Origin of the sequence: Chryseobacterium sp. 2VB, from assembly GCF_005503635.1 — a bacterium.
GTDB classification, from domain to species: domain Bacteria; phylum Bacteroidota; class Bacteroidia; order Flavobacteriales; family Weeksellaceae; genus Chryseobacterium; species Chryseobacterium cupriresistens.
The window spans coordinates 1-57,671 of the sequence record NZ_SCNC01000029.1; the positions used below are offsets into that span (position 1 = coordinate 1).

Genomic DNA, 57,671 nt, shown 5'->3' on the forward strand with positions numbered 1-57,671 from the left:
CAATCTTTACGAGCTTTTATTTGCTGTTGTTGTTTATTCATGGATAAAGATTTTCAACTTTACACCATAAATTTAAGTCATTTTTGTAGCGGATCTATTGATACTTTACAGTTCAAGTGTCACAGGATTGCCATCAAGGTGATTACCAAATACTGTTATGTACCCATTCTTTTGATCAATACTCACGCATTTATTAGAGCTATGACTGATTGAAAAAATAGTTTCAATCTTATTGTTAAAGGATTCAGCTTTTGGTTCAATATAACTATTACTGATCAGATCATCACAGATAATAGAAGAAGCTAATTTTAGATCTTCTACATTCAAATTATAAGGATCATCATATTCAACTTCATCAGACTCAATTTTCTCTTGTAGTTTAATATGTTTTTTAATATTTTCAATTAAATTTTGTGATTTTGTATATTGCTTGTTTGTAGTATTCATGCTGTTATTTTGTCCCATACTATTACAAGCAATGAGTAGTAGAATAATTGTAAAAATATTTGAAGTTCGCATCCCAATTTGTGTTTAAAAATTAAAACAAGCATATTTAATTATGAATTTAATCCGGAGCGCCTACACTATCAAATCCTTCTGCGTAACTAATTACTTCTTTTAAATTTGGAAGATTATAATAATTATTTTTCTGCATTTCTTCTTTCAACTTGGGCCATTTAATCTCACTTCTTGAATCATCTTCAAAATATGCTCCTAAAATATTCCATCTAAGATCCCAGCCATCCTGATTCCTATGATTTTTTTTGAACAGGAAATCATAAGTATTTGCAAGATAAGCTACCATTTTAATTTTTTCATTCTCTGAATAATTATTGTATTCATCTGTTTCTAATAATTTTGAAACAAACTCCATTAATCCATGTAAATCTTTAGGATTAGAGCTCTTTTGATAAGTATCAGTCAAACTCTGCAATATCCCTTCCCGTATTTCTAATTCTTTATTACAATTTTTGGCAAATATAAGTTCACCTATTTTATATTGATCTTTAGATTGAATATATTCATTAATAAGCATTTCATTAAATTTAGGTTCTTTATCATAACTTAAATTTTTAACCAATAATTTTATAAAGTTTTTATCATGAGTCACTAACCAAATGATATATGCTTTGTTATCATTGAACAAATACATATTTCTGGCAATAATTCTTTGATTATTTACTTTTCTTTGCTCTTTTAGATTTACCACATCTTTCCAGTGTGGAATTTCAACGTCGACTTGTGAGCTTGATTTTCTAATAATTTTACTAGATTCGATATCACTTAATGTTGGATATTCTTTTTGATAATCAATAATTTCAGGTAAATAGTAAAAGTCGGTGAAAAGTTTTCTTTTTTTGTCAATATATCCTCCTTCATAATCAACACTATTATTACTATAAGTTACAAAACTTCTGTCACATTTATCAAAATAGTTTACGTATAAAAAATGTGATTGAGAATCTGAATCAATGATTCTTCCAAAAATATTTTTGATTTTTTTATTAAAATCTTCAGTACCAAGAGTATTATACCCATTTGAATTTAATAATTCATGAGCTACTATGGCTGTTACTTCCAATTCTTTAGCCTCAAATTGAATTTTTGGTAATCCTGCACCAGCATCATCAATAGTGTAGGTTGATCCCTGTTTAAGTTGTTTTTTTAAGACATTTTCGACGATACTATCACTCTTGTATTTTGTACCAGTAATAGAATGAATATCTTTTTTTTCTTGCCCGTTATTATTACCACTAACGAATAGTAGAGGTACCATCAAAACATTTAGTATTTTCATCGTGTAAATTTGTGTTTCACAATTAAAAAGAAGCACACCCATTTCTGACTGTGCTTGATATATTATTTTTTAGGATGTTGTTTTCGCCATTCTGTAACATTCATAGGTCGGTTATCCGGGCCACATGTTCCGTTGTATTCACATTCTTCGACAAAATATTCATCATAGTCTGCATTATCCCACCATTCTTTAAATTTTGGAAGGTTGAAATAATTATTTTTCTGTAAAATATTTACCTCGTCCTTATCTAAAAAGAATCTTAACCTTCCCATCATCTTAGAGTTATCTCCATATCCAGAAACAAATCTTTTGTCATACTTATATTGTTCAGCAAAATAAACAATATTCGCTAGTATTTTCACTTTATCTTCCTTTGAAACACCCGTTTCTTTGTTATTAAAATCAGCAAAATATTCAATATATCCTTTGATATAATCAAGTAAAAATCTATTCTCATTTGACATATCGTTTGTTATATCTGGAGTATAAATCTCTTGTAAAATTTTAAAAGTATTAGCATGTATTTTTACTGTTTCATCACATTGCTTTACCCAAAACAAATTCCCATAATCAGACGGATCTTTTTTATCAAACTTTGTTCTTTCAATAACCCACTTCAATAAATCCATATCCTGAATGTAGCCAAAAGTTTTTACTAAAGCCTCCATAAAATATGAATCATTAAGGGTAAGCCATTTGTATTGAGCCTTATTATCATTAAACAAATAGAGGTTACGCGCAACTAATGTCTGTATGTTCTTCTTTCTCTGCTCCTTCAGATTGGGCATATCTTTCCATAAATATTTCTTAACTTCATTTCCATTTGCATCTTTATAGTTTTTTGAAGCCGAATTTTCTTCCTGAGCTGCTTCACTATATGTTTTTTGATAATCAATAATCAAGGGAAGTGGATAAAGATCAGTAATGAAGTTCTGATTTTTAACTACAAATACACCATTATTCTCTGCGTTATTTGGAAAAAAATTCAACTCCTTGTCACACTTATCAATTAAATTGATATACAGAAATTTACTGGTTGAGTTTTTATCAATAATCCGGTTAAAAATCTGTTTTATTTTATTACTAAATTCTTCATTGCTGAGAACTTTATAACCATTATCTAAAAGTAATTGATTCAATATTGGAGTTGCTACTTCCAAATCTTTATCGGAATACTGGTATGGATTATCAAAAGAAGGTTTTCCGTATTCTAATTGTTTTTTTAAAACTATCTCAACAATTTCATCATAATGATATTTTGTGTCAGTAATAAAATTGGCATCTTTCTTGTCCTGCCCTTTATTATTACAACTAATGAATAATAGAATAGCCGTTAAAATATTAAAATTTTTCATCATTTATTGTATATGTGCTTTTATGTTAAAAACACAATTGGATCGAGCTATGTTGATTTTTTCACTTATTCAGAAGAGTGTTCCATAATTCCTTGCACCCTTATTAGGCTATCTTTCAAATCATGTAGTCCATAATAATTGTTTTTCTGAAATACTGAGATGATGTTTCTATCTTTTACTATACTATTATAGAGCACACTTTCGGCATTCCAAACAGCCCTTCCGGAATTAACACCTGCAAAATTCAAATAAAATGGGTCAACTGTATTACCTATGTAAGCAAGTATCTTATATTTTTCGTCTGTTGTAAAACTATTATTATCTTTCAAAGCATATCCAAAATTTTCTAAAGCATTAAGTAGTCTATTTTCATCTGATTTCGTATGTTCTTTTATATAATTTAAAAGTTCTACCCTTATTTCTAATTCTCCCTTACAGTTTTTAACAAAAATAATATCACCAATAGCGGAAGAGGTTTCATAGTTATTCAGATACTCGCTCATCACAAGATCATTGAACTTTGGTTCTTTAGTGAAACCAAATTGCTTTACAAGAGTTTTAACAAAAGAAGGATCTTGTGTAACAAGCCACGTTATATATGCTTTATTATCATTAAATAAATACATATTACGAGCTACCAAAATCTGGTTATTCTTCTTTTGTTGCTCTTTTAAATTAGGTATATCTTTCCATTGAGTTACTTTCAATCGGCCTTCATTTGTTTCTACTTCAATAGGAATATCTTCTATTTTTTTTAAGTCAGGATAGTTTTTTTGATAATCAATCAGTAATGGAAGTGGATAAAAATATGATATTAATTTATTATTTTTTGATACATAAATATTTTGGTACTCTGCAGATAGAGGAACAAAAGATAGCTCCTTATCACATTTATTATAAGTATCTATTTTAAGAAAATTACTAGAACTAGTAAAATCAATTCTTCTACCAAATATTTGTTCTATTTTAGCTGCAAATTGATCATTTGTAATATTCTTATAACCATTAGAATGAAGAATAGAGTCTTCCAATTCAATTAACGCAATAAGGTCTTTTTCCGAATAATCACTAAAACTTCCATATTCCTCGGCTGCACCTTTTTTTAGCTGTCCTTCAAGAATGCTACTTATTTCTATTTTTTGCATAGTATTATTTTTTACATTTTTATATGTAAGTTCTTGCTTTTTTTCCTGGCACTGAATAAGACAAAAAAAACAAGAAGCAATTAAAAGCTTCGCAATCCCTAATTTATCTTGAACTTTCTCCATTTTCATCCGATTTAATATCTAATTTTAATGCTTTCTTACTTGCTTCATCCGCAGATGAATAATTATCATTATTTCCTAACTTATCAATATCTTTAATAACATAACCTTTAGGCTTATAAAATCCTCGGAATATTTTATAATGTTCTGTACCATTTTTCTCTTTCCAAGATACGAAAACATTACCACTGCAATTATAACTTGACATTTTAAGTTTATCAGATTGATTTCCTCCAAGACAAGCATAAATTTCAGTTCCAGGTAACTTTCCAAAAATAAATGTAGCATGACCGGAAGTTTCTATTTTTGTTCCTGTAGAATCACAGTCAGAAAATATAGCTACGGCACCAAAAAAAACCTCACATTTTTCTGCTTTTGTACTACTAAGAAACATTCTTGATCCAGCAGAATGTGGACTTGGCAAATCCTTCTGTTCTATACACCAACAGACAAATGAAGCACACCATGCCGTACCACTTCCAGCATCTGTTCCTCCTCCATCTTTATGATAGGTTTTTATTCTACTATCTATACTACTTTCATCTTTTCCTCCATATAATTTCGCTTCTGCTACAGCAATTTCCATCCATGGACTTCTTCCAGCCAAATTCAAATCTGTTGCTTTCCCCCACTCACATTCAGATGTTTTGAAAGTTTTCGAGGTATGATCATCGAATGCTTTTTGTTTTTCTGCGTAATTGTCAGAATCTTTTCCATTTTCATCTTTTGTAGCGACCATTTTACCTACTTTTTTACTTACAGGTAAGGTATCTTTAGAGCCATTGACGATTGTATTAATTCCTTTCCATTTGAAAAAGGCCATAGAAGATATTACCGCAGCAGAAATATTTGTTAAAACTAAATCTGGGTCTGCTATAATATCAGCACCTTCCTTTTTAGTATATGTATTTGCATACTCGTATGCTTTTCTTCCTGTAAGCTGTATAAGTCCTTTCCCTCTAAAATTCCAACCATCCTCTGCTTGGGTGTTTCCTAATTCTTTGCCCTTATCACTTGTAGGAGAATAAGCCCAATTGGCAATATTTTTTTGATTTTCTAGAGTTACACCTGGCTGGTTTGGTTTATCTACGGCTCGCCCCCAAAGCTTTGCATTATCTCTTCCTTCCTGAGTCCTGAATGCCGCAAATGTTCCAGGTAATTTTTCCCAAAACCAATTAAAATTTTCTCCTTCTTTTAAATGAAGGGTCTTTCCAGTTTCTACTCTGGCTTGTGCAAATAAATGTGCTTTATTCCAACAAGTATTCATTCCTATTTCCTTCATATATTTTGTATAGGCAGCCGCAACCAGTGTCAGGATATTAGGGTCAGCAGTTGGAAAAATTTCCTTTAGCTGATCAGCAGTTACGGGAGCATTACATCTGGGACATCCTCCCCCTTCCCTCTTCACCTCCGCCATTTCCACCACCACAGGCATCACATCATTATCAATAGCTTCGGGGGTCTCTTTCTGAGATACTTTAAGACAGCCACTTTCGTAGAAGATAAACTGCTTTCTTAGTTCCAGCATTTCTTCTTTTGTAAAGGGGGTTCCGTCTTTTTTATACGCTTTAATCCCCAGTTTTTCCATATCCTCTGTTCTAACCAGATCCGCTGGAAGTGTACTGTTGATCGTAAACTGGCTTTTTTCTATTTTCCAGACTTTCTTTTTGGGATCTGCGGGATCCTGAACCTGGCGGGAAACCTGCGCTATGTAATAGTCAAAGTTTTTCGGTGGATTTTTCCATTCTTCTTTTGCGGTGAAGACCACTTCAAGCAGGCCGTCTTTTCCTGTTTTTTCCTCGTTATAACTTTGTTTGCTTTCGTGGGTATAGGTGATATGATCTTTTTCGTTTAATCCTTCTTTGGGAATCTCCTTCAGCACATCAATCTTCAGAGTTTCTTCCGTCATATTGACGGTATGAACCCAAAGCTTATGGGTTTTGCCATAGAAAGTCTGCATCCGCTGAATATCTTTACCATCTTCGGTAGAGAACATAATCGATACAATTTTCTGTTCCGAAGTGATGGTCAGTTCTTCATTGGAATCCAAAACTTCAAGATAAGTTGTGGTGCTGTCTACCACCACAGGTTTCGTTCCCTGAATGGTAATATTTCCCGGAAGTACAATATCCGCAGATGAAGCTGCCTGAAGCTCTACCGTGAATACCAGACGGTAAGACGGGTTCGGATTTTCTGTCGTTTTAGGGATAGCAGCCAGCAATTTTTTCTTGTAATCATCATTCGTGATGATAAGGAATGAAGCTTTGCCTTCGTTATTAAGAGTAACTGTTTTCTCTTCCAGCATGTATTTATCTTTCTCTTTATAGAAATCATCACCTTCGCCTTTTACCCAGATTTTTACTTTTAACGTCTGATTCTGCAGTCCGTCAATTTCAATAAATCCATAGGTTTCCTCTCCGAATCCTGTTTCGGTACGTTTCACACCGGTTCCATAAGCCCACAGCGCTCTTTTTACAGCAGGTTCAGAAACCTTTACTTTCGCTTCTATTTTCTTTCCATCGGTATAATCTCCTGTTAAATAGGCAGAAATAGTGTATTCGCCGAGATCATTGAATGTAATGGTCCCGTCTCCGTTATTGGTCACTGTATCAGGAACTTCTATTTTTATGGCTTCATTGCCAGCCAGCGCAGCAATTCTTGCCGTTGCCGTATATTTTATTTTTGTTCCTTTCGGAATATTAGCTGCCGGAAGGGTAAATTTATCTATGACATTTTGAATCACCTCAAAATTAAAACAGTCTGATCCGGAAAAACCAGGCTGCTTTCCTGCTCCCAAAGGATTAGCATAAGCTTCGAGTATATATTTCCCGAAATATTGATTGCTGGCCAGTTTTGCATCATTATACAGAAGTTCAGCTACCTTTTTATTGATGGTGCCTGTTCTGAATGAAGGAGAGTTTTCAAATAATGCCACTCTTCCTAACCCATCTTTTTTTAGGTACCAATATACAGAAGTACCCGAAGGCATATAATTGACATTAAACTTCGAAGCCTGCACTTTAATGATATCACTGAATCTCACCAGACCCGGTTCTCCTTTTACTCCCATGACACCCAGACTGTTTTCAATCTTAATCTCCACAGATTGCGGTTTGGGATCTGTGGGATCTGTAAATGCTTCTACCGTATATTTACCGGCATTTTTAAAGGTAAGAATGACACGATCGCCAGCACCCGTTACAGAAACAAGGTGTGATGAAGAAGCTCCGGAAGAACTGTTATACAGAACAGCTGTTCCCTGCTTTACGGTCCAGTGAACGGTATTTACAGGCATAAAGAATCCTCTGTTCAGTATTTTTGCCTGATCTGTTGTACTGTTGAGTTTACGTTCAATGGATAGAGGTAAAGGAATATTAATCAACGTTGAAGAACCTGGACTAACAATTTTCTTAACAAAATCCTGTATAACTTCCACATTGAGAGAGCATTTGGCATCGCCTGCTTTTTTACCATAAGCTTCCAGCCGGTACTTTCCTTCTGTAAGTCCATCGAATATTTTACTCATGGATTGGCTGAAACTGCTTCCCAATCCAATAAATGTTTTTATTTTATCTTTTGTTCCTTCCCCTTTGAACAACGCCCAGATGATTTTTTTCTCATCACCTTTGAACTGGGCTTTTAAGTCCAGGTTATCACCACCAAAAGGGTTCATAACAGGAAGAAGCGGGCCATTCATTCCTTTGATATAGTAATAAGTACCACTCAATTTATCAGTCGGTATCGGTCTTACCATTGAAATGGATGAAACTGCTATGCTTGCCTGAGAAGCAGAGGATGACGGCCATTGTGGCGATGTATTGGCTACTGAAAACTCATCAGCTTCTTTGACATCTATCTGTGAAACATTATTGGCCTGCCCGGTGGTTGCAAAAGCAATTGTTCCGGGAACACCATATCCCGGACAGTTCCCTGTAGAAGCATCCAACAGGATTTTCATACTCTTATTGAATTCTACGTTTTCGTAGTAGTCTTTATATTTGATATTGCATTTGCCTTTACAAGGATAGGTTTTCCCGTCTGAACCTTTGCAGTTCCCGAATCCGTTTCCGCCTCCGAAACTATCTGCTTTATCATCAAGATAAGTCGCTACAGGTTTATTTTGTGCAAAATATTTGTTTTTGCCCAGTTTTTTTTTCTGGCTTTTCACTTCCATCGGAACGGCCGTACCATTGGAGTTGTTGGTTACAGAGCTGCTGCAGTACGCAGTGGCTCCTTCTATAATGATGTATCCTTTATCCGCCATGTCATTTGTTCATAAAGATTAAGTCATTGTGATCGTTTCCCGGTATACTGTTTTTTCTCCATCTGACAATATAAAGTCAGCGCTCTTTTTGGAATACTGTTTTTTTCGGGAATTATATTCCATTTGTATATTTAATTTTACCTGATACGATCCCGTCTGATACAGGTATTTTTTGTCCAATTCTTCTTTTATATGAACCGGAACTTTGATTTCAGAGGTAAAAAAGGCTTCAAATCCATATTCTCTCTGTTTGGCAATGATAATTCCGGTACATTCTACATCCCCGATTCCTTTGATATTCCAAACAATGGATTCATCATTTCTTTCTCCATTATCAACATAATAAGGAGCGAACAGCAACAGGTTCCAAAAGGGCTCTTTCAGTTTATTTTTATAAAAGACGGCTTCATCTTCAAATGTGGTCAGATATTGGTTTCTGAAAACATCTGCATTCTGGTATTTTTCCTGAAGTCCGGCTGTTTTGAATTTCCAGTCTTCAATATTTTTCTGATGATCTGCAGCGCCAAGAAAACTACCCTTTTCATCCACTTTTATTTCCACAGGATAGGAACTCTGCTCCAGCACATGTAGGATTTCCATAAATTTATTTTCTGATGGGAAAGGAGAATCTTCCATTTTCTCTATCTCCCAGTTTTTTGTATGATGCTCATTTACCTTTTCCTGAAGGGTAATTTTAAAAGATGAATAGAATCCTTTTGCTTCTCCAAACTGTATCTCAAGAGCATTTTCCACCTGATATTGGTGGGTTTCTGAAGTATATTTCTGAAAAGGTTTTACTCTTGTTTCTACCATATGGGATTATTATTTAGAAAAAATACACTGCGCTATTTATGCTTACAGGTTAATAATTTTATTTTAGCCACATCTGTTCGGATATTATTTAACCACTCAACCTGTTACTTTCTCATAAAAGAGTAAACATATTCTTTACCATCAGTACATTCATAAAATATCTGGTATTTATAATAATTCTGATGTAAACTAATGTCATCCAACCTCTTTTTTATTGAAGAAGCATTATTTTTTAACATTAATGTATCAGATGTACAGGGTATTTTATTGACAATGATTTTATAAACTGTTGTATCCTTAGGTTGATCAACATTATATTTAGGTTCTCTTAATACCTCTTTTGCATGATTTTCTGTTTTTATTTTTTCTAAAAGCATTTTTTCGGATGAACTTAAAGTGCCTTCCTTAGGTGTTGTAAGCCAAAATACAATGAGAAAACCATATCTATAAATGATAAGACACAGTATTGCAATAATTCCTATTATTAAATATTTCTTCATTAATTTTCTGTATAATATTTTTTTGTTTTTTCATCATAAAAGTAAAATTTAGAATTTTTATATACTCTTGAAAAAGGCGTTGGACTTTTTACTTTTAAAGCATTAAAATTCTTTTGTAATACAGTTGTAGACGTTCCTCCATATCCCATTCCGCTACCAGGTGTTGAGTAGGTTTTATTTTCCTGATTTACAAATTGGAACTCTATAAGCTCAAGATCTTCAAACCATCCCCACACAAAAGCTTCATCTTTTGTATACATATGTCCGAATTTATCCCCTTTCGGATTCTTTGATATACCGCTGAATTTCACACCTCTTATTATAGAGGAATCATTTGCATTTTTATACATAAGCACAGGATCCCAATCAATATCTATCTGGTAAGTTATTTGTGGAAATGTAACACCAAAACCTGATGTGTCTGCCGGAGATAAATGAATAACTTTTTCAATATTGAGTTTTTGATTTTTTAACACGCTTAAAACTCCTTCTGCGAAAGCTCCTCCCATACTATGGGAAACCACCATTATGCGACGCTCTTCCTTAAATATTTCCTGATAAAATTTTGATGCCTGATTTTTAAGTCTGGCTTCTGCAAACTCTTTACCTTGTTTATATCTATCTCCTCCTGATGAAAACTTTGTACCGGCACCATTTATGAAATATTCTTTTGTGGATTTAAAATACTTCTTAGCACTGCTTTTAAGCCCAATACCCCAATATTGTTCTCCCCATTCACTGCCTGCATATGGCATTTTTTTATTCCAGTATCCACAAATATAAATAATGATTGGCTCCAGAACTTTAAATGAAACTTCTGCTCTTACGTTTTGCTCAGGAAATTTAAAAAATGCATACACTCTTAATTTAGATATTTTCCGATCCTTAGGAACAATATAAGATATCTTCTCTTCACCTGTTACCTGAGAAGCATTTGCTAAAGGGGTATCATCATACTGTATCGCCCACTTAAGAGCTTTTAATTCTGATTTCGAAGGAGTTCTGCTATACTGTGTTGCTTTAAAATAAAACTTAACTCCCTTTTTTATAATCTTAACTTCTTTTGTACATTCTATATCTTCATAACATTTCACTGCCTTCACAAGTAATGACTGAGTTTCGCCTTTCCCCTGGTATTCATCAAATTTCTTCCCTCCTTTTTTCCCATAAAAGGTGTTCTCCTGAGGAGATTTAAAATCCAGAGTTCCCTTGGAAGCATCTTTCATGATATGTTCTGCTTCCTTATAGGATTTCCCAAAGACATTTCTTATAATATTTCCGCCTTCGCCTGCCATATTACTGCATTTTTACCTGTTTACCGCTATTGATAAGCACTTCCCTGGCACTCTCTACATTAATGGCATCTTTTGTACTGATGTAAGAGCCGGATTCCATATTTTCTGTAATATTTTTCGCTGTAGATTTTCTGCCTGCTTCTGCTGTTTCAATGATATTACTTGCTGTCAGGTTGTAGTCGTCATTGGCTGTTTCTGTAATATCTTCCCCAGCCATAATATTGACATTTCTCTGGGCAGAAGCAATGATATTTTTACCTGCATTGATCTGTACATTTTCTCCGGCAGTGAAGGTGATATTTTTGGGAGCATTGACAACAATATTTCCTTTTCCATCCATGAGATAAGTATTACCACTTGGATCTTCAATAAAAATACTTCCTTCCTGATCGTTAAAAATCACTTTATTTCCACTTCTTGTCTGAATAGATTTAAGATGGTTATTAATGCTTCCTCCCAATGCAACCTGTCCGTGGAACATTCCTCCCATCGCAAACGGAAAATCAGGATGATGGTATTCAAAACCTACCATTACCTGATCTCCTACTTCGGGCACAGCTACAAAACCTCTGTTTTGAGTGATCATATCTGTACCTCCTGCATCAGGGCTCATCATTCTGATAAAATGAGTGGTATCAGGATGTTGCTGCCAGTCGAATCTCACCTGTATTCTTCCCTGATTAAGCGGATCGGTATTGGAAATAACCGTAGCCACCTGCGGCTCAGCTTTAGGCTGTATAAAATCCGGTTTTGGCATAAATCCCGTGCCTTCAGCAATAGCTTCAAAACTTCCTGTATAATATCCTCTGGCATTGACTTCGTGTGAGACTTCGGTAATTGTAAGTTTTGTAAAATAGGAAGTCTGGCTGGTATCCGGTTTCCGCATTTCCATATCTGCAAGGCATCCCGGATATAAAAACGGAACGGTTGTATTTCCTGAAACCGTAAATACTTCTACAGCAGCACTGCCTGCAGCACTTTTCTGAGAATCGCTTACATCCACAAACATATTGGCATTAATGGGAGCCGGAGAAAGTGAACGGGTTTTAAAGATATTATTGTTCAGTTCATATGCTTTGGAGGGTATTTCACCCAAATGTCTGATATTATTTTCAGAGCCTTCCATTTTGGTATGGCTGCTGCTGTTATAGCCGAAAAACTCAGGATTGGTGTGCACCGCATTGAGTTCTACCTGCACATCTGTTGCGTTGCTTCCATATACAAGCCGGATCGGTTTTTCTGAAGGGGGAAGTTTTCCGAAATGAAGCACCTCGCCATCGTAGTAGAACTGCTCTCCGTAGGCTTCGGCTGTTCTTGCAAGATAGTTATAATGGGTTTCGTTATATTGTGAGCTATAATTGATATAGCTTTTATTCTGTGTATCTACTCTGAAATCAAATTTCTCTGATCCCAGGGCTTCTTTAAGTATTTTGTTGGCAATAATTCCTGTATTCACAGCCTGATCACCTCCAAAACTTTGAGTATGGGGAGCTGCATCCATCAATATGGTAGGACTCTGGCCTCTCAGCACAATATTTCCAAGGCTCATTTTTTCCTGGCTGAATGCAGCTTTGGTGATAACTCCTACAAAGGTTCTTTCCGGGCTTTCACTTTCGTAATCTTTGTATTTGAAAACAATGGTGATTCGTTTTCCCAAAAACTGGCGTGCCTGTTCCAGGGTATGGTTTTGAGCTTCCCCGAGAGAATCATGAGCTAAGATCAGCTCAAAATTGTGGTGTCTTCTGGCACTTTGCTGCAGACGGAAATGTTTGAAGTGTTTGATAATTTTGCCTTCAATCACAATATCCAGTTTCACCACACGGTTGATTCCGGGAATATGATTCTCAGAAATCTTATCTGAATTCGAGATATTTTTATTCATAGTGATTAGGTTTTTTCAGAACTTTATTCGAAATAAACAGTCGTTCTATAAGGTTAAAAAAGGCAGAACAGCATCCCTTGGAATGGGTGTACTATTCTGCCTGATATTTAAATTCTGAATGTGCTTAAGAAGGCCATGCTCCGAAGTATGATGAATTCCCCAGGTCTATCTGTTCTGCACTTACCACAAAACTGATATACATACTGTTGTCATCCACAGCATCGAAATCTACTTCATGCTGGATTACATAACCGTTGTTCCACTTCAATGTTGTTAATGTTCCTTCTTCGTGAGATTTGTTGAAAGTAATCTCTCCTACTGTAGGCTTATATTTTCCGTTCAGTAAACTTTCCAGGATGTCTGATTTTTCAGTAGCTTCTACTGTGATTTTGATAAGAGCATTGGAAGGATCTGATGCCACACGCCCTGAAACGTCCGTAGATCTTGATACACTGTAGTTAAGCTTTAACAGTTTTTGCCCTTCACCGTTGTTGAATTTTAAAATTCCTCTTGAATTTCTTTCTGCCATGATTGTAAATTTTAATGGTTAATATATTGTGATTGTTTGCTTTCTATATCACCAAATATAGATGTATTTACAAAAAGCAAATTACATTTATTATTAAATTTCGAAAAGTGTAGTAATAATACGACTAACACCCGTTAGGTAAATTATCTCTTATAAATCAGGTGTTTGCTGCTTTTTATCACTGAAAATCGGATGATTGTATTGACTGTTTAAAGAAACAAAACTATATTCCAAAAGCAACTGTAAGAAAAATCTTAAATACCAGGGCAAAAAATCTTTTAATAAAACGCTTTGAAAATAACGTTAAAAAAAAACAGAAAAAATTAAAGTACCAAAATACTGATGAACAGTACATTGAATACTGAAACCAGCTTTAGCAGGATATTTATTTGAAAAAATAAAACAAAATACTTGCGTGGTATTATAAAATGTTATACTTTTGCAACACTTTAAAACAACGAAGTAATAAACGAAAACATAATGGTTTCTTAGCTCAGTTGGTAGAGCAATGGATTGAAAATCCATGTGTCCCTGGTTCGATTCCTGGAGAAACCACTTTAAGACCTCTAATTTATTTTAGAGGTTTTTTTGTTACCTTATTTTCCTAAACCAATGTGGGATCAATTTCAATGATTTTTTTAAGCCTGATCATAATCTTAAACCTTCTTAGCACGACTAGAAGTACGATGATGTAGTAAATAAGTAAATCAACTATGCAGCCAGTTCAAGCATTCAGTAATCTGCAATTTACTGATAAAAACTTCAGCATTCACTTCCGGTTCCGGTGAAAGTCTAAGCTCTACTTTCTGGCTGGAATGCTTGATAATTTCGGAAACCGCGTCTTTATTAATGATAAATTTCCTGTTGATCTTAAAGAAAATTTCAGGGTTCAGCTTCTGAATAATATCTTTAATGGTATCATCATAAATATAGGTCTGATGGTCTTTAGTAGTCAGGAAAAGGTACTTTCCGGAGGCAAAAAAATAGGCAGTGTTATGCTCGTCTATTGATTTGAGTTTATTTCCTTCTCTTACCATGAAACGTTTCATCACCTCATCGCCTGCCTGCCGCAGTGATGAAATAGATTTAAGAACCGGTTCAGGATCAAAATTATTTCTTATGGAGATAAACTTTTGCAAAGCTTTATGCAGATCCTCTTCTTCAAAAGGCTTCAGAAGATAATCAATGGTAAAATGTCTGAAAACCCTCATGGCATATTCATCAAATGCAGTAATGAAAATAATAGGGGTAAAAAGCTCTATCTGTTCGAAAATTTCCAGACTCATTCCATCCCCAAGATGAATATCCATAAAAATAAGATCTGCCGAATCTTTTTCAAAGAAATCGATTGCCTGTTTTTTGGAACGAAGAATAACAGTCTCTGTAACAGGGACTATGCTCTGTGTATCCAAAAGATTTTTCAGATAATTCACAGCCAGCAGTTCATCTTCTATAATGGCAATTTTCATAACGATGCAAAAGTACAAAAAAACCGCTGAAACAATTAAGTTCAAGCGGTTTCCTCTGTATTGAATTTGATATGAAGTTCTATAAATTAGGGTTATTCTTCTTCGCACTCATTGGATATTCAATGGTATATCGCGGATCATTCTGCTGAAGAATATACTCGTTGCCACTAATGGTGTGGCTTATCTTTTTCTGATTTGCTCTTCTTAAGTCGAACCATCTTTGTCCTTCCAAAGCAAATTCTCTGAATCTCTCATCCAGAATAAATGTCATAAACGCAGCAGAATCCATTGTGTTTACTGCATTTTGTACTGAAGTATATCCTTCCGGCGTATATCTGTTTTTTAATACTTTCAGTAATGTTTCTTTAGCTTCAGCCAGTTTATTCAGCTTTAATAATGCTTCAGACTTGATAAAGTACTGCTCCGCTGTTCTGAAAGACACTTTGAATTCTAAACTTCCTCCTTTAGTGACTTTATACTTACTACCATTTTTTTCAAAATACATGCCAAACCTTTTATCTGCCGTAGAATTGTATGAAGAAATCAGTTCCGGAGATGCAAAAGATAAATTTTTGATTGAATTATCCCATGTATTATCCAAAGCCATGATTGACTCCGGGGAAGCATAATGGTTAGGTGGTGTGTTTAGCGTATTTAAATTGCTCAGATCTCCTTTTACTGCCAATACCTGATCTGCATAGTTTAAAGCCTTGTTCCAGTCTCCTTCATATAGCGCTGCTCTTGCTTCAAAAGCCAGCAATGCTGTTTTTGAGAACCTGTAATTAACTCCCAGCGGCTGCTTCTGCTCAACCATCAAATCCTCAGCTTTTTTAAGATCTGCATGAACCTGATTGTACACCTCCTGTACTGATGATGGCTTCAATACCTGTTCAAGATCGATTTCAAGACTGATCGGGACTCCTCTGTCAGTAGAAGCTGTAGCGCTATTGTACGGTTTACCATATAAATTCACCATATCAAAATACAGGTAAGCACGAAGAGCATACGCCTCTGCTAAAATCTGATTCTTTTCAGGAGAATCCTGCATGGTTTTGCTTCCTTCATTGATAATCTGATTCAGATAAAAGTTCACGGAATAAAAGCTTACCCATGGAAATTCCGTAGATGCCTGATCATTATTAGCGTCTTTCCACATCGCAATTTCACGATAGGAAATAAAATCTGTTGAATTATCATCGATATTCACCTCATCGGTACGAAGGGCTACCAGTGATTTGTGAACAGGATATTTTGAATACGCAGATGTAAGGACTTTTCTATAGTCTTCAGTAGTCGTAGGAATCACTTTTCCTTCCGGCTGAATATCTAAAAACCTGTCGCATCCGATATTGATAAAGCTGATTGCTGCAAAAGCTATGATTGCTGTAATTTTTCTCATTTTTCTCAAGTTTTAAAAAGAAACATTAAATCCTACGGTCACCGACTTGGTGATAGGCTGTGCATAAATATTACCATACGTTTCCGGATCGAAATATCCTTTGTATCCGTTGCTGAATACAAACAGGTTACGTCCTTCAACGCTCAGTCTCAGGCTCGAAATCCCCATAGGATTTGTAAATTCTTTAGGAAGTGTGTACCCTAAACGGATGCTGCTGATTCTGATATAGCTGATTTCTTTTGCCCATACATCCAGTAAGCTGTAGGCATTGGAACGGTTTCCTGTAAACCATTTATTGGCCATCCATCCGTCCGGGTTAGCTTCCATATCAGGACTTGTAATTCCCGGAAGCGAACTTCCAGCTTCATAAATATCTCTGGTGTAGTTTCTTCCTCTGTCTAACTCCATACCTCGGTAAGAAGGAGTTCTCATTACTGTCTGCTTCAGGTTGAATGTTGCAGAGATGGTAAGGTCAAAATTACTTACTTTAAAGGTGTTGATAATCCCTCCGGTAAATTTCGGATCTCTGTCTCCTACATAAGTAAACAGGCTTCTCAGCTCAGCATTTGAAAGTTTGGTATCAACAAGCTGCCCTGGCAGGAAATCTGCATACACATCATATAACTTAAAGAATTCTGCTGCTGAAACCTTCTGATCTCCTTTCCAGAATAATGGGTTTCCCTGTTCATCCATTCCTGCTGTTTTCAAAGCAAAAACAGCATTTACCGGAAGTCCTTCTCTTGATGGAAGCAATGCATTATCACGCGGCTGCTCACTCAATACTCTGCTCTTGTTATGTGCAAAGTTAATGGTAGTCGTCCATTTGAAATTATCATGATTGATGTTTCTGGTAGATATCGCCAGTTCAAAACCTTTGTTGGTAAGGCTTCCCCAGTTCATCATCGTATATTCGAATCCTGTTTCCAAAGGAGTTTCTTTCATACTGATCATATCCGTACCTTTTCTGCTGTAGACATCAGCGGTAAGGCTTACACGATTATTGAACAATCCCAAATCAAGACCTAAGTTGGTATTGGTTGTTTTTTCCCATCTCAGTTTATCGTTAGGAGGGCTGAGAACATTGATAATGGATTCTTTTCCTCCCGGAAGAATGGTGGCATCATTATATTCACCGATAAAGAATGGTGAGGTGTTTCTGTCGATATTTCCCTGAAGACCGTAAGATGCTCTCAATCTAAGGTTGGATACAGCAGATATATTTTTCATAAAGTCTTCCTTCGTTACCAGCCATGATCCTGAAACGGCCCATATCGGAAGGTATTTATACTTTTTGTTAACTCCAAAGAGGTTAGTACCGTCATATCTCACACTTCCAAAGAATGTATATTTCTGATCATACGTATAAGAAGCTGTAGCAAACATAGATGCATAGGCATTCTCGATAGGAGCTGCTTCACGGTAGGTTTCATATCTTTTATCAGCTGCAAAACTTGAATTCGGGAAAACAATTGCTGTGGCTCTTCTTGTCGCAGGATCGTATCCGAAAGCCCTCGTGATGGTTGTGTTATCTTCTGTTTTACGGATTTCTGTTCCTGCCATCAGATCAATCTCATGCTTATTGATCTTTGTGCTGTACGCCGCCTGTAATTTCCAGTTGTACTGGAAGAAATCATTATCCCAATTTTGTTTTACCGCACCAGCCGGCAGAAAGTAATTGTATTTACCGTCTTTGTAATAACGGGTATTTTCTCTCATTTTTCTGGTGAAGTAAGTATTCTCTGCTGCAAATTTCTCTGTTTTATTAGCATCATACTGAAGTCCCAACTGAGAAGTAAATCTTAAACTTTTTGAAGCTTTGTATTCTAAATCTAAAATTGCTTTCAAAGAGTTATTTTTCAGTGAATAGTTGGTATTTTCTCTTTCTTCGAGGAAGTTGAAAGGAATATAACGGTCTTCAAAACCATCCATATCTCTATCATAGTTGTAACTTCCGTCTGCATTGAAAGGCTTCAGATATGGATTGGCATTTCTTGAATAGTTAACAGGGTTTATTGAAGCATCAGCGTCCGTTACAAAAGATGTACGTTCACTTTGTGTTCCGAAAATAGAGATTCCTGCATTTAACTTATCGCTTAGTTTATAATTGTTTTTCAAAGTCAGGTTATAACGCTTAAAACCTGTACCGATAGTTGTTCCTTCTTCATCATAATATCCCAGGGAGAAATAGTAATCTGCGCGATCACTTCCTCCTGAAACACTTAATCCGTATTGTTTGTTGATGGCATTTCTATACAACAGTTTGCCCCAGTCTGTATTGTTATTTCTTAAACCGTTAATTTGTTGGCGTGTGAATGAGTTCAATGCATCAAAACCTCCGTTTCTGAAAGCATCAAGCTGGTTATTCTGAGTCAGAATTCTCATTACTTCTCCTTTATCGGCACGGTACGTAAGATCTGCGCGCCTGGCAAGCATCAGTTCCAGGTCTACTTTTTCAGAAGCATTTAAAAGATTTAATTTATCAAAATCAGGACGAGAGGTAACGAAAGTGTCTGCTGAGAAGTTCAGTTTCAGACTTCCTTTCTTTCCTTTTTTGGTGGTAATGGAGATAACTCCGTTAGCTGCTCTTGCTCCATAAATAGCTGTTGCTGCGGCATCTTTAAGGATGGTAATATCTTCAATATCGTTAGGGTTTAAGCCTGCGATAGAGAAGTTCTGAAGCTGATCAATATTGTCTTTATCAGTAAAATTCGGAACATCATTTCCTTCTAACGGAAGACCGTCAATGACCCATAGCGGATCCTGGGGACCGGAAAGGGAAGCTGTACCTCTGATTCTGATCTTCGCCGGACTTCCCGGAGCTCCCGTTTCAGGAGTTACTGCCACACCGGCAATCTGCCCTGCCAGCATCTGGTCTACACTGGCAACACCAGCCTGGCTGATGTTGTCCATTTTCACTGTAGAAACCGCTGAGGTCTGCTTACGCTTTTCAATTTTCTGATACCCTGTGATAATAACTTCCTGGATTTTATTTTTATCTGAAATCTCAGAAGTCAGTCTGATGGTATAGTTGGTCTGTCCTTCATTCAGCTGAATGACTCTGGATTCATACCCAGGATAACTTACCAATACCGTTTTTGTATCAGCAGGGATTTCCAATGTAAATTTTCCGTCCTTATCGGTTACTGTACCTACTGATACACTTTCGATAATTCCTTCCAACTCCGTTTTTGTAGACACCGATTGGGTCTCGATTTTTATAGATGCACCGCTGATAGTCTGAGAAGTATTTCCGTCTTCTATTTTCCCGGTGATGGTTTTCTTTTGCTGGGCCATTGCTATATTAGCAGCCAAAAGAGGTAAAAGTATTAGAGTTTTTTTCATTGCCGTTTATTTGTTTAAAGCCTCTTGTATACGAATTATTAAATCTGTGTAATGTGCTCTGGAAGCATCATCACCTCTGTACCTTGTTCTGTTCAGTAAATCCAGAACTTTCTGAAGTTCTGCTCTCTTGTAAGTTGTCACTTCAGATACTCTTTTCATGGATGAATAATTGATATTCCTCAAACCATGATCATCTTCATGAAAATTACAGATGGTAGGCATATTCAAAGTATCATCTACTTTCAATCCTTTCACTGCTGTTTTTTCAAATAATTTGTTCACAGAGACAATCAAAGCATCCACATAATTTTTCTGAGTCATTTTCTCAAGCATCGTAAGGCTTCCTTTTTTACTGAAAATGGCAGTTCTTACCTGATCAAATAAATTCTCAACCGTATAGATTTCTTCTTTAGAGCCAGACATCTGATGTTTCAGCTCATTTTCAAGTAACCTCAACAATCTGTCATCCATAAACAAAGAATAGATATTTGCATACTGCATTCCTCTTGCCATGGTATATGGTGTCTGCTCGAATGGTCCCATTGGTGAATCCTTAACCGGATACGTTTTTTCTGTAATCGGATTAAAGAATAACCATTCCGGAAGGTTGATGGCATTTTTAACAAGATAATCAACTGCTCTTCTCTGAATTTCTGCAGGTACAGCTTCGTAAGCTTTCTTTTTGTTACCAAAAACAGTATTGTTCAGGTAAATTCCTCCTACATTCGCCATCACATGACCTGTATACAAATCCCACTGCCCGATCACGCCCAGATACAGTTTTCCGGCATCTGTGTATTCTTTACCATCTTCATACGTCCATTTCAGGAGGTTGTTAATTACCACTTTCAGGTTTTTGATTCCGTACTCGCTGGCTTTCATCGCATCATCACCTAAATCTTCAGACTGCGAACGTGGATCAATGGTTTCCAGGTAGCTCTGCTGCTCTCCATAGAAGTACATCGGGTCATCCTCGTGTTTTTCAATTAAGTTTTTCAGCGCTTTTTTCTCTACGAATTCATCAGGATACCAACGGTACCCCCACTCGATGGCATATTTATCGTAAAGACCAATTTTCGGAGTGATTGCTGTAACGCCATCTTCCGGCTGAGCTACATAATTGTAACGGGCATAATCCATGATGGAAGGTGCCGTACCGCCCATTTTGTCTGTAAATTCTTTGGAACGAAGCGACTCTACCGGGAATGCAAAAGATGCTCCCATATTATGCTTCAGTCCGAAAGTATGTCCTACTTCATGAGATGAAACAAAACGGATCGCTTCTCCCATATGTTCATCACTGAATTTATTTCCTCTTGCTTTAGGATCAATAGGTCCGGTTTGAATTCTCATCCAGTCATGAAGAGAAGTCATTACATTATGCCACCAGATGATATCTGCTTCGATAATTTCCCCACTTCTCGGGTCTACTACTGATGGCCCCATTGCATTTGACTTTGGCGACGCGGCGTAAGTAATTACAGAATATCTTACATCATCAATATCAAAATCTTCATCTTTCTCATCCGGCATTTTCGCAATCACTGCATTTTTGAATCCTGCCTGCTCAAACGCCGCCTGCCAGTCATGTACTCCGGCGATAATCTTTTCACGCCATTGTTTCGGTGTTGCCGGGTCGATATAATAAACAATCGGTTTCTTAGGCTCTACCAGCTCACCTTTTAAATATTTTTCTTTGTCTTCATCTTTGGGTTCAAGATTCCATTTGGTAATAAAGAATTTCTCATCCATTTTTTGCTGGTTGTCATTAAACGACCAGTGTTTTTCGGAGAAAAATCCTACTCTTGAATCAGCTACTCTTGGTTTCATCGGTATTTTAGAAAGCAGAACCAGATTGGTAGTAACACCTAATGTTACCGGAAGATCTACCCCGCCTTCATTGACAGAAGTAGACAATTGGGACTTCACCACAAGGTTCTTGGGAAATGTCTTCACACCTTCTATATAAGAAAGACTTGACTTCACAGATCCTCCCAATCCTACATTAGCCAAAACATCATTAAAACTTTTCTGATTTCCGTCAAAAACTTTGTTCACTTTAATGGCTACAGCCGTAGAGTCGTTGTTCTGTGCCTCAATATCAAAGACTTCAATCACAGATTCTGAAAAATTGTCTTTCACAGATTTTGTAATGGCGTCATTTTTAGGGGATGACACTTTAGGAACCACCGTTTTTACCCATACCTTTTTAGCTACAGGATCACGGTAAAAAGAGATGACCTTATTCTCATAATTCATTCCTTTGTTTAAACCTGCCTCATTGACCTGCATGGGTACCTGAGAAAGCTTGTTGACCACCAAAAACTGACGTCCCATCAAACTGTCAGGAATTTCAAAATAAATATCCGTTTTTACCTGAATGGTATTAAAAAGTCCTTTTTTATAGGTTCCCTTTTTGATCAGGTCTTCAATTTTTTTTGTTTTCTTTGAGGAAGAGGCCTCTGTCTTATCTGTTTTTTCTTTGTTGACCTTTACCGTATCTTTATCTTTTTTCTGTGCTATTGCCATTGGTGAGGCCATAGCAAGACCGAGATACAGTGCAAGTCTGTAATTCTTCATTAAAATAGTCCGATTCATTCCAAATAGTAAATATCTTAGTTTCAGCCAGCAAAGCTATAGGTATCATGAATCATATATATAATATTAGGGAGTGAATGGTGCTAATTCGGGAGTGAATGGATTTTTATTTTACTTCATTAAAGGCAAAAAACATACGAAATATTCACTATCTACAGAAATATGAAGAAGATTATTCTTAAAATATCCATAAACCTGATTCAAATATTCAATTCCGAATTTCTCCCCCTGTACCGTTTCCGTCTTAGGCTGCAAGGTATTCTTTACCGTGATCCCGTCCTCATCAACGATAATGATAATTTCCAGAGGTTGATCCATCGTTGCAATATTATGTTTGGTCGCGTTTTCCGTGACTATCTGAAGGGATAAATAGGGAATTCTTTTTTCAAGACTTTCAGGAGCATTAATAATCAATTCAAACTTCAGTTCTTCATCAAACCTGCTTTTCAGAAGTTCCATATACTGCTGTATAAATTTAATTTCTTGTGAAACAGTAACAATATTATCTTTTGGAGGCACTATAAGATACCTGTAAATCCTGGAAAGATTCATGGTAAACTTCTGTGCATTTTCTTTATTAATCCCGATCAGCATATAAAGGGAATTCAATGAATTGAAAAGAAAATGGGGATTGATATTATTTTTAAGCTGCTGAAGCTGATTGATCACTTCTGCTTTATGCATCTTTTCGTTTTCTACCAACAATAAATTCTTTTCAGACTGTATTTTTTCTTTTTCCTGATAAGCCAGGCTGGTTGCTCTCTGAAACAATATAAATACCGTTACAATGAGAAACAACGCTGCCAGAAAAATGTAAACAGTATAGGTTTTTATCTTGCTGATATTTTCGTCAATAATAAAATTTACATGATTCACTACCGTGTATCCATCAAAATTATCAGTCTTCAATGGTTTTATAAAGCGTGTTACCTCCACTCCCAGATATTCTGAAACGGCTGTTCCTTTAGTATATCCTGCTTCAGTTTTGCTGGTCAGTGTATCATTAGCTTTAATATCTGTAAAGTCAAAAATATTCTTTCCGATATATTTTTTTTCCGGATGGGTAATACAAATTCCTTCTTTAGTAAAAACGTAGGCGTACGTATTGGAACTTTTATCCACGTTGATAAAATATTGATGAAGATCATCCAGGCTTACGGTAGAGCCATAGTACAATTTGTTTTTATCAGGTAGTATCAAAGAATCGTAACTAATCCAATACATGCTGTCCTTTTTGGTAAGCAAAAGGTCTTTAAAATGTCCCGGTCCGTTATTCTTTATCACAATAGAATTTTCTTTACGATCTGTCTTCCTGAAAATACCGGATAAAGGATTATTACTATCTGTTTTTCCTGAAGTGGTGTTTTCATAATAATACCAGCTGTAAGGGAGCAGATTTCTTTTTTTGTTTAAATCATTTAAAACCGAAGAATAATCCTTGTAATTCTTCAGTCCGTCTTTTTGAATCAGTGCGCGAAGCAGATACTGATAATCCTCAATATTCCTGAATTCATGTTCTATCGATTCATACTTTCGGAAGAATGTTTTCTTTGCAAAATCATCGGTATTCTTACGACTGTCTTCTGTGATCAAAAGACTCAAAACAGCAAATGCTGCCACTGCGATCAGGCAGGCAGATAAAGCGGTGATGTAAATGGATTTTTTGGATAAGGCGTGCTTAAAATTAATAATCAAATTCTCTAAATTATGGATTCCTCTACATATAAATTATTCGTTTGCAAAGATATAACAAAGATTTCAGGACTGTAAAGTGAATTAAATTTAGATTTCATATTTTAAAGCAAAAAACAAAAATCAGATACGCCTAAGTCTTAAAGTTCGTTAATATCGTCATTGAGACCACCTATTCATCACGCTATATTTTGAAAATTAATTATCTTCGCCTACAAATCTTATTTGAAAATGAAGAAGATCATCTCCGGGATATCTATTTTTTGTGCCATCGCTATTTCAGCTCAGGAAGCCATCCAGTTTCAGGAACTGCCATTCAAGGACATTATTGCCAAAGCCAAGAAAGAAAAGAAATTGGTTTTTATTGATGCCTATGCATCTTGGTGCGGCCCTTGTAAAATGATGGAAAAAAATGTCTTCACACAGAAATCCGTGAGTGATTATTACAATACCAACTTCATTAATGCGAGATTTGATATGGAAAAAGGAGAAGGCAGAGATATTGCTTCGAAATTCGGAGTACGCTCCTATCCTACTTATCTTTTCCTGAACGGTGAAGGCGAGCTTGTTTCCCGAAATACAGGATATATGGAAGAAAGCCTGTTTGTGGCAATGGCTCAGGATATCAATTCACCGGGAAACAAAAAAGGATCTCTTAAAGACCGCTTTGCTGGCGGGGAAAAAGACCCGGAATTCCTGATCAATATTATGAAGCTTAATGCCAACTCAGATTATGAATTTGCCAAAAAAGCTTCAGAAAGATACTTCCAGAACAAAAAGAAAACCGAAGAACTGTCAAAGGATGAAATCGGATTTCTTCTTTACTTCGTAAAATCATCGGAAGATACCAACTATCCTGTTTTTGCATCCAGAAAAGCAGAGATTATTAAATTCCTTCCTGAAGAAACTTACAATGAATTTGATGCCCAGCTGAAACTGGGAAAAATAGTAGAACAGTCTATTGATGATAAAAATAAAAAAATCAATGATGACTATTTTATGAAAGCTGCCGAACCATTGGTAGGGAAAGAAGCTGCTGTTAAAAAGCTGAATCAGACTAAACTCAGCTATTATGAACAGAACAGTAATTTTCCTGAATACGAGAAAGCGGCTTTAGATTATTATAAAAATTCTGATGCCTTTGATCCGAATGAGCTCCTGAGAGCAGCATGGATATTTGCAGATCATGTGAAAACTCCATCTTCATTAAAGAAAGCTACAGAATGGGCAGAAAAATCTGTTATGAGAAGCGAAACTTCGGAAAACACTTATATTCTTGCCAAGCTTTATCACCTTACCGGAAATAAAGAGATGGCAAAAAACTATGCTGAAATGTCTAAAAATATGGCAGTTCAGGGCAATAAGGATTCTCAACTGGCAGATGAACTATTAAAGCAGATAAAATAAACATTATAAACCGGATGAAATATAAATTATTAGCAGCAGGCATTTTAGCTTTCCTGTCTACAGCTACGTTGAGCGCTCAGAAACAGGAACAAGGAGGACAGGATAAAAGTTTATACATAAAAGGGAATGCTTTATTTGCTCCGATAGGGATTTTAAACCTTGGAATAGAAAAACAGATCAGTCCGAAATATACCCTTCAGGGAGATGTTTTCATTTCACCATGGAAATCATTCGCAGGACATAAACTACAGTTTTACTCTGTCTCTGCAGAAGGAAGATATTATTTTACTGAAGCTTTCAAACACTGGTATGTAGGTGCAAACGTAGCTGTTGCTGCTTACAATGCCACAAAATGGAGTTATTGGAATGACAATACCTTTGAAAACTGGAATAAAGAAATCCTTAAAAACTCCAACCTGTACCAGAAAGGATTTTCTGTAATGCTGGGAGTTACAGCCGGATACCAGTTTCAATTATCCGAGCGCTGGAATCTTGATATTTACGGAACAATCGGAACATCACAAGGGTTTTATAAAGGGTACGACAAATCTACAGGAAGACGTTACGATTCTGCCAAGGAATTCAATAAAAGCGGTGAAATCATCCCATACAGAGGCGGTGTCATGATTTCTTATAAATTAAAATAATACAATGAAACCATTCGGAAGAAATCATATTATCATTTCAGTCATCACTTTTGTGATTCTTTTTTTAATGAATTATATCGGGAATGATTTACCTGATAAATTACAGAGAGCCTTAATGACGGCTTTTGCAGGAGTTGTTGGATTAACTATCGGACTATTTATATTAAATAAGGGCAGAAATGATAAAAATCCGCCCCAAAATTTTGATTAATTAATCTTCGTACACCACATATCTGGTTCTGATCTTTTCGAAACTTTCCAGATCTTTTTTCCATGAATCTTTAATTTCCGGAATTGATTTTCCTGCGATGATCTGTTTTCTCAATTCATCAGTTCCGGATAAAGTATCAAACCACAGATTTTTCAGGAAGAAATCCTGCTGTGGATTTTTATAGTTTTGATAGGCTTTGATTACCCATTCAAGATTCAGTTCTCTTAGATCCTTAGGATAACTGGAAAGGTTTTCACCATAACACAGCTTCCCGTTCAGGAATGGATCTTTAGCTCCGTAGCTTGGTTTTGGCGTAAACTGATAAGGCAGATTTTCCGTCCATGGAGAACCATAAATCTGGAAAGGAAGATCTGTTCCTCTTCCTACAGAAACCTGAGTACCTTCAAAAAAGCAAAGGCTCGGATATAAATTAATCGCTTTATCATTGGGTAAATTAGGAGAAGGTTTATCAAGTATTGGGTAACGCTGCTTTTTATGATAATTCTTCATCGGAACAAGCGTATATTTCGCCTGTACTTGATTTTTAAGCCATTTCTCTCCGTTTACCATCTTTCCATACTCTCCTATTGTAAGCCCATATACCACGGGAACTTCGTGAAGTCCGACAAAACTTGCCCATTTTTTCCTCAATACAGGACCGTCGGTATATCCGTCATGCGGATTGGGACGATCCAAAACCATGATCTCCACATTATTTTCAGCGCCTGCTTCCATCAGATAGGATAATGTAGATATATACGTATAAAACCTCACTCCAACATCCTGAATATCAAAAACAACAACATCAATTCCGGAAAGCTGTTCCGGCTTTGGCTTTTTATTATTTCCATATAATGAAACAATGGGAATTCCGGTCTTCACATCTACTCCGTTCTTCACTTTTGCCCCTGCATCTGCATCTCCTCTGAATCCATGTTCAGGAGCGAAAATAGACTTGATTTTAATTCCGTTTTTTACCAGAAAATCAACCAGATGGGTTTTATCACTCATTAAACCTGTCTGATTGGTTACCACCCCAATTGTTTTATTCTTTAACAACGGCAGGTAGATTTCAGGCTGGTCGGCACCCGTTTTAAAATCCGGTTGAACTTGAGTCTGAGAATAATATTGGTTGAATACTCCTAAAAAAATTAGGCAAATCAGAAGTAAATTTTTAATTTTGAAATCTAAATTCATAAGCTTGAAATTTCCTTTATATTTCTCTAGAAAAATAGCATTTTCCAAAGATAACAAAAATAACCTTTCAAGGGTTATCATCTTCATTGGCAGGCTTTCCGTAGCTTTGGGAATTATTGTTTCCCTCATTACCGTAGCCACCGGTTTTGGTTCAAAAAAAGCTATCAAAGAAAGGCTGGCTGATTTCAGCGGACATATTACCGTAAGATCTACAAGATCCAATTCTTCATACAATACTTCTGTACTGGACAATCAGGGACTGAATATTGCCAAGATAAAAGAACTTCCCGATGTGGAAAGCACTCAAAAATATGTAACAGTTACCGGAATTATGCGTAATGAGCACAATTTCGCAGGCATTATATTTAAAGGAATCGGTAAGGATTTTGACAGTTTAAGATTTAAAAAATTCCTTATAGCCGGAACGACTCCGAAGGTAACAGAAAAAGGATTCAATAGTGATGTAGCGATTTCTCAGAAAGTAGCCAATGACCTTCATCTTAAATTGAATGACAGCATTGTAACCGTATTTTTAAAAGCTGATCAGAAGCCGCTTTACCGTAAGTTCAGAGTTATCGGAATTTACAGAACGGATATCAAGCTCATTGACGAGCAATTCGTTATCGGCGGTATCAATCATGCCAGAAAAATTCAGGATATGAAGCCTGATGAAATTGGCGGAATTGATATCTTCCTGAAGAATGTGAATGATATCGACAAAGATTTTCCTGACATTGAGAAACTGATCGGGTATAAAAATTATGCTGAGAAAGCGACAGAAAAATTCCCGCAGATCACAGACTGGATCAGTATTTTTGATACCAATATTGCTTTGATCATTATTATTATGCTGATTGTAGTGGTCATCAATATCATTATGGTTTTGCTGATCCTTATTATCGAAAGAACCAATTCTATCGGTCTTCTCAAAACATTAGGGGCAAGCAATTCGCAGATAAGAGCTACTTTTATCAATTATACCCTGATTATTATGATTCCGGGACTTTTGTACGGAAATGCTATCGGATTGGGATTGATTTTAATCCAGAAATTCTTTGGAGTTATCAAACTTAATCCTGAAAATTATTATGTAAGCACCGTTCCGGTAGATCTTAATCCTATTGCTATTGTCTCCATCTCAGTAGGAATTCTTATTATCTCAGGACTGGCTTTGATTATTCCTAGCTACCTGATCAGTAAGATTTCTCCGGTGAAGGCGATTAAGTACAACTAATACGATATTTGATATTTGATATTTGATATTTGATATTTGATATTTGATATTTGATATTTGATATTTGATATTTGATATTTGATATTTAAAAGTTATTAATTGTGTATCAGTTGATTTCAGTATTATCCACAACTTATCCACATGTTATCCACAATGAAGATAATTTTAAAAGCCGTATCTTTGTGCCGCTTATAAAACATTTATGAAATACGCAAAAAATATCCTTGAAACGATAGGTAACACACCGCTGGTAAAGCTTAACAAAGTATTAGGTGAAGATTTTCCGGCATTGGTATTAGCAAAAGTAGAGACCTTCAATCCCGGAAACTCCGTAAAGGACAGAATGGCTCTTAAAATGATAGAGGATGCCGAAAAAGACGGCAGATTAAAACCTGGAGGAACCATTATTGAAGGAACTTCCGGAAATACAGGAATGGGACTGGCACTGGCTGCCATCATCAAAGGATACAAATGTATCTTTGTGACTAATTCAAAACAGTCAAAAGAAAAATGTGACATTCTTCGTGCTGTAGGAGCTGAAGTAATTGTTTGCCCTACCGACGTAAAACCTACCGATCCAAGATCTTATTATTCAGTTTCCAAAAGACTGGCAAAAGAAACGGAAAACGGATGGTATGTCAACCAATATGATAATTTATCTAACAGAGCTGCTCATTATGAATCTACCGCTCCTGAAATCTGGGAACAGACAGAAGGAAAACTGACTCATTTTGTAGTAGGAGCCGGAACAGGAGGTACAATCACCGGATGCGGAACATTTTTCAAAGAAAAAAATCAGGATATCAAAGTAATCGGAGTGGATACTTATGGCTCTATTCTGAAAGAATTCCACGAAACAGGTGAACTGCATTATGACCATGCTTACACCTATATTACAGAAGGAATCGGGGAAGACATTATTCCTGAAAACTATGATATGTCTGTAATTGATCACTTTGAGAAAGTAACGGATAAAGACGGTGCTATCTATGCCAGAAAACTGGCGAAAGAGGAAGGTATTTTCTGTGGATATTCTGCCGGAAGTGCTATTGCATCTTTAATTCAGATGAAAGATCAGTTCACAAAAGATGATGTCATTGTTGTTTTACTTCATGACCATGGCTCAAGATATGTAGGAAAAATCTACAATGACGAGTGGATGAAGGAAATGGGATGGTTGGAAGAGAACAAATAAGCTAACTTGTATATAATAAAAAACGGAGCAAAATTTTGCTCCGTTTTTGTTTTTATTAATCGGTTTTAACTTTCTCTTTCAATGTATTTTTGAGAAAGCTGTATTCTTTCTCATTCATTGATTTTCTGGGAAACATATAGCTGTATTTTCCTTCCAGAGAAATAAATTCATGAGTGCTGTCGAAATATTCAAAATCCTTCCATTCGCTGGTTTCTTTATCGCCGTCAATATTGACGGTGAAAAAGTTCTTATCCAACCTGATTTCATATACTTTACATCTTTCAAGCCCGCTTAAATAATGATTCACCTGTTTTTTCCATCTTGAAACTTTATTAACACTTACGGATAAAAAAACAGCACAAAGCAGAAATATAAAGCTTAAAAAGTATAAAATCCCCACACTTTCTTTACTCAAAAGATCTTTGAAAAGAAAAACAATGAAAACAACTACTGCTGCTGCAATGGTGGCAATCGTTTTACTTTTTGTAGTCGGTGAAAAAAGCAGACTTCCCTGATTACCGCTAAAATAAATATCTTCAAAAATCTTCCTGTCCGGTTTTAGTGTAATCACCTTTTCTTCATTCATAATTATAGAGTTTGCTTTAAAAAGCTACAAAACTAAACTAAATATCTTCATATTGATCACTTATTGCAGAAAGTTTGTTCATCAATTCTCTGTTTCTGCGGTTCAGCGCATCCAGTTTTTTCAGCATATTATGAATCACTTCCAGGCCGGGCAGGTTAATTTCGAGATCATAATGCCAGTTGGCAAATTTTTCCAGGTCAGGCAGATCTTCATACATCAGATAATGAATATTGTTTTCAATCTGAATATTCAGCAGCCCGTAATCTACAAGCTCATCAAAAAAAGTAATTTCTATATTATAGATTTTTACGAGTTCTTCCCGTGATATTCTTTCACTCATAGCTTAGGAATTTTTTAGTTGTTCAAAAAGTTCTTTCTGCTTTTCGGTAAGGTTGGTTGGCAGTTTCACTTCATAGGTTACAAAAAGATCACCGTGTTCTCCTTGTTTTTTATAGACTGGAAAACCTTTTCCTTTAAGTCTTACCGTCATTCCGGTTTGGGTTTCCGGTTTCACTTTAAGGTTTACACTTCCATGGAGCGTATGTACTTTTACTTCTCCACCCAAAACGGCAGTATACAAATCAATGGTGACTTTGGTTTTCAGATCATCGCCGATTCTTTCAAAATCCGGATCAGCCGGGATATTGAAGGTAATGTATAAATCTCCATTGGGTCCTCCGTTTACGCCTGGATTTCCATGTCCTTTTAACTTGATCTGCTGCCCGTCATATACTCCTGCAGGAATCGTGATTCTTACTTTTTTACCATTGATTTCAAAAGTTTGCGGATGAGTAGTTGCGGCGTCCCTTAAATTTAAGTTCAGTTCAGCATGAATATCCTGTCCTTTGAACTTGCCAGAGGCTCTTCCTCTGGAACTTCTGCCAAATCCACCGCCTGCACCGCCAAACATATCCTGGAAGAAATCTGAGAAATCTTCACCTCCACCAAAGTCTGCACCGGAATAACCTCCGTTATAACTTTGTTGTTGATACTGTCTTTGCTGTTGCTGCTGGGCTTTTTCGTATTCTTCGCCGTGCTTCCAGTGTTCTCCGTACTTGTCATATTTTGATCTGTTTTCCGGATTACTCAGCACTTCGTTCGCTTCATTCAGTTCTTTGAATTTCTTTTCTGCTTCTTTGTCTCCGGGGTTGAGATCGGGATGATGTTTTCTTGCCAATTTCCGGTAGGCTTTTTTAATATCATCCTGTGTTGCGTTTTTATCTACGCCTAAAATTTTATAATAATCTATATAAGCCATAGAAATGAGGTTTACTCAAATTTATGAATTTTAGGTCTGAAAATTGTATAACAGAATGTTAAAAATAAACCTATCTTTGATAAAAAGCCATACATGAAAGATGTATTGAAAAACTACTCCGGAATCATATTTTTACTTTTAGGAATTATTGTTGGAAGCATCATAGGAATTGTTGCACCCGGTTTTGTGGAATACATTAAACCTTTGGGAGATATTTTTCTGAATCTTCTTTTTGTGAGTGTGGTTCCTCTGGTATTTTTTGCGGTTTCCAATTCTATTGCCTCTCTGGAGCAGCAATCTAAATTTGGAAAGATCATCCTTGTAATGGCCCTTACTTTCTTATTTTTTATTCTCACAGCAGCTGTTTTCACAATTTGTGCGGTCTACCTTTTTCCGGTTTCAGGGGTTTCTGGAAGTTCTGAGATTATTTCTGAAGCAGCCAATGAGGATACATGGGGCAACAGAATTGTAAGTTTCTTTACCGTGGGAGAATTCACAGAGCTTTTCTCAAGAAGGAATATGCTGGCTCTTCTGGTATTTGCTTTCCTGACAGGATTTGCAGCCAGAAAAACAGGAGAAAAAGGACAGCCTTTCAGAGTGTTTATCGCTTCAGGATATGAAGTGATGAAAGAACTTCTTCTGCTGGTGATGAAGCTTGCTCCTATTGGTCTGGGCGCTTATTTTGCTTATCAGGTCGCTACTTTGGGGCCACAGCTTTTTGGATTTTATGCTAAACCTTTAGGGTTATATTATATTGCAGGAGTTATTTATTTCCTTGTGTTCTTTTCTATCTATGCGTTTATGGCGAATGGACAAAATGGAGTCAAAAGTTTCTGGACCAATGCCATCTACCCTACTTTAACCGCCATAAGCACTTGCAGCAGTTTTGCAACAATGCCTGCTAATTTACAGGCGGCTTCCAAAATCGGGATTCCGAATTCTATTGCCAATCTGGTGATTCCTATTGGAACGACACTGCATAAAAACGGATCTTCCATGTCATCTATTATCAAGATCTACGTGGCATTCTTAATTATTGGGAAAGATTTTTTTGATCCTGCCAATCTTCTTTTAGCTTTGGGGATTACTGTTTTTGTGAGTATTGTAGCGGGAGGAATTCCTAACGGCGGGTATATTGGGGAAATGCTGATGATTTCTGTTTATAAACTACCCCAGGAAGCGATTCCTGCCGTAATGATCATCGGGACATTGGTAGATCCGTTGGCTACCGTTCTGAACGCTGTGGGAGATATTGTGGCGGCTATGTTTGTCAACCGGTTTGTCAAGGTCTGACTTTTTTGTTAAAGTACACTATTCACTACGTTTTACCGGTTCGAGGTTTTCATATTCTTCAGGAGTGAAAAGCCTGTAATGAACTTTAAATGTTTTTCCCAAGGGAGTTTCCAGTGAAAACCCACCAGGTCCGAAACCTTCTGTAACATCGAGGGTAAAATGTGAATATTTCCAGTATTCAAACAAATCGCGGTCTATCCAGAACTCATGTCCGTTGATGGTTCCTATCATGGCATCATTCATTCTGGGAAAGAAGCCTCCTTTTTCAAAACATTGCGGCTGAGTCCCTTCACAACATCCTCCTGCCTGGTAAAACATCAGGGGGCCGTATTGATCTTCCAGCTTGTCAATTACTTCAAGTGCCTGCTCAGTAGCGGAAAGTCTTGATATTTTTGTTTCCATTGTTTTTATTTTGATTTAATGTAAACCTTATATTGACAAAAGATCCCGGTACAATAAATTAACCGGGATCATCTATACATCATCAAATTAATTTGAGCCGGCAATATCCAGAACGATTCTGCCGTCAATCTGTCCTTTTTTCATTTTATCGAATACATCATTGATATCTTCCAGTTTTGCAGGAGTAACGGTGGCTTTTACCAGTCCTTCATTGGCAAAATCCAATGCTTCCTGCAGGTCTTTTCTGGTTCCTACAATAGAACCTCTCACGGTGATCCTTTTCAAAACCGTTTCAAAAATAGGGAGTTCAAAAGAGCCGGGAGGCAGGCCATTCAGAGCAATGGTTCCTTTTCTTCTCAGTACATCTATTCCCTGTTTGAAAGCGATAGGTGAAACCGCAGTAATCAATGCGCCGTGCATTCCGCCGACTTCTTTATGCAAATATTCTCCAGGATCTGTGTTTTTTGCATTGACTACAAGGTCTGCACCTAATTTTTTCGCCAGTTCAAGCTTATCATCTGCTACATCAATAGCAGCAACATGCATTCCCATAGCTTTTGCATATTGAACTGCTACATGTCCCAGTCCACCGATTCCTGAAATGGCTACCCATTCGCCGGGTTTTGTTTCTGTTTCTTTCAATCCTTTGTAAACTGTGACTCCGGCACATAAAATTGGGGCAATTTCCAAAAAGTTAACATCAGATTTCAAATGTCCCACATATCTTGAGTCTGCAATGACGTATTCTGCAAATCCACCATCGACACTGTAACCGCCATTTTTCTGTGCTTCACAAAGGGTTTCCCATCCTGTAATACAATAATCGCAGCATCCGCAAGCACTGTACAGCCATGGAACTCCTACCGCATCTCCTTCTTTCACAAAAGCTTCCGGTCCGCAGGCTACCACGATCCCTACTCCTTCGTGTCCGGGGATAAGCGGCATCTTAGGTTTTGCAGGCCAGTCGCCATCCACAGCATGTAAATCTGTGTGGCAAACTCCACAGGCGATAACTTTAACAAGCACTTCATATCTTCCGGGTTCTCTTACAGGTACTTCTTCTATTTTCAAAGGTTGGCCATAGCCCTGAACTACCGCCGCTTTCATTGTTTTTGGAATCATATTTTCTTTTTTGGATTGAGTTATTTCACGTTATCAGTTTTTATCTCTGCTTCTGAACTATTAATTTCCCTGCGTGAGGGATAGGAAGGGCGGCGAGGAACGAGTCGGTGCGCAATGCAATGGAGCACCGAAACGAAGTGCAGCCCTGGATAGCCCGACCGTTTTGCCCTGGATAAAGCCAAGGCAATCGGGCACGTCCTAAATAATAATATTAAAAGAAACCTAGCTTATTCTTGTTATAAGAAATCAGCATGTTTTTGGTTTGACGGTAATGATCGAGCATCATTTTATGGTTTTCTCTTCCTATTCCTGATTGTTTGTAACCTCCGAAAGGAGCTCCTGCCGGATAAGAGTGATATTGGTTTACCCATACTCTACCTGCTTCAATCTGTCTTGGAATATTGTACAGCTGGTGGGCATCTCTGGTCCATACACCTGCCCCCAGTCCGTAGATCGTATCATTGGCAATTTTCACGGCCTCTTCTTCATCTTTGAAAGTGGTAAATGCCAGCACAGGCCCGAAAATTTCTTCCTGAAAAATTCTCATTTTGTTGTTTCCTTTGAAAATAGTCGGCTGAATGTAGTAGCCGTCTTCAAGATCTTCTCCCAGGTTATTGACATCTCCACCCACCAATACTTCTGCTCCTTCATCTATTCCCAGCTGGATATAGGAAAGGATTTTATCTTTCTGGATCTGCGAAGCCTGGGCTCCCATCATTACGGTTTTATCCAGTGGATTTCCTACTTTGATGGCTTTTACCCTTTCAATCACTCTTTCGATAAAGGCATCTGCAATTCCTTCCTGAACCAGTAATCTTGAAGGACATGTGCAGATTTCTCCCTGGTTAAGGGCAAAAAGAACAGCTCCTTCTATGGCTTTATCTAAAAATTCATCATCTGCATCCATTACAGAATTGAAGAAAACATTGGGTGATTTTCCTCCCAATTCCAACGTTACCGGAATAATATTTTCTGTAGCGTATTGCATTACCAATCGTCCGGTAGCGGTAGAACCTGTAAATGCTGCTTTGGCAACTTTCGGATTGGTAACGAGCGCTCTTCCAAGTTCTGCTCCGAATCCGTTGACAATATTAATAACTCCTGCCGGTAAAAGGTCACCAATAAGCTCCATTAATACCATAATGGAAACAGGAGTGCTTTCTGCAGGCTTTAAAACAACACAGTTTCCTGCTGCCAATGCCGGAGCCAGCTTCCAGACAGCCATCAGGATCGGGAAATTCCATGGGATGATCTGTGCGATTACTCCAAGAGGTTCGTGAACAATTAAGGAAACGGTGTCTTTGTCCAGTTCGTTATGAGATCCTTCTTCTGCGCGGATCACAGACGCAAAGTATCTGAAATGATCAATAGCTAAAGGTAGATCTGCTGCCAGTGTTTCTCTTACAGCTTTTCCGTTATCTATTGTTTCTACTGTAGCAAGGTATTCCAGGTTCTGTTCCATTCTGTCTGCAATTTTGTTCAGGATGATGCTTCTTTCTGTAGAAGAAGTATTTTTCCATGTTTGAAATGCTTTTTCAGCTGCATCAACAGCCAGTTCCAGGTCTTCTTTGGACGAGTGTGCTACCTGAGTGAAGTTTTTGCCATCTACCGGGGAAACCACGTCAAAATACTGTCCTTTAACGGGTGGTGTGAATTTCCCGTCAATATAATTATCGTATCTGTTTTTAAACTCCGGGCGCTGTAAAAGCGTTGTTGATATTGGTTCTGTAATAGTGCTCATATTAGTATTGTTTTTATTTTTCGATAACGCCAAATTACACTGAGAAGCCAGAAAGAGTATAGCACAATCGTATAAAAAAAGTGGAAAATAGTGCAAGAGGTTCAATTTTAGTATTTTATTAACAGCAACGTACACTCAAATTTTCTATATTTGAGTTACCTCTTTTTCAAAAAAAATTAGAAATGAATAACAATAGTAAGATTTTATTAAACACTCCTGAATTACGAAAGGAGAGCCAGCTATTGAGTCTTGTTGAAAACCAGACGAAATTCAATCTAAACAATTGTGAGTTCAGCATTTATGAGACTCATAAGGCCGCTTTTGATGTAAAACTTCATTTTGAAAACATTGCTTTTACGGCAATGCTGAGGGGTAAAAAACATATGAAACTGGATAATAAGACCAGTTACTTTGATTATTATCCGGGAGAAAGCATTCTGGTAGCCCCGGGAGAAACAATGGTGATTGATTTTCCTGAGGCGGATGAAACTCCTACCCAATGTGTTTCTTTAAGCCTTAATCCTGATTTTATTGAGGATTCTCTCAACTACCTGAATTACCATCTTCCCAAAGCAGATGAAACTTCGCAATGGAACATTCAGCTTGATGAGTATTTTCTGTTTAATAATAAAGCACTTGCTTCTGCCACCAACAATATTATGAGAATTGCCATGGATGATAATTCTCAAAAAGATATCATGGCTGATTTTGCATTGAAAGAACTTCTGATAAGGCTGATGCAGACTCAGGCAAGAGGCATGGTGGAAAAGAATATTGTAAAAAATAAATCCAGGATAGGTTTTGCGGTGAATTATATTAAAAGAAACCTGCATCAGAAATTGTCTATTGACAGTATCGCCAAGCTGGCCTATGTAAGTAAGTCGAATTTCTTTAAAATGTTCAAAGATGAGTTGGGAACATCTCCCAATGATTTCATTTTGCAGGAAAGAATCAGCAAAGCGAAGGAATTGCTGGCAAGCCAGACCAGCATCAAAGAAACCGCTTTTCAGACGGGATTTTCAGATACAAACTATTTTACAAGAGTATTTAAACAACTGGAAGGAGTGACTCCGAAAAGTTATCAGGATAAAATGGTTCTGCGGTAATTCATATCAATGTATAAAAAAGAGCCCCATTTAATGGAGCTCTTATTATTAAAAACAGTAATTACACAATTAGTAACCTTTGTTTTGTTCAATATTCGGATTCGCCTGAATAGCGCTGATAGGAATTGGCCACTGCCACTTGTAGCTTCCGGCCGCAAGAGTCTGTGCAACAGAAGGTGTACCGGTACCATCAGAAAGGTCTCCTTTTCCAGATCTCTGAACAGGAAGATTTAATCTCTTCAATGTATACCATCTGTCATTTTCAAATGCAAGCTCCAATCTTCTTTCTTTTAAAATAGCATCTAAAAGAGCTTGCCCTGTTTCTGTACCAGGAGTAAATGAATTATATCTTTCAGCTCTTAATTTGTTGAGTAAAACAAGAGCCTGTGCACCATTACCGGTTCTATAGTGTGCTTCAGCCACATTTAATAATACTTCAGCTCCTCTTAAATATTTAATTGAAACGATGTTGGCAGGACCTCCGTTTCCTGAATATTTTGTTACATGATTATAATTTTGTTTGCTGTATACACTGGTAGTGAAATAAACAGGTTTTCTCACATCATTATCTGTATATGAGGTATACAGATCATAATCCACAACAAATTCAGATCTTAGGGCCGGAACTGATTGATTATATGCAACACCTACTGTATTTTGTTCTGATGCCGCATTTAACACCTGGAATAAAATTCCGTCCACATTCTTAGCATTATTTTCTTCTTTCCACAGAGAAGTAAAATTTTTCTTTTCAGTAATGCCTGGTGACAGTCCTAATGCCAGCTCTCCATATTCTACAGTCTTAGCATAGTCTCCTTTGTATAGGTATACTCTTGATAATAATCCATAGATAGCAGCTTTACTTAGTCTTCCTTTATCAGCATCATTTTGCGTAATATTATAAGCACCGAATAATAAATCAGCTATAATCTTATCATACACTTGCTCAACAGTTAAATTTCTGGAACCTATATTGTTGAGAGGATCATATTTTTCAGCGTAATAAATCCCCACACTTGATTTTGCATCTGCAGATTGAGTCGGGATCTTAGAATACGCTCTTACAATATCAAAATGAGCTATTGCTCTTAATGCTCTTGCTTCAGCTTCCAGATTCGTTTTCTGCGTTCCGGATAATACACCGTTATTGATATATTTCAAAACGAAGTTAGCTCTGCTGATCACAAGGTAAGCAGCACTATATAATCCTGTCGTCTGTGAATTATCGGATGAGAATTCAAAGTTCGAAGCAGCAAAATTGGTATTTCTACCTGTAGTTGTACGAACAAGGTTATCAGTGGTAAGATCCCCCATGATAAGCTGGTTTCCTGTATCACTCGTATAATACCCGGCTCCTTTAAGCGCTGTATAAGCACCGTCCATAGCCTGTCTGAAGGTCTCAGGTCTGGTCATGGCCTGCTCCTGATCTTCATTGATTGATGAGATTTGATCTAAATTTCTGTCGCAAGACGTTAACGAAACAAACATGGTTAACGCAGCTAAACTTATTTTTATTATATTTCTTTTCATAAAGCTATTCAATATTAAAATTCTAATTGCAGTCCTACCAGGATTGTTCTTACAGCAGGATAAGTATAAAGGTTATATGCTCCAGGAACGAACAATGCTGTAGATTCACCGGATCCTACTGAAACTTCAGGTTCTCCGTGGAATTTAGTCACTGTAAATAGGTTTTGTCCCTGTACATATGCTCTAAGCTTATTGATTGGAGATCCTTCTCCAAGGAACGCTTTATCAAATGTATATCCTAATGTAAGTGATCTTAATCTTAAGTAATCTGATTTTTCAATCCACTGATCAGAATCACGCATACCGTTTGAGTCAACTTTCTGGAATACTCCTGTATCTCCAGGGTTTTGCCAAACCTGAGCAGCAGCTTGAGCCATATTTCTGCCAGCAACAGCCAATGTTGGATCAACAGCAGCAGCGTACATGTTGTTATAAGTATAACCACCTAGCTTGAATGAGAAATCTGCACTGAAATCAAGTCCTTTGTACTGAACTGTTGTTCCGAAACCACCAAAACTTTTTGGGAACGGAGATTTATCCGTAAGAGGAACTGCATTGGATGCACTGTAAACATCAGTAACATTACCTTCTTTATCATAATACAGAGCTTTTCCGTTACTTGGATCTACTCCTGCAAATCTTACATTATAGAATACGTATGGAGACTCTCCTACTTTTAAATAAGTATCTCCTAAGTTTCTTTCAGTCTGCCCGTCTGCTAACTTGTCAAGAACAGACTTCTGGAAAGAGATATTAGCATGTAGATTCCACTGGAAATCTTTCTGCTTGATCACATCTACGCTAAGTTCAACTTCAAGACCTTTCTGAGACATATCTCCTGCATTGATATACTGGTAGTATCCACCTTCCTGTTTATCCAAAGGTACAAGCTGTACGAAATCTTTTCTCTTGTTCTGATATACTTCTACGGATCCACGAACTCTTCTGTTCCACATTGTGAAATCAACTCCTAAGTTGGTAATTGCGTTAGATTCCCATTTCAGGTTGCTGTTACCAATGATATAATAGCCTTGTGAAGATGTTCCGGGATATGAAGTACCGTTAGTACCATATAAGCCGTAGCTGATATTGTTCACGTTAAAATAATCCGGTAAAGTACCGTCGTTACCTGTTGTACCGTAAGATCCTCTAAGTTTTAAATCATTAATAAAACCTCCTTTCATGAATTCTTCCTTCGCGATATTCCATGCTGCACTTGCAGACCAGAAAATACCACTTTGGTTATTGGCACCAAATCTTGATGAAGCATCTCTTCTCAATGATCCTGTTACCAAATATCTACCTTCATAATCATAGTTTAACATCCCCGCTAAACTGAACAGGGTATTTCTTACTTTAACCCCTGTAAATGTATTTCTGTCAGAAGGTGTTGTAATTGATGGAACATTGATTACCGGAGATTTCAGTCCGTAAGCTCCACCATTCATTGTTTCGTTGTAGTTATCGTTATATTCGATAAATCCTAAGAAATCAAAGTTGTGGCCTCCATATGATTTTTTATAATTAATGGAGTTGTTCCAGGTATAGTTAAATGTATAGAATGAATTTTTGTTCAATGAACCTGTAGGAACCTTGTTCACTGTGATATCAAGGTTTGAACCTTTCTTCAGCCATTGAGTTCCCATATACCAATCGAAAAGTCCGTTAAAGTTTGTTTTAAACTTAAGACCATCGATAATTTTATATTCAGCAAATAAAGTTACCGGAATTCTTAGTCTCTGGTCGTCTAATCTGTAGTTACGGATCTGCTCAACAACGTTAGAACCAGCTCTCATGGTTTGGTTGTAGCTGCCATCTGCATTATAAACCGGCTCATATGGAGCATATTTATACATGGCTCCAAATGGGTTCTGTGTATTGTTTCTGTCTCTGAAATTCTGCGTTTCCTGATACTGAACCCCAAGGTTGATACCTACGTTTAATTTTTCACTCAGTTTATTGGTAAATCCAAAGTTACCAGTATATCTTTTAAGACCATCAATGTCCCTGATAATTCCGTTGTCAGAATCATACCCTAAAGAGTAATAGAAAGTACTCTCTCTGGAACCACCCTGGGCACTGAATAAATAAGACTGGATGCTTGAAGGCTTCAACAGATCTTTCTGCCAGTTGTGATCATAAGCAGCCAATCTATCCATTTCTTCCTGAGATCTTGGTTTAAATCCAAGGTATCCCAATTGATTCTGGAAATCCATCAGCTCTCTGGAGTTCATCATGGTGTAGTTTTTGTCTCTCAGTTTTTCACTGAAACCAAACTTGGTTTCGAATGAATAGTGAGTTTTTCCGGCTTTTCCGGCTTTAGTAGTTACTACCACTACTCCGTTTGCTCCCCTCGCACCATACTGTGCTGTAGCAGCGGCATCTTTAAGAATTGAAATAGACTCTACGTCTGCAGGGTTGATTGCGCTGAACTGTCTTGCAGTCATATACATCCCGTTTACTACATAAGTAGGCTCTGAAGAACCACCAACACCGGCAATCCCTCTTACCTGGATGGTAGCAGCAGCACCTGGCTGCCCGGTAGTACTTTGTACAAATACCCCTGAAGCTCTACCCTGTAAAGAGTTACCGATAGATGTTGTAGGAGAGTTTCTTCTGATTTCATCACCACCAACAACAGCCTGAGCCTGGGTAATTTCATCTGCTTTTTTCTTCTGGTATCCAGTAACGATTACTTCATCGATCTTATTCTCCTTCAGAACAGAATCATTCTTAGATTTTTGCGCAAAAGCAGCTTGTCCCAAAAAAAACAAAGCTCCTGCACTTAATACATGTAACTTCACATTCATATTAACAGATTTTAATATATTCAAGCGACAAATATGTCGATAAATATCTATAACATCAATTCGCTGAATGCTGAAAACATGCTTCCAGAACGGAGAGATTCACATTCATCTTAAAAAAATGATGAGGAATCATTTTGAAAATATTTAAAAATTTAACAAAAAATAAGTCAATTTATATATTAACGGAATTTTAATAAATTTTAAAATTAAAATCAATTTTCATTAATTTAAAATAAATGATTAAAAAAATAAACTTAAAGCATTTTTTTGACTAAAAAAATTAAAACCAACCAATTCATAATTTTTAGTAAATCGGAGAAAAATCGGTCTATTTTCTTAATTTTTATATAAAAATTATACCTGTAAAAGCAAAAAAGTCCCTCTTTTAAATAGGGGACTTGCGTTGATTAATATAAGAAGTATATCTCTCAATCTGTTGAAATCTTTTGATTTTTCAGTTTATAATAATAGTTTGCCTTTAATATCCTGGGTTTTGAATAATTCCCGGGTTTGCATTTAGCTCATCCTGGGGGATTGGTAAAGCAAACTTATAACTGTTATTAGGAAGATTGACCGGATTCGCCGCAGGATAATTAGCAGAACTTGAAGAATAATCTGCTGGATCCCTATCAATAGTAACATTAGCTAATGTTCCCAATCTTTTTATGTCTATAAAACGGTGTCCTTCATAGGCTAATTCCAATCTTCTTTCTTTCAAAATACCTGCCCAGGCAGTGGTAATATTTGTAAATACAGGAGGAGTCTGTGCAACAGGAAACCTAGCATCCAAAATAGCTTTTAATGCCTGCCCTACTCCAAGTAAATCTCCAGCAGCGGCTCTTGCTTCTGCTTTAATGAGATACATTTCAGAAATCCTCATTATTTTAAAATCATTATTAAAACCATTCGTTCCTGTAGTAGCAGCAGTTACAGTACCTGATTCAGTCCCACCATGTTTCTGAATAATTAGCTTATCTGTGTTTCTGTAATCAGCAGAGGTTGCATAGTTGGGATCAATAACAGAAGATGGTGCTACAATTACATTTCGCCTCACATCATTTGGGTTTTGATTCAGAATATTAAACAAAGCTCGACTTATTTCGTAGTAAGGAGAACCATTTAAATTGGGAGCAACAGAACACCATCCATTATGTAAATTAGTTGCTTGTGAATTTTGTTGGGCTGTTCTCTTTAATCTGAAAATAACCTCTTTATTGGCTGGTTCATTATCCGTAAAAAAAACTTTTCTGTAGTCAGCTTGATTAGCTAATGTAACTCCAGATGTATTTATTACATTATCCGCCCACTTTTCGGCATTGACAAAATCTCCTTTATAGGCATAAGCGCGGGCTTTCAAACCCTTTGCAAAGTTTTTATTGGCAAAACCATTGTTTGGAGTATACCCGCTCAAACCATTATAAATTGTTAATGCAGCGTCCAGATCCTTATGAATTAGTGCATAAAAGTCTGCGTTTTTAACTCTTGGATTTTCTTTTTCAGCAGGTTCAAATATTCTATCAGCCAATATTCCCGCCAGTGCATTATCATCTTTTAAATTTGTTGAGTAATAAGCCAATATCCTTAAATGTCCATAAGCTCTCATAGTAAGTGCCTCAGCTTTCAATTGGGAGATTAATGCAGCATCGGTGGCATTAACAGGTTGTACACTGTCAGCATATTTAATTACTCTGTTAGCTCTTGCTAATGCTGTATAAGTGCCAACCCAAATATTTCCAGAAAGACCTGAAGAAGGAATCGATAAAAAGATATATTCTTGAGATATTCCCTGTCCTCCGTTTGCATATCCAATTCCAACTTCGTCAGTAAAAACAGAAGTAAAAACAGCTTCTGATCTGTTAGAAAAGAGATTATATGTAGAATTCATAAGTTTTTGAAGATCTGAGGATTGTGTAACAGCTATTTCTTCAGTTAAGGACCCGGGAGTAAAAGGACTTATCAGCTCATCATCACAGGAAGTAAGTAATATTCCCGATGTTATTACGATATATTTAAATATTTTTTTCATTGCAATTTATCTTAATTTATTAAACTAGAATTTAACATCAAAACCAAATGTGACAACTCGAGGTGAAGGATACCTTTGTTGATCGGCTCCGTTTGGACTTTCCACATCATACCCTCGCCATTTTGTAAATGTTAATAGGTTTTCGCCTTGTAATGTAAATGACATGTCATTGATAAAGGTGTCCTTCAGAAGTCTTTTAGGAATTCTGTATCCTAACTGAACATTTCTCAGCCTGATATAAGAAGCATCTACAAGAAATCTATCAGAATTCCCCTGCAATCCAACATTGGCTGCTTTTAGAGAAGGTACGTCTGTATTTGTATTAGAAGGTGTCCAGGCATTTAAAAGATCCCGATCTACATTAAACGAAGCTAAATTATTAGGATTATATAAATCAGACATATCATAATCAAAGCGCTTAAGTTTAGCAACAAATGTGAAAGTAGACGAAACAAAAAAGTTTTTGTAGTTAAAATCGAATCCAAATCCTCCCTGATATTTCGGCAATCTATTCACTCCCATAAGTTTCCTGTCAGAATCTTTTGGACTTTCTGTAGGGTTTCCATCAGCATCTTCAAACAATAAATTACCATCAGAAGGATTTACCCCTAAATATTTATACAAAAAATATTCTCTAAGAAGGCCACCATTCTCAGTTACTACCAGCCCGTCAGATATCCTTCCATTTCCGGATTGAATACCACTTATTTTTTGATTATTGATTGACCCGTTTACTCTAAAAATTAATGAAATATCATTTCCTTTATTTCTTATTACATCATAGGCCAGATTTACTTCTATACCTTTATTTTGTAAAACAACATCTGTATTTCTCACAATACTTAATGTACCTGACACTGGCGCTGTCGGATCAGGCATGTATAAATCATGAGTATCTTTCACATAATAATCAAATGACCCTCTTAATCTCCTTTTAAAGAATTCGAAGTCAGATCCAATATTATACTGTTTTGTTGTTTCCCATCTCAACTCTTTATCACCAAAAGCTATAGCATACCCTTGGTTACCATTATATGTGTTATTGGTTACAGAATATATATTAGTATATCCCGGAGGGTTTAATCCTGCATAAATACTTCCGTCAACAATTCTCTGATTACCTTGTGTTCCATAAGAGGCCCGGATTTTAAATGCATCCACAAATTTTATGTCCTGCATAAACTTTTCTTCATCCACATTCCATCTCCCTCCAACTGACCAAAAAGTACCCCATTGTTTATCTCCAAAAAATCTATTGGTTCCATCTCTCCTAATAACTCCAGTAATTCCGTACTTTTTATTAAAATCATAATCTAAAGATGCAAAATATGAGATCATGGCCCATTTTAACTTCGAAGCACTTGTTGCTGACACATAAAAATCATTATTTGAGGTATCTGCAATATATCCGGCTCCCGTTCCAGGAACAAATGTCTTTGGATCCAGACCTTTCTGTCTGTTATTATTAGTATTGAGTTGCGAATAGTTATATTCCGCATTTCCTTGCAGAGTGAAGGTGTGCTTTCCAAGTACTTTGAAATATTCCAGTTGCCATAGGTTATTAAATAAAAACTCTCGTCTTTGATTCATATCTTCAAAACCTGAAAACTCCTGTGCTCCTTTAAATAAAAATGCATTAAAAGAAAGCGGATATTCTGCCTGATTAAACCAGGTATTAAGATATTGTCCGGACGTTCTTGCTTTCACCGTTAAATCATTTGTAATCTTATAAGATAAATTAGCAGCCATGTCCAGTCTCATTTCCTCCGTAAGATTATTATAATTCACTAACTTATCCATTAGCATTAAAGGAGTATATAACAATGTTCCATCTTTACTATATAAATCAAACAATTGTTGTCCATTTTGGTATAAATCGGGAGATAAGTGTGGAGCGGAACGGTATGCACCTAGAATAAAATTCCTGTTAACAGCTCCTGCATCAAGAATAGCTTCATTATTTTTTGAAAATCCTAACCCTGTTACCAATGAGTACTTAAAGCGTTCAGTCTCACTCTTGCCGTTAATATTATTTCTTACGGTAAATCTCTTTAATCCAGTTGTTCTTAAAATTCCCTCATTTTCGAGATAACCAATAGATGTATAGGAATTGATATTCTGTCCCCCGGATTCTAATGATAAATTATGGCTCTGAGTAATAGCAGGCCTAAAGAAAACTTTCTTCCAATCAGTGTTTATATTATAGCTTGCAATCTGCTCATCAGTCATTTTAGCCCCAGCACCTACTCCATATAGTTTTTGAAGGCTTAAAAATTCTTTAGAGTCAGACAAGTTGTATTTCGGATCTTGTAAAAATGAAATACCAAACTGATTGCTATACCTGACACGCATATTTTGGTTAAATTTACCTTTTTTAGTAGTGATCAATATAACTCCATTTGATCCCCGAGATCCATATTCCGCAATAGCGGCTGCGTCTTTCAATACAGAAAATGTATCAATGTCATTGGGATTAATTGACCTAAAATTATCACTGTTGGAAGGAAATCCATCTATCACATATAGAGGGTCTGAATTACCACTATATGTACCTACTCCTCTAATAACAACCGTAGGTTTTGCACCAGGCTGCCCCGTGCTCGCTGTAACATTTACTCCGGCCAACTGTCCCTGTATAATATTCATTACATTGGCGTTTGGCCTGTTTTCTATAGTTTTGCTATCAATAGTAGCCACTGAAGTTGCAGCGTTCTTTTTGGTCATACTCCTGTAACCAAGAACAACCACTTCATCAATATCACTTACTTTTACAGTATCCTTTTTCAACTTTTGTCCCGCCATTACCTGTCCTATAAAGAACAATGCTCCAGCACTTATAACTCGTAATTTTACATTCATATTAACAGTTTTTAATACATGGAGCAAATATGTTAATAATTCTTAACAGATCCAATTCGCAAAACGCTGTAAAACAAGATATTAAAAAGAATTTAATCCCTAATAAAGATTAATAAATATCATCCCAGATCGTGAATTATTCTTATTAATTAAAAAAAATAAATCAAAATAGAGATTTGGCTATATTTTAACAAGTGAAAAAAAACCACAAGGTTTAACTTTATTTTAAAAAAAAGCATAGAAAATTAACAGAATAAGAATTTTAACTTGAAAAAAATTCAAAATCAAGCAATAAAAATTCACTTAGAAGCATCAAAATGATAAAAATATATCATAGAAGTATTCAAAAAAAAGAAGCACCTCAAAATTTGAGGTGCTTCTTTTACATACTCTATAATATTACTTCTTAAAGCTATAATATCTTGCCCCAATTAAAACCGGATTTTCCTCTTCAATAGAAACAAGTCCAAAGCCTTTGTAATTTTTATTTACAGAATCTTTCAGCTGCTTTCTGTGAAGCTTTTCATAGGTTTCAAAATCAACAGCAGTTCTCTGCTTTAAATTTTCAAATAAATTCCATTTTTCTACTACTTTTCGCCAGTTTCCGGATACCTTCCCGGCAAACACCTTAGATTTCGATCCGCTTCCATATCCCACAAAGCCAATTTCTTTTCCTGAAAGTTCTTCATTTTCATTAAAAGATGTCTGTAAAGCAGAAAGAAATGCCATAAAAATAGAAGCGGTATACATATTCCCGATCTCAGAAGAAGCTCTCTGGGTCTTTTCTATTTTATCATTGATTAATTTCAGATAATTTTCTGACTTAGCGATTGCTTTCTGTTCATCTGCAGTTTCATAGGAAAGGCCATTCTCCAGACTGTAGATTTCTGTGAAAACTCTTTTTCCGTGGAAGGCATAAGGAAGATGGAAGATAATATACTCCCAGTTTTCATATGGTCTATCCTGTCCTGTTAATTCTTTATAATGATAATAAGCTTCTTTTATTCTATCCTGATAGCATTGGTTAGAATATTGTCCGTCAAAAACAGGCTCATCTGTAAAAATTTCAATCTTTTCAGGATATGTTTCCGGAGCGCCATTCAAGTCTTCTTTTTTATATGATCTTCTGGGTTTGAAAAAATCAAAAACACTTTCTGAAGCAACTCCCCAATTATTTTCAATTTCAAGAAGGTCCGGTTTGGATGAAACCAAAAGGGCTACCGCACCACCTCCCTGTGTATATTCTCCTGAAGAAGCCAATTCATATTTTGCATAATCACTGGCAATCACAACTGCTTTTTTATCAGGATTTACCCTCACAAAATCCAGAGCATTGTGTAACGCATCTACTCCCCCTACACAGGCAAAAGTCATATCAAGTACATCACAGTTTCTGAAACATCTTGTTCCAAATTCTTCTTCCAATACTTTTTCCACCATCTGTACAGCATAGGAAGCTGTAGGTTTTGCCGCATCTACAGCACTTTCTGTTCCCAGATATACTCTTGCTATTTCCTCAGGATTGATCTCATAATCTTTTATAAGCTTCAGTAATGCTTCTGCTGCAAAAGTGGCAGCGTCTTCGTGAACATCAGAAAGTCCCATTTTATGAAGACCCAGGCCTTTTTCCAATTTCGCCGGCTCTATCCCTCTTTTTTCTGCTAAATCCTTAATCTCCAAATATAAACCAGGCACATAATAACCCGCTGCTTCAATTCCAAAACTCATAATTGTCTAAATTTTAAACGAATTTATGAAAGATAATGCAAAAAACAGTGGTAAAAAATGCTAATTTTTGCAACATCATTAAAAACCAATGCGTTTTAAAATATAATACAGTAATCCAGAAACCTTTAACAGTAAAAGAAAGCCGGCATATTTGCCGGCTTTATCTATTTACTTATAATTTTCAATTGCTTTATTGATGACATCAATCTGCTTGTTGATACTTGCGGCGTTTTGCGGATTCTGTTTCAGCAGTTCCATTTTTTTGCTCAAGCCATCTTTCAGCGTCTGAACCATCATCATTTTAGCCTGTGGATTGCCTGCCATTTGGTTTTTGGCATATCCTGCTATTTTAGTGACACTTTCAGTAGCTTTGAGGTTATCGGAAGTCATGATCCAATTGAAACCGTCTTCTGCTGCTTTTCCCAATTCCGGATTCTGGAATTTAATGAATGGATAAAAAGTGGCAAGAGGTGCAATATTTTCTATCTGTGAAGTAATTCTGTTCTTTACAATAACAGGAAGCAATTGTGCCTGCAATTCTTCTGAAGCACCTTTCATATCAATTTTATCAGCAAGACTGTTTGCTCTTGACGGATCAATAGAAAGAAGCGCACCCATTGAACTTCCTTTTACTGCATTGGAAACAGCATTTACACCTTTTTCAAATAAAGGAAGGTATTTTTTGTCTTTTGTTTTTCCTAAAGCAGCAATAGCCGCAGCCTGAGTTAATGTTTTTGGATCATTGGAAACCAGTTTTTCAACTTCAGCACCCAATGCTTTCATTTGTTCAGGATTGGTAAGATCTATTAAGTTTAATGCTTTTATCCTTACTCTGAAGAAAGGATCTTTTAATGCAGCAGCCAATAATTTTACAGCGGCAGGGTTTTTCCCGGCCTGATCTTTAATTCCGTTTAGAGCCAGATATCTGCTTTTAAATTCCTTGGAGTTGGTAAACTGCATCAGATTCTGTTCCGGAGTTTTAGTATCCGTAATATCAGCCAGTAACACTCCGTCTGCATTGATATTGACAAGATCCGGTGTTTTAGAAACATCAAAACTGAATGTATTTTTTGCTTCTGCATTTACCCAGACATTATATCTTTTAGGTTTTCCATTGTCATAGACATCAATAGCCAGAGGAAATTCAAATGGTTTTTCCTGAGTTTGATTAATGGTTACAGCAACCTGTTTTTTTACCGGCTCAAAGGTGGATGAATAATTAATCTTCGGGTTTCCGCTTCCAAAATACCATTGATTAAAGAACCAGTTTAAGTCTTTCCCGGAAACTTTTTCAAAAGACAATCTTAATTGGTGGGCTTCAGCATTTTGGTATTCATTGGTTTTCAGATAATCATTCATTCCGGCAAAGAAGGCATCATCTCCAAGATAGTTTCTCAGCATATTTAAAATGCCACCTCCTTTCTGGTATGTCACAAGATCAAAAACATCTTCACGGGATTCGTAATTGAATCTCACCAGATTTTTATTAAAATCGGATGGATTATGAAGATAATTATTCACATCCGTCATCAGGTGATAATCTGCCTGGTCTTTTCCGTATTTGTATTCATTCCAAAGGTATTCGGAATAGTTAGCAAAGGATTCATTGACAGTAAGGTTGCTCCAGCTTTCTGCCGTTACCAGATCTCCAAACCAATGATGGAACAGTTCATGGGCAATGGTATCTTCCCATGTATTTTCATCGATAAGCTGACCGGGTTTCTGAAGGATATCACTTCCATGAAGAGTGGCTGTGGTATTTTCCATTGCACCACTTACATAATCTCTTCCGGAAATCTGGGCATATTTCGCCCATGGATAGTCATAATTCAGTTTTTTGGAGAAAAAGTCGATCATTTCCGGAGTATTTCCGTAGATCTGTTTAGCATAAGGCTCGTATTCCTTTTCAATATAATAATCAACAGGAATGTTTTTCCATTTGTCTTTTACGATGGCATATTCTCCAACGCCCATAAAGAAAAGATAAGTAGAGTGTCTCTTGTCCATCACCCAATGATCGGTTCTAAGTCCGTTGGATTCTTTTTTAGAATCTTTCATAAGACCGTTGGAAAGCGTTACATATTTATCAGGAACTGTCATATAGATTTCCTGTGTTGTCTTTTGGTTGGGTTTATCAATAGTAGGAAACCATGCCGAAGAAGATTCTGTTTCTCCCTGTGTCCAGATTTGTGTTGGTGTGTTGGGATCTGTTCCCTGAGCGTTTATGAAATACAAACCTTTCGCATCATTGATTGCCATACTTCCCTGTTGTTTCACTTCATTCGGACGTGAGGTATATTTGATGTAAACGGTATAATCCTGATTTCTCTGATAGGTTTTATCCAGCGTAATTTTTAGAACATCATCTTTGTATTCGTATTTTAAAGGAGACTTTTTGCCGTTGTTATCAAGAGCCACTTCATGAATCAGCATTCCTTTTGCATCAAGGGTAAGCTCATTGGTGGCATAGAAGTAAGGTGAAGCGGTAAGCCATTCTTCCCCATTCATCTGTTCTTTCTGATAATCGAAATTCACTTTCAGTTTTGTGTGCTTAAGCTCCGTTACTTTCGTGTGGGTAGCTCTGTATACTTTTTCCCTTCCTGAAGTTTCAGTTTGTGCTGATACATTGGCGGAAAATAAAATTCCAAGTATAGCAATTGATAAAATGGCCTTTCTCATCGGTCTGCTTTATTATTTTTTAGAATTATTTTTTTATGATGATGTCGAAAATATCATTAACAAGGGTTTCATAGTCGCCCTTTTTAAGTTGTTCCTTCGTTTTTGCAAACGCTTTTTTGAGTTCACTTTCCGGATTTTCGTCATCCACTATTTCTGCGGATGCCACACCTTTCAGCTGAAGTACAGCATTTTTCAGTACTTCAATATCTGCATTTTCTTCAATATTAATTTTTAAATACTTCATAATCTGTTCTTAAGCATTTGACATTTATGATATATTGCCTCCCAGCGGATCATCTTACAAAAGAAATCCGGTGAACGGGCATTGTTCTTCCAAATGTAAGAAACTATTGCCAAAAGAAAACGTAGTAAAGGATTTATATTCTAATTCCCTGACTTATGACCACAGACAATATCATCTATTCACATGAAAGTAACAGAAGTAAATTTAAAAAATAAAAAGATATAAAAAATTAAATGGCTACAGGAGCTTTGATCCCCGGATGCGGATCATAATTTTCCAGCGTAAAGTCCTCGAAATCGAAATCAAAGATATTTTTAACGTCAGGATTTAATTTCATTGTAGGAAGTGATCGTGGTTCTCTTCCAAGCTGTCTGTTTACCTGTTCAAAATGATTGTTATAAATATGAACATCTCCAAAGCTATGAACATAATCCCCTACTTCAAGATCACATACCTGAGCTACCATCATCAGCAGCAATGCATAACTTGCAATATTGAACGGTACACCAAGGAAAACATCTGCACTTCTCTGATACAGCTGCAGCGATAATTTACCATCAGCTACGTAGAACTGGAACAAGGCATGACAAGGAGCCAAAGCCATGTTAGGAATTTCTGCAACATTCCATGCTGATACGATGAGTCTTCTGGAGTCCGGATTTTTTTTGATCTGGTCAATTACTTCTGTAATCTGGTCTACCACTTTTCCGTCTGCTCCATTCCAGCTTCTCCATTGTGCACCATAAACAGGTCCCAGATTTCCATTTTCATCTGCCCATTCATCCCAGATGCTTACTCCTTTATCATTAAGATACTTAATATTGGTATCTCCTTTCAGGAACCAAAGCAACTCATAGATAATGGATTTCAAATGCACTTTTTTCGTCGTTACCAAGGGAAATCCTTTAGACAGATCATATCTCAGCTGATATCCGAAAACACTTCTTGTTCCGGTGCCTGTTCTATCTGTTTTATCAGTTCCGTTGTCTAAAATATGCTGTAAAAGGTCCAGGTAGTTTTGCATTTTGATAAGGAATTTATGGACCAAATTTAGTAAAAAAAAAGCATCCTGCCTATGGATACTTTTTATAAGAGATTTATGTTTTTTTCGATAAATGAATGTATAGACTACACTCTCAGCCAATTAAGACAACAGATGGATTACAATACAGAGACACTAATTTTTTCACTGTTTCCGTTAATGGATTTCAGCTGTCCGTTTCTGTTTTCGTCTATAAAACTATCAGTATAATAATCAAGACTCACAGGACCGAATTTTATAAGCTTTTTATACTTACTCTGATCAATCACGTCTTTTGCTCCATAATCTATCGCAATAGATCCTATCGTTTTCAGCTTGCCCATCTTGCTGTTATCTATGATATCATTAGGCCAATAATCTATAGCAAGATTTCCTATTTTCTTTACCTTACCTGCTTTTTCTTCAGTAAAGGCCGAATCTTCCCAATAGTCTACGGAAATATTCCCTAAACGTTTCAGCTTACCGGCTTTTTCCTTAGTGAAAGCAGAATCTTCCCAGTAATCTATTTTAACGTTTCCAATGCTTTTAAGTTTTCCATATTTCACTTTATCAAAAACCTGATCATCATAGTATTCCAGCTTGCCATTCAGGTCAGGAGCATTAAAATCAGCAATTGACCCGTCTGCATTAAGTGTAAACACAAAACCATCTACAGTAAATTTAACTGTTTCCAGATCATACGTTTTTGACGAAACGGAGGCACGAACCTGTGCATTGACTACCAAACCTACCAATAAAAAGGCAAGGAAAAATAAATTTTTAATTTTCATATTATTTTAAAGATTATTTACCAAATATGCTCAATATCCTGACTGATATTGTTGATGGTAAATGTTTCTCCCATTTTCTTGCCAAACATAGCCTTCACCAAAGGAGATTCTGCAGAAACCGTCATAATCTTCTGTTGTTCATAAATAATTTCTCCCATAGAAACAGCTACATAAAATAATCCTTTATTGGTTTTTACCAATGCTCCGTTCTGAACTTTTTCCGAAGGATCAGAAGTTATTTTCTGCAAAACAGCCTGCTGATTCAACACTTCATTGAGCTGCCTCTGCAGGTTATTGATTTCCTGCTGAAGCATTTCTCTTCCGGTTTCATATTTATCACCCATCGAACTTTTAGTATCGTTGTTGGAAGCTCTTGTTTCTGCAATAAGGTTTTCAAAATACCGGATTTTATCTGCGGCTTTTGCTTTGATGATGTTGATTATTTCCTGCTTGTTCATTGGATGATTGTTTTTTATTGTGAGCGGTAAAAACCACCCCGTCAAAATCACAGATTTTGACACCCCTCCAGCGGAGGGGAATTGAGTTCCTCTAAAGACTAGTGGTTAAAATTTACTGTTTAAGCTAAGTTTCAAAGCTATAACTTTTTATTTTTCAAATACGGCATAATCAGAAACTTTGAAAGTAAAGTCTTTTCCATTGCTGAAATCTCTTTTTGTTTTATCAAAAACATTTCTGAATGTTCCGGACAGATGGTCGTCTTCAATGGAGAAATTAACCGGTTCTTTTGACATGTTCAGGACTACCAGCACTTCATCTTTCCTATTTTTCCTTACATAAGCAAGAATTTTATCATTGGCTGTCGTATTAAGAAGATAGGTGGTCACATTGGAATCACCTCCTCTTAATGCAGGATTTGATGTTTTTAAATCCAATAATGTTTTATAGAAATCAGCAGCCTGATAGGTATGGGTCCATTTGATGGCATCTTTTTCGAAAAATTCCAGCCTCTTCATGTTCGGAAGTTCCTGTCCTGAATATAATAACGGAATGCCATTCCATGTTGCAGAGAATACTGCCATAGGTTTTGTAATGACTCCGTATTTTTCATATTCGGTTCCGTTCCAAGAGTTTTCATCGTGATTGGTGGTAAACCAGGCTCTCATCGAAGCGTCTCCGATATTGGAATATTGTCTCAGAAGATCTTTTAATTCCTGAAGAGGTTCATTATTTTTGTAATAGTCAGCAGATTTGTGCATCCATTTCCAGGAATAACTGGCGTCGAAAACTTTACCGTACTCCGGACTTTCCAGTTCATCAAATTCTCCCAGCCAGAAAAGAGGCTTTATTTTTTCCACTTCAGGACGTGCCTGTTCCCAGAAATCGACTTCCACCCATGAGGCAAGGTCACACCGGAATCCGTCGATATTGGTTTCCTGTACCCAGAACTTCATAGCATTAATCATTGCCTGGCGCATTTCCTGGTTTTTATAATCCAATTCAATAATATCATCCATTCCGGAAGCAATATGGAATTTCCCATCCGGATCTTTAAGATAAAATTCAGGATGTGTTTTTGTCCATACATGATCCCAGCCGGTATGATTGGCTACCCAGTCGATGATTACTTTGAATCCTAACCTGTGAGCTTCATTCACCATATCTTTAAAATCCTGCAGGGTCCCGAATTCAGGATTGATGGAAGTATAATCTGCTGCGGCATAAGGACTCCCCAGGCTCCCTTTTTTGTTTTGCTGGGCAATCGGAGTAACAGGCATAAACCAAAGGGTTTTTATTCCCATAGATTTCAGTCGGGGCATTTCTTTTGCAAATGCTTTGAAAGTTCCTTCCTGAGTGTATTGTCTTATGTTTACTTCGTAAATATTTGTATTATGTTTCCAATCTTTTGGCAGTTCTGTCATCTTCCGTTTATTTTTTTGAGTGGTACAGGAAACAATTCCCAGACCAATTACAGCTAACAAAATTAATTTTTTCATTAAACTATTTTTAACAAAAGTAAGGATTGTTTTTGGAGAAAAAGGATAAGTAGTATTTAGACTTATAAAAAATGCTGGATCTATTAAAACCATTAAGAAGGATTTAAGAAATAAAGTCTAGTTAAGATGAATCATTCTGATTTTTAAGCTTAAAGCGAAGCTTATATTAACAACTTAATACTAATCTTAATGTTTCAAAATAAAAGTTTAAAGAAATTCTGTAAAAAAAGCATAAGTAAAACTCCATAAAAAAGCCCCGGATCAAAATCCAGGGCTGAGATATTTTGTTGACTATCTTTCATCGTCATTGTCATCTTCCTCATCAAAGACATCGTCATTGTAGTCTTCTTCTTCCTCATCATCAAAGCTGTCATCATCTTCGTCTGAAAAGTTTCCACCCGCTACGAAATCATCATCAAAACCGAACTCATCATCTACCAATGGCATTGCTGATTTCTTTTTGCCACCTCCGGCACTTCCGTTTTTGCTGGGAGCTTTTAATGGAACATTTCCAAATCTGTATACGGTGATCGGATAGTTCACGCCTTTTGTTTCTTCAATTACTTCCACAAGCTCGCAGAAGAATTCCCAAAGATCAAGAAGTCCATACTGGAATTGCGCTTTGTCACCTACATTTTCAAAAGCTTCATCAATGTAAACATCTGACATGATCTCACCATCACCATCATCACTCATATCTTCCAATGGGACACTTTTTACGATCGTTCCGTCATCTTCCAACAGATTAAAAGTAGAAAGTTCATCTCCCTGCAGACTGAATGCACTTTTAATTCCTAAATGTAAGTTCCATAACGTTTGTTTTCCCTTAACTTCGACATCACGGAAAATATCCTCTTTCGCATCTAATATTACGCGGATTTTGTAAACCATATCAGTTTCTTAAATTACTTTTTGCCTTTATAATTATGATAAATCTCTGTTGCAAATATATAATAAATGACATGTGACAAAAAAATATTTCAGGATTTTTTAAAATATTTTTTTTTCTTACATTTTGCCGGAATTATTTACTTTTTTCAAGCATGAAACTGAACTTCGTCCCTTCAAGGTAAACGCTTTCTACGGTAATGTTTTCGTTGTGAGCTTCAAGGATGTGTTTTACAATAGCCAGACCAAGTCCGGAGCCGCCTTCTCTTCTGCTTCTGCTGGTTTCCACACGATAAAATCTTTCGAAGATTCTTGGAAGAATTTCAGATTTGATACCCATTCCATTGTCTATCACTTCGATCAGAACCTTATTTTTAAGGACACTGGTTTTTACGATCACTTTTGCTTCCTGCCTGTTGGCATAATGAATAGCATTGGAAATCAGATTAATAAAAACCTGGGAAATTTTCTGTTTATCGGCTTCCACAAAAATCTGCGGATGAAGGGTCTGAATCTGTAATGTTGTATTTCGTTTTTCAGCTTCAAGATCAAGAAGGTCAAAAATCTCTTTGATCAGAAGATTCACATCGAATTTTGAAACGGTAAGATTGATTTCACCGGCTTCCAGCCTGTTGATCATATCAAGATCTGTCACAATAGCGATCAGTCTTTCTACCGATTTATCAATTCTTTCCAGATATTTGTCACGGATCGTAAGATTATCCACGCCGCCGTCTCTCAAGGTTTCTACATATCCCTGGATAGAAAAAAGAGGAGTCTTCAGCTCATGGGAAACATTTCCGATGTATTCTTTACGGTAACTTTCCATCTCTTTCATCATATCAATTTCGGAAGCTCTCTGCTGATTCAGGTCTGAAAATCTTTCTCCTAATTCTTTAATGGTTATATTTTCATCATTATCATGAACCATTTCCTGAGGAAGGATTCCGGAAAGACCTTTTACCTGCTTTCTTCCGTAATAATTAAACAGTAGCTCCAGTACTACACAGTTGATCATAAAGATCAGGATAATACAGATGAAAAGACCCGTTTTGAACAAAGGAGTCTCATAATAGATATCTTTCAGCGAATCGAATACGACTACTAAAAGGAGCATTACCAGTGTCAGCAGACAGGAGGCAACGAGGGTAAGTCTGTAAAATTTCAATTTTACAACGTTTTAAGGATTGAACGTAAAGTTAGGATTTTTAAATAATTAAACGATCAGTTTATACCCAATCCCTTTCAATGTCTGAATCGTATTGATTCCCAGTTTTTCTCTTAGTCTTCTGATGTGAACATCAATGGTTCTTTCTCCTACGATCACATCATTACCCCAGACTTTTTCCAGGATCTCTTCTCTTTTGAAAACCTTCTCCGTATTGGAAGCCAAAAGGTAAAGCAAATCAAATTCTTTTTTAGGAAGAAGAAATTGCTGTCCGCTTTTGGAAACTCTGAAGTTATCTTTATCGATAACAAGGTCTCCGATTTCGATGAGTTTAGCATTGTCAGACACCTGAGAGGTTAGCTGTAATAGTGC

General features: G+C 36.5%; 43 protein-coding genes and 1 tRNA gene (1 of these 44 running past the window's edge). 8 read left to right on the plus strand and 36 right to left on the minus strand.

Annotated elements, in window-relative coordinates; translation table 11 throughout:
* Nucleotides 1–105 precede the first annotated feature (105 nt).
* The 10 genes from FFS26_RS19565 to tssD form a co-directional block, all read right to left on the minus strand.
* Nucleotides 106–447, minus strand: coding sequence for a hypothetical protein (locus FFS26_RS19565; protein ID WP_137905894.1), 342 nt, complete (start codon nucleotides 445–447; stop codon nucleotides 106–108).
* Between the two features lie 118 nt (nucleotides 448–565).
* Nucleotides 566–1,798 carry a hypothetical protein gene (locus FFS26_RS19570; protein ID WP_137905895.1) on the minus strand — a complete coding sequence of 411 codons (1,233 nt, stop codon included), beginning with the start codon at nucleotides 1,796–1,798 and terminating at the stop codon, nucleotides 566–568.
* 62 nt (nucleotides 1,799–1,860) lie between these two features.
* Nucleotides 1,861–3,156 (minus strand): hypothetical protein, encoded by a 1,296-nt coding sequence (locus tag FFS26_RS22825; RefSeq protein WP_228449465.1) that lies wholly within the window; start codon nucleotides 3,154–3,156, stop codon nucleotides 1,861–1,863.
* A 62-nt stretch (nucleotides 3,157–3,218) separates the two neighbouring features.
* The gene (locus FFS26_RS19580; protein WP_137905896.1) at nucleotides 3,219–4,421 is read right to left on the minus strand and encodes a hypothetical protein; all 1,203 of its coding nucleotides are present in this window, start codon (nucleotides 4,419–4,421) and stop codon (nucleotides 3,219–3,221) included.
* On the minus strand, nucleotides 4,402–8,682 hold the full coding sequence (locus FFS26_RS19585; RefSeq protein ID WP_137905897.1) for a hypothetical protein: 4,281 nt from the start codon (nucleotides 8,680–8,682) through the stop codon (nucleotides 4,402–4,404). The genes FFS26_RS19580 and FFS26_RS19585 overlap by 20 nt, the downstream gene beginning before the upstream one ends.
* 18 nt (nucleotides 8,683–8,700) lie before the next feature.
* Nucleotides 8,701–9,495, minus strand: coding sequence for a hypothetical protein (locus tag FFS26_RS19590; protein WP_137905898.1), 795 nt, complete (start codon nucleotides 9,493–9,495; stop codon nucleotides 8,701–8,703).
* A 104-nt stretch (nucleotides 9,496–9,599) separates the two neighbouring features.
* Nucleotides 9,600–9,995 (minus strand): hypothetical protein, encoded by a 396-nt coding sequence (locus FFS26_RS19595; RefSeq protein ID WP_110010162.1) that lies wholly within the window; start codon nucleotides 9,993–9,995, stop codon nucleotides 9,600–9,602.
* Nucleotides 9,995–11,290, minus strand: a complete 1,296-nt coding sequence (locus tag FFS26_RS19600) for a hypothetical protein (protein WP_137905899.1) — start codon at nucleotides 11,288–11,290, stop codon at nucleotides 9,995–9,997. The genes FFS26_RS19595 and FFS26_RS19600 overlap by 1 nt, the downstream gene beginning before the upstream one ends.
* Before the next feature lies 1 nt (nucleotide 11,291).
* Nucleotides 11,292–13,172 (minus strand): type VI secretion system Vgr family protein, encoded by a 1,881-nt coding sequence (locus FFS26_RS19605; RefSeq protein WP_137905900.1) that lies wholly within the window; start codon nucleotides 13,170–13,172, stop codon nucleotides 11,292–11,294.
* A gap of 124 nt (nucleotides 13,173–13,296) precedes the next feature.
* The gene (tssD, locus tag FFS26_RS19610) at nucleotides 13,297–13,701 is read right to left on the minus strand and encodes a type VI secretion system tube protein TssD (protein WP_047421063.1); all 405 of its coding nucleotides are present in this window, start codon (nucleotides 13,699–13,701) and stop codon (nucleotides 13,297–13,299) included.
* 482 nt (nucleotides 13,702–14,183) lie between these two features.
* Between tssD and FFS26_RS19615 the strand changes: the two genes are divergently transcribed.
* Nucleotides 14,184–14,256 (plus strand) — tRNA-Phe (locus FFS26_RS19615).
* Between the two features lie 152 nt (nucleotides 14,257–14,408).
* Here FFS26_RS19615 and FFS26_RS19620 read toward each other — a convergent pair.
* The 5 genes from FFS26_RS19620 to FFS26_RS19640 all read right to left on the minus strand — a co-directional run bounded on the left by FFS26_RS19620 (nucleotide 14,409) and on the right by FFS26_RS19640 (nucleotide 24,204).
* Nucleotides 14,409–15,170, minus strand: coding sequence for a LytR/AlgR family response regulator transcription factor (locus FFS26_RS19620; RefSeq protein WP_110010165.1), 762 nt, complete (start codon nucleotides 15,168–15,170; stop codon nucleotides 14,409–14,411).
* 79 nt (nucleotides 15,171–15,249) lie between these two features.
* Entirely contained in the window at nucleotides 15,250–16,569 is a 1,320-nt protein-coding gene (locus FFS26_RS19625; RefSeq protein WP_110010166.1) for a RagB/SusD family nutrient uptake outer membrane protein, read from the minus strand.
* Nucleotides 16,570–16,581: 12 nt separating this feature from the next.
* Nucleotides 16,582–19,911 carry a SusC/RagA family TonB-linked outer membrane protein gene (locus FFS26_RS19630; protein ID WP_137905901.1) on the minus strand — a complete coding sequence of 1,110 codons (3,330 nt, stop codon included), beginning with the start codon at nucleotides 19,909–19,911 and terminating at the stop codon, nucleotides 16,582–16,584.
* A gap of 6 nt (nucleotides 19,912–19,917) precedes the next feature.
* Nucleotides 19,918–22,491 carry a zinc-dependent metalloprotease gene (locus FFS26_RS19635; RefSeq protein WP_228406510.1) on the minus strand — a complete coding sequence of 858 codons (2,574 nt, stop codon included), beginning with the start codon at nucleotides 22,489–22,491 and terminating at the stop codon, nucleotides 19,918–19,920.
* A gap of 129 nt (nucleotides 22,492–22,620) precedes the next feature.
* Entirely contained in the window at nucleotides 22,621–24,204 is a 1,584-nt protein-coding gene (locus tag FFS26_RS19640) for a histidine kinase (RefSeq protein ID WP_137905902.1), read from the minus strand.
* Nucleotides 24,205–24,432: 228 nt separating this feature from the next.
* On the opposite strand from FFS26_RS19640, the gene FFS26_RS19645 reads away from it, so the two are divergent.
* From FFS26_RS19645 to FFS26_RS19655, 3 genes are read left to right on the plus strand one after another with little or no spacing between them, the layout of a single operon-like run.
* Nucleotides 24,433–25,608 (plus strand): thioredoxin family protein, encoded by a 1,176-nt coding sequence (locus FFS26_RS19645; RefSeq protein WP_137905903.1) that lies wholly within the window; start codon nucleotides 24,433–24,435, stop codon nucleotides 25,606–25,608.
* Nucleotides 25,609–25,622: 14 nt separating this feature from the next.
* Complete coding sequence (locus FFS26_RS19650) at nucleotides 25,623–26,255, plus strand: DUF3575 domain-containing protein (protein ID WP_137905904.1); 633 nt, start codon at nucleotides 25,623–25,625, stop codon at nucleotides 26,253–26,255.
* 4 nt (nucleotides 26,256–26,259) lie between these two features.
* Nucleotides 26,260–26,466: a hypothetical protein gene (locus FFS26_RS19655; protein WP_089690129.1), complete on the plus strand. Its 207-nt coding sequence runs from the start codon at nucleotides 26,260–26,262 to the stop codon at nucleotides 26,464–26,466.
* Here FFS26_RS19655 and FFS26_RS19660 read toward each other — a convergent pair whose 3' ends face one another.
* Nucleotides 26,467–27,663, minus strand: coding sequence for an exo-beta-N-acetylmuramidase NamZ domain-containing protein (locus tag FFS26_RS19660; protein WP_137905905.1), 1,197 nt, complete (start codon nucleotides 27,661–27,663; stop codon nucleotides 26,467–26,469). It abuts the gene before it with no gap.
* 4 nt (nucleotides 27,664–27,667) lie between these two features.
* On the opposite strand from FFS26_RS19660, the gene FFS26_RS19665 reads away from it, so the two are divergent.
* Both FFS26_RS19665 and FFS26_RS19670 read left to right on the plus strand, forming a co-directional pair.
* On the plus strand, nucleotides 27,668–28,897 hold the full coding sequence (locus FFS26_RS19665) for an ABC transporter permease (RefSeq protein WP_110010172.1): 1,230 nt from the start codon (nucleotides 27,668–27,670) through the stop codon (nucleotides 28,895–28,897).
* 202 nt (nucleotides 28,898–29,099) lie between these two features.
* Nucleotides 29,100–30,092 carry a PLP-dependent cysteine synthase family protein gene (locus FFS26_RS19670; protein WP_110010173.1) on the plus strand — a complete coding sequence of 331 codons (993 nt, stop codon included), beginning with the start codon at nucleotides 29,100–29,102 and terminating at the stop codon, nucleotides 30,090–30,092.
* Nucleotides 30,093–30,147: 55 nt separating this feature from the next.
* On the opposite strand, the gene FFS26_RS19675 is transcribed toward FFS26_RS19670, so the two are convergent.
* Genes FFS26_RS19675 through FFS26_RS19685 form a run of 3 tightly spaced genes read right to left on the minus strand, consistent with a single transcriptional unit; the run spans nucleotide 30,148 to nucleotide 31,936 of the window.
* The gene (locus FFS26_RS19675; protein WP_110010174.1) at nucleotides 30,148–30,678 is read right to left on the minus strand and encodes a hypothetical protein; all 531 of its coding nucleotides are present in this window, start codon (nucleotides 30,676–30,678) and stop codon (nucleotides 30,148–30,150) included.
* A gap of 37 nt (nucleotides 30,679–30,715) precedes the next feature.
* Nucleotides 30,716–31,018, minus strand: coding sequence for a chaperone modulator CbpM (locus FFS26_RS19680; protein ID WP_079242769.1), 303 nt, complete (start codon nucleotides 31,016–31,018; stop codon nucleotides 30,716–30,718).
* Between the two features lie 3 nt (nucleotides 31,019–31,021).
* Complete coding sequence (locus FFS26_RS19685; RefSeq protein ID WP_137905906.1) at nucleotides 31,022–31,936, minus strand: DnaJ C-terminal domain-containing protein; 915 nt, start codon at nucleotides 31,934–31,936, stop codon at nucleotides 31,022–31,024.
* Between the two features lie 93 nt (nucleotides 31,937–32,029).
* On the opposite strand from FFS26_RS19685, the gene FFS26_RS19690 reads away from it, so the two are divergent.
* Complete coding sequence (locus FFS26_RS19690) at nucleotides 32,030–33,229, plus strand: dicarboxylate/amino acid:cation symporter (RefSeq protein WP_137905907.1); 1,200 nt, start codon at nucleotides 32,030–32,032, stop codon at nucleotides 33,227–33,229.
* Nucleotides 33,230–33,247: 18 nt separating this feature from the next.
* On the opposite strand, the gene FFS26_RS19695 is transcribed toward FFS26_RS19690, so the two are convergent.
* The 3 genes from FFS26_RS19695 to FFS26_RS19705 form a co-directional block, all read right to left on the minus strand.
* Entirely contained in the window at nucleotides 33,248–33,631 is a 384-nt protein-coding gene (locus FFS26_RS19695; RefSeq protein WP_110010177.1) for a DUF779 domain-containing protein, read from the minus strand.
* Nucleotides 33,632–33,718: 87 nt separating this feature from the next.
* Nucleotides 33,719–34,753 (minus strand): alcohol dehydrogenase AdhP, encoded by a 1,035-nt coding sequence (gene adhP / locus FFS26_RS19700; protein WP_110010178.1) that lies wholly within the window; start codon nucleotides 34,751–34,753, stop codon nucleotides 33,719–33,721.
* A 211-nt stretch (nucleotides 34,754–34,964) separates the two neighbouring features.
* Nucleotides 34,965–36,494 carry an aldehyde dehydrogenase family protein gene (locus FFS26_RS19705; protein WP_137905908.1) on the minus strand — a complete coding sequence of 510 codons (1,530 nt, stop codon included), beginning with the start codon at nucleotides 36,492–36,494 and terminating at the stop codon, nucleotides 34,965–34,967.
* Nucleotides 36,495–36,676: 182 nt separating this feature from the next.
* Here FFS26_RS19705 and FFS26_RS19710 point away from each other — a divergent pair, with 182 nt between their 5' ends.
* Nucleotides 36,677–37,600, plus strand: a complete 924-nt coding sequence (locus FFS26_RS19710; protein ID WP_110010180.1) for an AraC family transcriptional regulator — start codon at nucleotides 36,677–36,679, stop codon at nucleotides 37,598–37,600.
* 69 nt (nucleotides 37,601–37,669) lie between these two features.
* Here the strand turns inward: FFS26_RS19710 and FFS26_RS19715 are convergent, their stop codons facing one another.
* The 14 genes from FFS26_RS19715 to FFS26_RS19780 all read right to left on the minus strand — a co-directional run.
* Nucleotides 37,670–39,130, minus strand: a complete 1,461-nt coding sequence (locus tag FFS26_RS19715; RefSeq protein ID WP_137905909.1) for a RagB/SusD family nutrient uptake outer membrane protein — start codon at nucleotides 39,128–39,130, stop codon at nucleotides 37,670–37,672.
* Nucleotides 39,131–39,144: 14 nt separating this feature from the next.
* Nucleotides 39,145–41,940 carry a SusC/RagA family TonB-linked outer membrane protein gene (locus FFS26_RS19720; protein ID WP_110010182.1) on the minus strand — a complete coding sequence of 932 codons (2,796 nt, stop codon included), beginning with the start codon at nucleotides 41,938–41,940 and terminating at the stop codon, nucleotides 39,145–39,147.
* Nucleotides 41,941–42,418: 478 nt separating this feature from the next.
* Entirely contained in the window at nucleotides 42,419–43,966 is a 1,548-nt protein-coding gene (locus tag FFS26_RS19725; protein ID WP_137905910.1) for a RagB/SusD family nutrient uptake outer membrane protein, read from the minus strand.
* Between the two features lie 24 nt (nucleotides 43,967–43,990).
* Entirely contained in the window at nucleotides 43,991–46,825 is a 2,835-nt protein-coding gene (locus tag FFS26_RS19730; protein WP_110010184.1) for a SusC/RagA family TonB-linked outer membrane protein, read from the minus strand.
* 399 nt (nucleotides 46,826–47,224) lie between these two features.
* Nucleotides 47,225–48,553, minus strand: coding sequence for a hydroxymethylglutaryl-CoA synthase family protein (locus FFS26_RS19735; RefSeq protein ID WP_110010185.1), 1,329 nt, complete (start codon nucleotides 48,551–48,553; stop codon nucleotides 47,225–47,227).
* A 168-nt stretch (nucleotides 48,554–48,721) separates the two neighbouring features.
* Nucleotides 48,722–51,232 (minus strand): M1 family metallopeptidase, encoded by a 2,511-nt coding sequence (locus tag FFS26_RS19740; protein WP_110010186.1) that lies wholly within the window; start codon nucleotides 51,230–51,232, stop codon nucleotides 48,722–48,724.
* 25 nt (nucleotides 51,233–51,257) lie between these two features.
* Nucleotides 51,258–51,476, minus strand: coding sequence for a hypothetical protein (locus FFS26_RS19745; protein WP_110010187.1), 219 nt, complete (start codon nucleotides 51,474–51,476; stop codon nucleotides 51,258–51,260).
* Between the two features lie 229 nt (nucleotides 51,477–51,705).
* Nucleotides 51,706–52,500, minus strand: coding sequence for a thymidylate synthase (locus FFS26_RS19750; RefSeq protein WP_137905911.1), 795 nt, complete (start codon nucleotides 52,498–52,500; stop codon nucleotides 51,706–51,708).
* Nucleotides 52,501–52,637: 137 nt separating this feature from the next.
* On the minus strand, nucleotides 52,638–53,288 hold the full coding sequence (locus tag FFS26_RS19755) for a protein BatD (protein ID WP_137905912.1): 651 nt from the start codon (nucleotides 53,286–53,288) through the stop codon (nucleotides 52,638–52,640).
* A gap of 17 nt (nucleotides 53,289–53,305) precedes the next feature.
* Nucleotides 53,306–53,746, minus strand: coding sequence for a GreA/GreB family elongation factor (locus FFS26_RS19760; protein WP_137905913.1), 441 nt, complete (start codon nucleotides 53,744–53,746; stop codon nucleotides 53,306–53,308).
* Between the two features lie 147 nt (nucleotides 53,747–53,893).
* Nucleotides 53,894–55,243, minus strand: a complete 1,350-nt coding sequence (locus FFS26_RS19765; RefSeq protein ID WP_137905914.1) for an alpha-amylase family glycosyl hydrolase — start codon at nucleotides 55,241–55,243, stop codon at nucleotides 53,894–53,896.
* A 291-nt stretch (nucleotides 55,244–55,534) separates the two neighbouring features.
* Nucleotides 55,535–56,134: an IS1096 element passenger TnpR family protein gene (locus FFS26_RS19770; protein WP_137905915.1), complete on the minus strand. Its 600-nt coding sequence runs from the start codon at nucleotides 56,132–56,134 to the stop codon at nucleotides 55,535–55,537.
* A 133-nt stretch (nucleotides 56,135–56,267) separates the two neighbouring features.
* Complete coding sequence (locus FFS26_RS19775; protein WP_110010193.1) at nucleotides 56,268–57,299, minus strand: sensor histidine kinase; 1,032 nt, start codon at nucleotides 57,297–57,299, stop codon at nucleotides 56,268–56,270.
* A gap of 48 nt (nucleotides 57,300–57,347) precedes the next feature.
* Nucleotides 57,348–57,671, minus strand: partial view of a response regulator gene (locus FFS26_RS19780; protein WP_002977493.1) — the 3' end only. It continues 351 nt past the right edge of the window; the window shows 324 of its 675 coding nt (coding positions 352–675); the start codon falls outside the window, past its right edge; its stop codon occupies nucleotides 57,348–57,350.

Excerpts from the sequence above, each read along its gene's own strand:
- FFS26_RS19565 (WP_137905894.1), bottom strand. The coding sequence starts at position 447 with ATGAATACTACAAACAAGCAATATACAAAATCACAAAATTTAATTGAA.
- FFS26_RS19570 (WP_137905895.1), bottom strand. The coding sequence starts at position 1,798 with ATGAAAATACTAAATGTTTTGATGGTACCTCTACTATTCGTTAGTGGT.
- FFS26_RS22825 (WP_228449465.1), bottom strand. The coding sequence starts at position 3,156 with ATGATGAAAAATTTTAATATTTTAACGGCTATTCTATTATTCATTAGT.
- FFS26_RS19580 (WP_137905896.1), bottom strand. The coding sequence starts at position 4,421 with ATGGAGAAAGTTCAAGATAAATTAGGGATTGCGAAGCTTTTAATTGCT.
- FFS26_RS19585 (WP_137905897.1), bottom strand. The coding sequence starts at position 8,682 with ATGGCGGATAAAGGATACATCATTATAGAAGGAGCCACTGCGTACTGC.
- FFS26_RS19590 (WP_137905898.1), bottom strand. The coding sequence starts at position 9,495 with ATGGTAGAAACAAGAGTAAAACCTTTTCAGAAATATACTTCAGAAACC.
- FFS26_RS19595 (WP_110010162.1), bottom strand. The coding sequence starts at position 9,995 with ATGAAGAAATATTTAATAATAGGAATTATTGCAATACTGTGTCTTATC.
- FFS26_RS19600 (WP_137905899.1), bottom strand. The coding sequence starts at position 11,290 with ATGGCAGGCGAAGGCGGAAATATTATAAGAAATGTCTTTGGGAAATCC.
- FFS26_RS19605 (WP_137905900.1), bottom strand. The coding sequence starts at position 13,172 with ATGAATAAAAATATCTCGAATTCAGATAAGATTTCTGAGAATCATATT.
- tssD (WP_047421063.1), bottom strand. The coding sequence starts at position 13,701 with ATGGCAGAAAGAAATTCAAGAGGAATTTTAAAATTCAACAACGGTGAA.
- FFS26_RS19620 (WP_110010165.1), bottom strand. The coding sequence starts at position 15,170 with ATGAAAATTGCCATTATAGAAGATGAACTGCTGGCTGTGAATTATCTG.
- FFS26_RS19625 (WP_110010166.1), bottom strand. The coding sequence starts at position 16,569 with ATGAGAAAAATTACAGCAATCATAGCTTTTGCAGCAATCAGCTTTATC.
- FFS26_RS19630 (WP_137905901.1), bottom strand. The coding sequence starts at position 19,911 with ATGAAAAAAACTCTAATACTTTTACCTCTTTTGGCTGCTAATATAGCA.
- FFS26_RS19635 (WP_228406510.1), bottom strand. The coding sequence starts at position 22,491 with ATGAAGAATTACAGACTTGCACTGTATCTCGGTCTTGCTATGGCCTCA.
- FFS26_RS19645 (WP_137905903.1), top strand. The coding sequence starts at position 24,433 with ATGAAGAAGATCATCTCCGGGATATCTATTTTTTGTGCCATCGCTATT.
- FFS26_RS19650 (WP_137905904.1), top strand. The coding sequence starts at position 25,623 with ATGAAATATAAATTATTAGCAGCAGGCATTTTAGCTTTCCTGTCTACA.
- FFS26_RS19655 (WP_089690129.1), top strand. The coding sequence starts at position 26,260 with ATGAAACCATTCGGAAGAAATCATATTATCATTTCAGTCATCACTTTT.
- FFS26_RS19660 (WP_137905905.1), bottom strand. The coding sequence starts at position 27,663 with ATGAATTTAGATTTCAAAATTAAAAATTTACTTCTGATTTGCCTAATT.
- FFS26_RS19670 (WP_110010173.1), top strand. The coding sequence starts at position 29,100 with ATGAAATACGCAAAAAATATCCTTGAAACGATAGGTAACACACCGCTG.
- FFS26_RS19675 (WP_110010174.1), bottom strand. The coding sequence starts at position 30,678 with ATGAATGAAGAAAAGGTGATTACACTAAAACCGGACAGGAAGATTTTT.
- FFS26_RS19680 (WP_079242769.1), bottom strand. The coding sequence starts at position 31,018 with ATGAGTGAAAGAATATCACGGGAAGAACTCGTAAAAATCTATAATATA.
- FFS26_RS19685 (WP_137905906.1), bottom strand. The coding sequence starts at position 31,936 with ATGGCTTATATAGATTATTATAAAATTTTAGGCGTAGATAAAAACGCA.
- FFS26_RS19690 (WP_137905907.1), top strand. The coding sequence starts at position 32,030 with ATGAAAGATGTATTGAAAAACTACTCCGGAATCATATTTTTACTTTTA.
- FFS26_RS19695 (WP_110010177.1), bottom strand. The coding sequence starts at position 33,631 with ATGGAAACAAAAATATCAAGACTTTCCGCTACTGAGCAGGCACTTGAA.
- adhP (WP_110010178.1), bottom strand. The coding sequence starts at position 34,753 with ATGATTCCAAAAACAATGAAAGCGGCGGTAGTTCAGGGCTATGGCCAA.
- FFS26_RS19705 (WP_137905908.1), bottom strand. The coding sequence starts at position 36,494 with ATGAGCACTATTACAGAACCAATATCAACAACGCTTTTACAGCGCCCG.
- FFS26_RS19710 (WP_110010180.1), top strand. The coding sequence starts at position 36,677 with ATGAATAACAATAGTAAGATTTTATTAAACACTCCTGAATTACGAAAG.
- FFS26_RS19715 (WP_137905909.1), bottom strand. The coding sequence starts at position 39,130 with ATGAAAAGAAATATAATAAAAATAAGTTTAGCTGCGTTAACCATGTTT.
- FFS26_RS19720 (WP_110010182.1), bottom strand. The coding sequence starts at position 41,940 with ATGAATGTGAAGTTACATGTATTAAGTGCAGGAGCTTTGTTTTTTTTG.
- FFS26_RS19725 (WP_137905910.1), bottom strand. The coding sequence starts at position 43,966 with ATGAAAAAAATATTTAAATATATCGTAATAACATCGGGAATATTACTT.
- FFS26_RS19730 (WP_110010184.1), bottom strand. The coding sequence starts at position 46,825 with ATGAATGTAAAATTACGAGTTATAAGTGCTGGAGCATTGTTCTTTATA.
- FFS26_RS19735 (WP_110010185.1), bottom strand. The coding sequence starts at position 48,553 with ATGAGTTTTGGAATTGAAGCAGCGGGTTATTATGTGCCTGGTTTATAT.
- FFS26_RS19740 (WP_110010186.1), bottom strand. The coding sequence starts at position 51,232 with ATGAGAAAGGCCATTTTATCAATTGCTATACTTGGAATTTTATTTTCC.
- FFS26_RS19745 (WP_110010187.1), bottom strand. The coding sequence starts at position 51,476 with ATGAAGTATTTAAAAATTAATATTGAAGAAAATGCAGATATTGAAGTA.
- FFS26_RS19750 (WP_137905911.1), bottom strand. The coding sequence starts at position 52,500 with ATGCAAAACTACCTGGACCTTTTACAGCATATTTTAGACAACGGAACT.
- FFS26_RS19755 (WP_137905912.1), bottom strand. The coding sequence starts at position 53,288 with ATGAAAATTAAAAATTTATTTTTCCTTGCCTTTTTATTGGTAGGTTTG.
- FFS26_RS19760 (WP_137905913.1), bottom strand. The coding sequence starts at position 53,746 with ATGAACAAGCAGGAAATAATCAACATCATCAAAGCAAAAGCCGCAGAT.
- FFS26_RS19765 (WP_137905914.1), bottom strand. The coding sequence starts at position 55,243 with ATGAAAAAATTAATTTTGTTAGCTGTAATTGGTCTGGGAATTGTTTCC.
- FFS26_RS19770 (WP_137905915.1), bottom strand. The coding sequence starts at position 56,134 with ATGGTTTACAAAATCCGCGTAATATTAGATGCGAAAGAGGATATTTTC.